The sequence below is a fragment of the Marimonas lutisalis genome (genome assembly GCF_005434965.1).
Classification (GTDB): Bacteria; Pseudomonadota; Alphaproteobacteria; order Rhodobacterales; family Rhodobacteraceae; genus Marimonas_A; species Marimonas_A lutisalis.
Map to the genome: position 1 here is coordinate 1,634,955 of NZ_SKCI01000001.1, position 57,671 is coordinate 1,692,625.

The following is a 57,671-nucleotide window of genomic DNA, read 5'->3' on the forward strand; positions in this document are numbered from 1 at the left end:
GTCGCCATTGACGTCGATGAAGATCGTCACCGGATCATAACTATCGTCCCAAACTTCGTCGTCGCCGCCGCCAAGACCATCACCATTCATATCCTCGTACTTGTAGCCCGAGATCTTGAAGTCCTTGAAGTTAAAGAAGTCCGTCGCTTCACTTCCCTCATCACCGTAGATCTCGCCACCAACAACCGTGACCGAATGCCAAGGTGTAGTAGTTGCCTCCCAAGTACCATCGGGACCATCAATGTCTTCCACGACGAAATAATCACCAACGTCGACCTGTTCGAACAGATAGGTGCCACCTTCGCCAGTCGTCGTCGTGTCAACCGGGGTAGCAGAGGCGAGCGCAGCGTCCAGTTCTGCTTCGCTCAAGCTGCCATCATCATTGGTATCGATCGAGGTATCAAAGAGGTAAACCGTCCAGCCAGAAATCCCAGTATTGGAACCGGCAGCACCATCGCCATCAAGGTCATTGTATTTCTCGCCCGTGATGGAACCGAAAGGCTCATAGTTCCCGAAATCGTACCCCGGCAAAGTCGAGTCGAGATCCTTGCTAGCAGGATCAAAAACGTACCCATTAGGCCCTAGTACTTCGTCTCCCGTATTCAAGCCTTCGCTCAAAATCGTGGTGCCAATTGGAGCCGACTGCTCCCAGCCATCTTGCATGACTTCGACGATAAGATACTGCGCATCTTCGATCAAGGTGATCGGGTTGCCGTCAGAATCCAGAATTGGAACGCCGTTTTCGTCCGTGAGCTCCCCATTATTGGGCAACACAGCGTCGAGGAAGAAATTGAGTTCGAACGCGCCATTCACATCCGTGGTCGTCATGGCGTATGCGCCATAATCGTACTCGTACTGGTCAAGCTGACCATCACGATCAATATCGATGTAGGCCCGGATTTCCCAACCTTCCATCGTCTCATCGCCAGTGTTTTGCGAACCGTCACCGCCATAATCGTTGAATTTCAGACCGGTGACTTCTGCGAATTCGCGCACCGACCATTCTTCAAAACCGCCGTTATTGCCCCAGTCTGCGACGAGCTCGCCCGTATCGGGATCAAAGTACAGACCTTCCTCACCAAACTGGCTGTAGAGCGTGATGTAATGGTCATCCGCAACATCATCAAAATACTCCAGAGGGACGTACATAATCATGTCGGAAACGCCGGAGCCTGACTCGAGCCCATAGTCGAGCGCAATCCAATAGTCTCCTCCGTCGCTATCTAATTCCCATACCTTTTCAGCCTGACCATCGAAGTCGATACCATCGTATCGCTCGCCCTCAATTTGACCCGGGGACACATAGATTTCGATCTCATCCAAAGAGAGGAAGGATGTAGCTCCGCTGTCCGGCTCATTAATATCGAGCTGGAATTCCAAGTACTGCGTCGCATTACCCTCTTCGTCATAGAGCGTGACAACAGGGATCTCACCGAAAAACAGATCGCGCGTGTACTGCGGGCTCGTGTTTTCGTCGTAGTCCACCGGGCGGTAGGAAGTATTGTAACCCTCCTCTACCAGATCATTCGTGTTAATCCGAACAAAGGAATTGATAACACCGGTGCCGGCTCCCTCCGCATCGGTGGAGAAGATCACGCCTCCCAATTCACCCGAATTACCGTCAATAGTAAGGTCTACATCCGCGCCAGCGTCCGTGCCAATGCTGTCCGTAAAGCTATGATACGCAGTCTCCGCCCCATCGTCCGCACTGAGAAGAAACGTCTCATCGAGGCTGTCGTCGGGGTTCACGTACCAGGACGTGACGATGGTGCCGTTCGCCTCGCCATCGAGGTCGCCCTCACCACCATCAACGACTATCCAGCTGTCGTGGCCTTCGCCACCGAGCTCTACGATCGTGTCATCTTCGGTTCCATAAAGACCATCTTCGCCGGCGTCCGCGACGTGGTCGATCTCCAGCGTTACGGATCCACCGACCGCCAGACCGGTAACGGTAATGATCGCCTCCTCTCCAGGAGCGTAATCCTGTTTGTCAGTCGTGACGTCCAGACCAAAAATTTGGTCATCGCTCAAGATTGTTTGATCGGTATCATCCAAAGACATCTTCATTCCCCCCGGCTAGAGCCGTTTCCCAGTTTCACCATCTGACAGCTGATGGTGAGTTTACTTCCACTCGAAGGCGGCCAGAATGCCACCCTATGAACACCTTGAGCCGACGATCTAAATTTCGCCGGCCACTTCCCCTCGATAAGCATTTTGCTTTCTTGTTTTTCCGGCTTGGCGCTGCCTCACGCCACATGGGTGCAACCCCAGTAATTCTCTCTTCACCAAAACACCTTAATCCTTATAACGAAGACAAAATTCCACCTTAATGATGCCACATTTATGACAGAATGCTACTTTCGGGGCTGGAAACAGTCAATTCACATTTCGGAAACAGTTGCCTGACCCAAGGTAAAGAGAACACGTCCCAAGGAACCTCGCCCACCCCCCCCTCAATTAACGCGCGAAATTTTCAACCAAATCTTATTTTAAGAAAACTCCTCAACTCGGGTAGCGCCGATCGTATCTACCCAGGAGAACTCGCCCCATTGCCCGAGGAATGCTTTTAACTAGAGCCTCCTCCCTACGGCTTACAAAACACCAAATTATTGGCGCCTCGCTATAAACAAGAGCCACCGTATCAGGCCGATCTCCTGAACCGTTCCTTAATCAATCCTCGTTGAAGCTTTCTGTCGTGCGCACATCTCTTCTCGAAGACTTGCTTACGCAAAGACACGCCGACACATCACGAAGTTTGAACAACGGACCGCAAGCCAGCACCGTTCCCGTCAAGTGAGCTCGCTGCAACCGGGCGAAGAGTGAGCATGCCCCTCTAAGAAACGGCGCAATTCTTAGTTCTCAGAATTCTGCCCTCAACCCACACGCCCAAGCGAAAACAAAGGATACGAATGCTATAAGGCCAAATGAACCGAAGCTGGCCCTCATTCCGCTCATCCACGAGAGCCCATCGGATGAATTTAAAATGCATTCATATACTTACGCAAATCTCTTCCAGCGAAAAACTCGCATAGGTTGAAATCTGGGTTCGTTTTGAAAACAGCCCCGACATGATCACTCCGCCCCACTCGTGCGTTCAGCCATCCAAGCATCGAAGGCTCGCCTCCTCCTGTTTCGGGCAATACCAACGTAGGCCCGCAACGACTTGTGCCGCTGACCGCCAATGGCCGTTTCCTCCAGGATTTCACGACGAATTCTATGCAAAAGCTTGAAGCCCTTACCCATCTCCACCTCAGACATCTCGAAAGCATCTAATGCTTCAAGAACATGATACTCGTCATTTTGAAATGCCTTCCCAATTTCACTCGGTTCAGCCTTCCCGGCCTCGAACTCAGCCAGGGCGTTTTCAGCCTGCCGCAAGCTGGCCTCTGCGTTGGCGAGTTCTACCGCCAGCCTCACCTCCCGATCCCCATCCAAGAGATCGGACGGCGCCACATCCGGATCATCTAGTATGACCCTCAACCACATCGCAACGCTTTCCGGGTCTGGCTTCGCCGTCGCTCCGTGTTTTCGAGCATTCTGCGATGAGCGTGCCTTTCCTAGCTTCGTCTTCGGCCCTGTGCTCTTCTTGGCATTGGCTCGGTTTCGGTTGATGATAGATCGCCTCTTCACCTTTCTACGACCTCACCTTCAAATGGCCGACACCGAACAAGGGCTTCGTACTCTCGCCTGATGGTATGGCGGAGTTTTTCGAGCTCACGCATCTTGTTTTCATGAAAAGAAATCGCGGGAGCACGTTCATGGTAGGCTTGTGCCATCAATTCAAGAGGATGCAGACCGAGCTCTTCGATTTCCTCACAAGCTTTTTCCCGCACGTGTTGGTCATGCGCCACTGCTCTTTTCGCGAGATCTGCCCCCTCCTTTTCGGCGGCATCGCGCTCGAATATGGAACCCTCCCAATCCGACCAACTTCCACCGGAAGCGTAATGTTCCCGCTTTGCCTCCGCTTCTTCCCTTTCATGTTCAGCCTTTCGTTTATTCGCGACGGCTTCGCAGATCTCTTCGCGGATGATCCTCCTTACGCCGGCGTCGCGCATGCGACGGTGCTGCAGGAGTTCCCACTCTATTGCGATCAGGTTTTCCGCGATCACGAATTCATAGGGCGTCGCCGGAGCAAGGGCAGAAATCATGGCATCGCGAAAGGCATCGAAGGCCCATAAATCTTCGCCAATGATCGGATCTCGCTTTGGCAGGATGTCTGAAAAGCTGGAGAGATTGAACCGCTCTGGGTCAGGCAGAGAGATGTTCTTCGACATGTGTCAACTCCTGAATGCCCCTGCCTCAAGGTGTTGATTTCGCCTGGCGTACTATACCAGTATCCCGCGCTTCGTGCGTTCTTGTTACGTTCTACTTTGCATCAATATTCGTATTCGATCAACACCTCGGCCCACAAAAGAACGAACCTCGGGTCCGCAGCGAATGGCACTCCGCCACGATTTCTAAGGTCGGGACGCAGTTGAAACATTCTGCCGGAGAATTCGTTCAACCTTCGCGCCCACAGTTCAGGTATCTGTAAAGGGGAAAAAGAGTGAAGAGCTCCCATGAACGCCCCCTCCTATTCGCCCTGGTCAGAAATGCCGGCATGTCACCTCATACTGTGCCAGCCGACTGAACGAAGTGAGCAAGATACACATACGTAGCGTTAACACGGCACGACGAAGAAGCGCCCTACCCTCCGGAATGCCTTCAAAAGCAAGACGCTTAGCAACATTTGAGGCGTACTCATTCTACGAGGAACGCCAGCCGAGTGCGCGACATTGCTCGGTTCGAGTTCACGTCAATGCCTTCGAAACAGTAAGTTTATAAGAAACGGTTAGGCTTCACCGACGTCGAAAGATATCTTACACCTTGTTCATGGAGATGAACTGGGAATGATTTTCTCGGCGGAAAGGACGCGGTGGGACAGTGAAACTTTTTGGCAAATCAAAGAAAGATGACAACCCGGTTACGAAGATCGAGGAGCAGCCCGCCAAGGTCAAGGCCCCCGAGATCGAGGCCGAAACAGTAGCCGCCACTGAAACAGTTGAGGCTGGTGAAGCTGTCGAAATCCCGTCTGAGAGGACTGCGAACGCACCGGAGGCAGACAGTCTTTCGGAAACTGATGCCACACCGTCAGAAACGGACCGTGTTGAACAGGCAACTGAGACTGGTGCAAACGCGCGTCAGCATGTGTTTTCTGCGGGAGTACCGCCAAAGACAATCGCTGAAACTGGTTTGACGGATAGTTTCCTGATCAATCTCGTCTGCAAGATCATGCATGCCGGCGGGACGATGACGCCCGCGGAAATCTCTGAGGTTATCAAGCTTCCAAAGATTGTTTGCCGACAACTCATCAAGCAGATGACGTCCCTGGCCCTGGTTGAATCACAAGGGTTGGAAAGCGAGAACATCAAGTCTGATATTCGCTACTCGCTTACGGATCTGGGCAAGAAATGGGCCCTCGACGCCATGATGGTCTCGCAATACGTCGGCCCGGCTCCCGTGACTTTGAAGTCCTTTGAGGAACAAATTCGCAAGCAGTCCATTAGCCACGAAGTGGTGCTTCGCGATGAACTTGATGAGGCATTCTCTCACCTTGTCATTCCCGATATTCTGAAAGCGCAACTGGGACCGGCCGTAAACTCGGGCCGCTCAATGCTGCTCTACGGTGAGCCAGGCAACGGAAAGACGTCATTGGCAGAAGCACTGGGCAAATCCTTTCTTGATCTGGTCAGCTTTCCTTATGCGATCCTCGTTGGGAACCAAATCATACGGTTCTATGACGAGACACTTCACGAGCTGGCCGATCCTCCACAAGACCAGAACTCCAGCGACCCGCGTTGGGTGCTCTGCCACCGCCCCGTTGTCATCGTTGGCGGGGAAATGTCACTGCCCATGCTTGACCTCCGCTTCGACGAGATCGCTAGGTTCTACGAGGCGCCGATGCATCTGAAGGCTCTAGGGGGAGTTTTCGTACTTGATGACTTTGGACGTCAGTTGGAACCGCCTCAGGCCTACCTTAACCGCTGGATCGTCCCCCTTGAGAAAGGCTTCGATATCCTGTCACTGCACACAGGCAAGAAATTTGCCGTCCCGTTCGATCAACTCGTGGTGTTCTCATCGAACCTCATGCCGGAAGAATTGGGCGACGACGCAGCTTTGCGGAGGATTTACTTTAAAATTCATGTCCCCAGCCCGACCAGAGAGGACTATTTTAAGATTTTTCACGACGTGTGTGACGACCTTCAGATCGATTGGGACCAGGACGTTATGAATGAGTTTTTTGACAGAAAATACGAGAAGGCTCGCTTCATCACTTCGGGCGCGCATCCACGGTTCCTGATGAGCCACATCCTCGCCGCTTGTCGTTACCTGGAGAGAACACCGTCACTGAACCTCGACCTGCTCGAACTGGCTTGGCGCAATGTTGCTGCAAGCCAACGCCGAACTGACACTTGAGGACATACGTTTTGCTAAACCGGCTTCAGAGGCATGGACGTTGAAGAACCGCCTCCAATTAATGGCTTGCGCCGATACGCCCTCGAGAACCGGTAAGATTATCTGCGAACGCTAACGGCTTGGTAGGTTGTTTTTTCAGAACACCCCGCCGTGTGTGTCAGGTATGTTCTGTGTGGGAATGCTGCAACTAACAAGGCATCGGGAAAACTTTCTGGCTAGCCCTCGATACCCCCTGCGGTGTACCTTCCACGAAATACTCCGAACGTAAGGCACCGGAAAGGTGCGAGCTAATGGGGCACAGTGCATGAAACATGGCGTTATTGCTTTCGCGATCGTCCTTGGCGTGGCAGGCTGCGAAAATGTAGATCTCGGTGAATTCGCTGGGTTCAGTGACCGTAAAGTGTCATTGCGGGACACGTCGAACCTTGCTTACTATCCGGATGACGAGATTTTGGTTGCGGCCAAGGCACAATTCAAAGCCGGCAACTACGGGAAGTCATTTCGCATGTTCAAGCGCGCCCTGGACGTGACGCCTGAAGACCCCGCTGCATGGTTGGGGTTCGCTGCAAGTGCCGACATGCTTCGGAAATTTGACCGCTCGGATTTCGCCTACAAGAAGCTCCAGCCGACGATCGGCAACAGGATCGAATACCTCAACAACTACGGTTATTCGATGCTTCTGCGCGGAGAACTGGTTCAAGCGCGCGCGTATTTCTTGAGGGCATACGAAATGGACCCGTCCAATCCAGTGACGGCGAACAATCTCGAGCTCTTGCGCAACTCGGTCGAATTCCCGAAACGCGGCCCTGGTCAACTCAAGGGGATTTGACGCCCTGACGAGTGAAACGCTTCACTTCCTCGCAAAATTATCTGCGTTTGCCAGTGCTTTTTTATTGGTTGCGATAGCTTGGTATGATGCGAAGCATCTGAAGGTGCGCAACAAGGCTGTTCTGGCCATGTTGCTTCTCTACCTCCCCTCTCAAGGCCTCATGGGCTTTCCGACGTGGCCTCACGACGTGTTCGCGGGAGTTCTTCTTTTCGGGCTCGGCTTCGCCATGTGGGGTCTTCGTATGATGGGCGCCGGGGATGCAAAACTTATGCTGCCGTTGGGAATGCACATAGGCTACGTTGGCCTTGCATCGTTCGCTGCGATTTTGACAGCCTTCTCCATCCTCTTTTTCGCGGCGATACAGATAGCTCCTCGTTTCAAGAGAGAAACGGGTCTGTTGGGCTGGCTCAGCAAGCTGAAGACCGAAGGTCGAGTGCCTTATGCAATACCGCTGTGCATAGCCTCGGTTCCCGCGATGTTGATGCGAGTGGCATAGTACCTGCTATGTTAATCTCAAGCTCGTTCACAAAAGTCCCGAAGCGCGGCCTGGCGCATGTGGCAGGCTCGACGCATACAGCAACCGTGTTCGCAAAACTGAGCAAGTTGCATGCACTCTCGTTGGACTAAGACTGGTACTTGAGTACTTCCAATTGTTATCATTATAAAAAGAGTATTAAAGGCGCCATCGAAACCAACGCAATCTACGGCGCATACCTCCTGGAGGGATCATGGCTTTCCTGCGTGACTTAGAGGACGGGTTTGTCCTTGTTATGTCCTTGCTCATTCTACCGGTGTTTCTCGCATTTGGCCTCATCTTGATTGACATAGGCCGAGGCAATAATGCGCAAAGCGACCTGCAAGCTGCGGCGGATGCTCTGGCTCTCGCTGGGGCTGCCGAACTCGACGGAGAACCTGGAGCCATTGCAGACGCTCACGCTGCGATGGAGCAAATTTCCAATAGCGTAAGTATGCTTTTGCGCGACGCTTCACAGTCGCCGATCACGCTGGACTATGATGAAAGTAGTAATACTGACGCTTTCTATGTTGCATTCCTGAGCGATATTCCCGCGGATGATACGACGCCCATCGATGCAGCTTGGAGAACAGCTTACAGCACAACTGAAGATGCAGAGGCTGCCTATGTGTATGTCGCAGCGCGATCAAGTGACCTTCAACCGGTCTTCCAACGCATCCTGAACTTAACAGGCGATATCCCTATCAGAGCCGTGGCCGTGGCGACATATTCCAGAGCAGCCTGCCAGGTTGTGCCAATCATGATTTGCAATCCTTTTGAGGAAGAGGGTACCGAATATGAGGTGCTTTTGGACGCTTTCAATGAGGGTCGCATGCATGGGCGTATGATCCGCCTCATCAAGCAAATGGGCGGCGGCGCAGCCGACCCCGTCGCGCCAGGAAATTGGGGCTACCTTGAAACCTTCGGGACCGGTGCAGATGTGCTCCGCGCTGCCTTGGCTGGCTACAACCCCCAGTGCTACTCAGGCAACACTGTGGATACAAAGCCAGGTGCGACCACAAGCGTTAGCCAAGGCTTTAATACTCGATATGATATCTATTCCGGCTCCTACAATAATACTGAGGATGAATTCCCGCCCGATGAAAACATTTCCAATTTTTCGAGCAATACGTCACTGGATGGTGCTTGGGAAAACGAAGTCATGGTAACACCTGTGGATGGTGTGGCGGGATCGTTTATTGGTGAGGACAGCAACTGGAACCTGCGCGGCGAGTGTCAGGATGTCGATGGTAACATCCTTTTTCGCGGCACTAATGGAAACCCAGACGAAAACATAACGGAAACCGTAACCGGGGGGACCTGTAGGGTTGATACGGATACCGGCACGGGAATTGAGACGGAAACGGGTACCTGGATGCCAGGGTATTGGGAAGTCAAACATGGAGATCCTTGGGATTCATACCTGGATACCAGCGGGCTCAGCAACGCGACTATACGGCGACAATATCCCGATGAACTTGGCGTACTGAACAGTAACACGCTCCCCTCTCGCTTCGATATCTATGAGCATGAAATAGATGAGGGCCTGGTCGTTGATACCCCGGAAAACGGGGTCGGGACGACTGGCCGCCGTGAACTGTTCACGGCCATTGTCAACTGCGCCGCAAATCCTTGGACAGGAGCTGGCGATGACATCCCTGTATTGACCTACGCCACGGTCTTTACGCTGTCACCGATGGAAGGCTCGCAAGACGCGCTTGACTTTGAACTCACCGACCTAGTTGGCTTCACAGGAAGCACAGCCCTGAACGAAAAATTCCGGGAGGACTCCTTTCTGGTGCGTTAAAGGCGAAGAGTTCCCCTAAGTTCCTGAGCTGGCTTGAAGGGTTTATTCATGCGCATCCTAAACTGAGAATACCAGAAACTAGAAAAAACTTTCAAACTGCACTCCAAGGGCAGTTCTCGAGGGCGGTAGAGAAAGTACTCCCACTTTAACTCGAAGTAATATCCTCGTGCGAATCAGGCGCGCTTGCCCCCGCCTGGAAAAACAACCCCAAAGAGATGCACGATGGGAAAATGCAACCCAAGCGATATTTCCTCTCTACACTCGCCTCTCCTTTTTCTCACTTTTGTTTCGCAAGGATCTCCAATAGCGTGTAAGAAGTGGCATTGAGTACTCAATAGAGGCAAATGTGTCGGAAAATGGACTAACCCGGTTTTTATCTAGCCCTTTTTGTGTCACGAATATGGCGTGTGGGCTGCTAATCGAAGACTTAGAAGCCATCTCGTATCTTGGAGCTTTCTAAGGTGAAAGAAGAGACGGTTTCGAACTTGTAGGAATGGAGAACGTAATGAAATTTGGCACTTTTCTGACTAACGTCGCGAAGCGCTTCCACAAAGAAGAGGAAGGCATCGCACTCAGCGAATACCTCGTTTTGCTCGGTCTTTTGATCGGCGGCGTGATCACAGCGGTTCTTCTTTTCGGAACTGAGCTGGGCGACGCGTGGGACGCTTGGGCAACCTGGGTTGGCTCGCTTGGCGACAATGCCCCGTCGTAAATTCAACGCTTGGCGAGACGCTGTCTAAAGCATTCGCTAACAGACGACAGAGTTAATCACCCCGGCTCTGCGCCGGGGTGACCCTTTTTTAGGGGGCGGAATTCTGAGCATGTTGAAATGATGTCTCAGTCTCAGACTTTGTCATTGTTTAGAGCGGCGTGTCGTGTCTAGCAGGTTGACCTTGCCTGACGGCCTTACCATGTTGTGTTTGGATAGCAGCGGTGTGTCGTTAAGGCACTGAGGCAAGCTGCAACTAAGCAACGAAATTGCCCCGATAGGTGGCCTACTGCATTTTGGAGCATGTGAATGCGGTTTTCTATGATCCTTAGTCTGGTGGTGGCAGTAATCCTTGCCGGTCTCGCTGTCTATGGGACGCAGGACTGGCTGGCAGAGCAACGCCAGGTGCTATCGACCCAAGTCTCCGAAACGACGACCTCGGACAAAGAAGTCGAAAAACCGACGTTGGTCGTCGCCGCCGAGGGGCTCACATTTGGCGAGCGCCTAACACCGGTGAAATTACGTGAAATCGAGTGGGCGGGCGCCATCAGACCTGAAGGATCATTTGAAAAGATCTCCGATCTTGTCGTCGACGACACTGAAGAGAACGCTCGTTTCGCATTGGCAAACATGGCAACCGGCGAGCCGATACTGGCGAGCCGAATTACTCTTCCAGGTGTGCGCGCCAAGCTGTCAACACAATTAACGCCCGGCATGAAAGCCATCTCGATTCGCGTAAACGACGTGCTCGGCGTGGCCGGATTTGTTTTGCCAGGGGACAGAGTTGACGTGCTCCTGACTCGCGGGGGACGCGAAAACTCGTATGTCGATGTGCTTCTCCAGGGCGTTAAAGTGCTGGCAATCGACCAAATCGCAGACGATCGCAAGGACAAGCCAAGCGTTGTACGAACCGTAACCTTCGAGGTGAATACGCAGGAAGCTCAAAAATTGGTGCTTGCAGCCAATGTCGGAACACTGTCGCTTGCTCTTCGCAATGTTGCCTCGACCGACGTGGATCCGATGGAGCGTGTAACTCTGAACGACCTCAGTGATCCGGATGTAGCGGACGATCTTACACCGAAGCTCGAAGAAGAGACCGAACTGCCCGCCGAAAACGCACGGCTTGACGAACTTGAAGCGCTACTAAAGGACATGTCGCAAGGCATAACGAGCCGGCTGAACAGTGTTGAGGAAAAAATCGAGACACCTGAACCGAAGGTGATAGAGAAGGTTGTCGAAATCGAGAAAGTTGTCAGTCCCCCACCGGCCCCAAGACCCGAGAAGTCGACTATCGGAGTGATCCGGAATGGAAAGCGCGCAGAATACAAAGTTGAGCACGGTGAGCCTCAAGGTGAACCAAATCGCGCACCCGAAACACCAGGGGTGAATGGCAATAACGCAACACCACAGCCGGCTGCTGATGCAACAGAATGAACAAAATGGCGCTCTTTGCCGGAAACTGTTACAAAGCCGTTGAGCAACAAAACAGGCAGGTTGAGATGATGAGCAGTGAAAACTCGACTGAAAAAGACAGGCAGTTCTTTCCTTTTCTTCAGCTAATGGCGTTGTCGGTAATTGCGGCTTTTTCGCTCGTTGCTGCTGGCAAAGCGTTGAGTCAGGTTCGTGACATTATCGTTGATGACGGCGTCGTTACAAAAGTAGAAATTGCTCCTGGTCATACGCTGACAATCTCGACAGATCAGCCCTTTGCGGACGTCCTGATCGGAAACACTGATGTGATCGACGTTTTTCCTCTGACGGACAACTCTCTCTACATCCAATCAAAATCCCTGGGCGTGACCAACGTAACGCTCTATTCTACGGACAAAAAACTGATTGAGGTCATCGATGTGCGCGTACGTATCGATTACACAGAGCTTGAGAGGGTGATTTCCCGCACCGTGCCTAGTGCCAATGTTGACGTTCTGAACGTCAACAATCGCATCCGGGTATCCGGTGTTGTGAAAGACAATGTCGACAAGCAACGCGTTCTCGAAATCGCGGGACAGTTTTCGTCGGAGCCAGTTATCGATGCTCTGCAGGTCAAAGCCGCTCAGCAAGTTGAGCTCGACGTTCGGATCCTGGAGGTTGAGCGGCAATCAAGCCGTGGCTTGGGGGTCGATTTGACTGGCACACGCGGTGATCGCACTGGCAACATGTTCAATACCGGCAATTCAGCCGCTGGCTTCCCGACGGCGGGGACCGGGCTTCCATTCGGTAACGCGGTGGGTCAGCTGCTTTCCATATCGGGCGTTCAGATCGACTACGTCATCAACGCGCTCGAGGCCAAAGGCTTGGCAAGGCGACTAGCCAACCCCAAGTTGGTCACCACAAGCGGAATTGAAGCCAATTTCGTCGTTGGCGGTGAGGTCGCTGTACCTGTGGCCGTGCAGGGAGAGAATGGAATTGTTCAGGATACGGAGTTCAAGGAATACGGTGTGCGCCTTAATTTCACGCCAGTGGTCTTGGACGACGAGCTGATCAGTCTGCGCATCATTCCAGAGGTCTCAGATGTCGATTTCCTGGACGACGTTCCAGCTTTCAACACGCGGCGTGCAGAAACCACTGTTTCGTTGCGCAACGGACAAAGTTTTGCAATCGCAGGACTATTGCAAGCCAGGAACGAACGGAACACCGATCAAGTTCCGTGGCTGGGTCAGGTTCCGATCCTCGGTACACTTTTCAGTTCTCGTTCGTTCCTGAAAAACGAAACGGATCTCGTCATCCTGGTTACTCCGCGTCTCGTAGCGCCAGTTGGGCCAGACCAGCCGTTAAAGACGCCCCTTGACACAACTCGCTCCTCAAACGACGTTGAGCTCTTTCTCTTGGGGATGACGGAGGTTGACCGCGACTTGCTTCGGCGGTTCAGAGAAGGCGCAGGGATTGTCGGGCCCTATGGTCACATGATAGATTTGGAGTTTGAAGATGGCGTTATCGAGAAAAAATAAACGTGCGCTAATCGTTGCAGGCATACTTACGCTATTGGCAAGTTGTGGTACGCCGGATTACCTAAATAACTGGGATACTTCATCAGCCCGTACGGGTGATGCGGGGGCGGCTAATACATCGATCCAAGAGATACAGACCTGGCCACCTTCGGCGTACAAAACGACTGTCGGTTCAGGGGGCTGATCGCCCTGTACGGGGTGCTTAGGGGAGGTTCGCTAAGGCTACCTTCCCTGCCCTATTTTCTGTTTTGGACCCGGTAAAACGCTCAGTGAGAGGCTGAAATGTCGAGGCAGAAAGACCCCGGATTTGCTGGTTGTGAGCGCGGGTCAGTTTTAATTGAAGCGCTAATAGCCTTTCCTATCCTGACGATTGTTTCTTTTGGCCTGCTCGAATTCGGTAACTTGATGTGGCAACGAGAACAGCTTCAAGCCGGTGTTCGTGACGCTGCCAGGTATTGGTCGCGCTGTAGACCCGCAACAGCAACCTATGCGTCGACTTGCGACGAACAAACGGCGCGAAATATAGCCTTTTATGGCCATCCTCTTGGCGCAGGCTACGGTCAACTTCGCGTTCCTGGATGGGACCAACCAGGCGAGATTGTATTTTCGCCAGACAAAAGTCTGCTGTCGAGTGTTCCAGACCCCGAAAACACTGTTGTTGTGACTGGAAGTGTCGTTTACCAAGGGTCTCCTGCTTTTGGCCTCATTCTCTCTGATGAAGTAACCATCAATTCCACGACCGAAATGAGGTCAATCGGATGGTGAAAGGAAAACCGAGAAAAAGCTCTTTTGCGCATGACATCTCAGGGCTGGCGATGACAGAGGCTCTTATCGTCGTTCCCGTGCTGATTTTGATCTTCGGTGCCATGGTCGAATTCAGCATTATGGTTTTCCAGTGGAGCCAAACAGTCAAAGCGCTGGAAGTAGGTGCTCGTCGAGTTGTCGTATCAACGCCTCTCACCGACATCACCCCATTGAGTGATTATGATACGATCCCGACTGGGGATCCCCTACCAATTAGCTCTTATACGTCAGTGAGTTGTGGTGCTGATGCTTCGGCTTGCGACACTACACAGTTCAATCGTCTTTATTATGGCGCGGATGGAACTTGCGGCGGTTTAGACACGAGTGGAGTGGTCGGAATATGCGACGTCGCACCTTTCATTCGCCAGTCCAATGTGCGAATTACATATCATCGGGCAAATCTGGGGTATGCTGGAAGGCCAAACGGTCCAGTTCTGACGGTCACTGTGGAAGTTCGGAATCTCTACTTTGACTTCTTTGTGCTTGATACCATATTCACGGCGTTCCAATCAGCCGGCCTACCTTCCAGTATTCAGATTCCGGCACACCCGGTCTCAATGACGAGCGAAGACTTATGTAATGGAAGATCGTGCTCTTGAACATGTACATGGACAACCAAACTGAAAGCCGCATGCCGAAAGTGTTAATACTTTCCGGCGACGGGGTCAGCGATTCCGAAATAGAGAACTTGCTCGGGACATCAAACAGGCTGATTCTGTCACAGCTCAATAAAAACAATCTGAAAGAGGTACTTACGCCTACATTTGGCGATATTCTTGTTATCAATGTTATGCATCTGTCGGAAAAGGAGATAGAGCTGTTGTCAGATGTCAGGGCGATGGTTCCTGACCTACCTCTTATTGTGGTTTCCCCGCAATTGAGCGCCGAAGAAACAAGACGCCTATTTAAATTCAACATTCATGATTGGATGCCGAAACCGGTTTCGAGTAAGGACTTGATCGAGAGCGTGTTCAAGGGTATCCGCACGCGGAAGGTCTACAACAACCGTGTGCACGCAATTGTATCAGCTGTTGGCGGCTCTGGAGCTACAACGCTCGCAGTTTCTATGACTGACCTAGCCGCAACGAAATTATTTCGAAAGCAATCCGTTGCTCTTTTCGATCTCGATTTTTCCCTCGGAAATTGCGGATACACGGTAAATCTGAAAAACAATTACAAATTGGCAAACGTTGCTTCTACGCCGCATCGTGTGGACGCTGAGTTTATTCGAGTGATCCAAAAAAGGCATGAACACCAGTTCTATCTTTATTCATTTAAAGAGCCTGAATTGAATACCGAAGTTAATGGCTATGAACTGGTGCTCAGGATGCTCGATGCTGTAAGCGTAGAACATGAGCATACATTCCTGGACATTCCTTACTACGAAACCGAATGGAAAGACGACGTTCTGTCAGCTGTCAATACTTGCACGCTGGTTTCCGAGTTGAACCTACCTGCAATCAAACACACTATTGACCTTATTGAACGCATTCAAGAATTGCGTGGCAAGGATTTTCCTCTGCACGTGGTCTTCAATAAATGGGAGCCCAGCCTTTTTGGGCAACGTATTGGACGAAAAAAAATTCGTGAACTATTCGGCGAAGTCCCCTTCTCTTACATTCCTCTAGCGAAAACCCAAATAGGTGAAGCCGTTGACCGCGGTGTTACCCCAAGTGACATTTCAAAGAGTTCTAAGTTTTTGCGGGCACTCCTCAAGTATATGAAAACCCTCGAACTTGTGGAGGCGAAGGTATGAGCCAAGAGCTCATGAGACGACAAGCCGTTTTGGGCGCGGCGGCGCTCATTGCCTTTCCGTCTATCTTGAACGCCAAATCTAAGCGAGTTCCTCGAAGCCACGGTGAGCGAACTATTGAAATCGTCGACTACCCCAGCAGCGAACCTCGCGGTACAATAATTATATCAAACAATGCCAGGACGCTTCATCGTATTCTCGGCGGTGGCAAAGCCGAGCGATACCGTATTTCAGTTGGTCGCGATGGTTTCACTTGGACGGGGACCACTTATGTTGGAAGTAAGAAACAATGGCCTGGCTGGCGACCACCACAAGACATGCGCCGTCGCGACCCCTCCTTGCCGGAATACGTCCCTCCAGGACCGTACAACCCGCTTGGAGCACGTGCGCTATATCTCTACAAGAATGGTCGGGATACGCTGTATCGAATTCATGGAACGAACAGCGCTGAAACCATAGGCGGCTACGAAACATCCGGATGCTTTCGATTGACGAATGCTGACATTCTCGACCTTTTCAACAAGGTAGCCCCCGGAACCAAAGTGATTGTTCGATGAACATCGAGAAAGGATAGCCAAATGGCCGGGCGATTTTTCAGGAAAGAAAAAGCGATACCCATCGAAAAAGAGCAGGACCACGAGCTTTTAACTCTTGATGGTAAGCTTGAAAAACCGCTGGACATTAACGAGGAGCGACGACCGCCGGAAAGCCATGATGCTCCTGATTTCGTCAATGAACGGGTCACGTTACACCGCTACCTGATCGATAAGATCAATCTGTCTATTTTGGATACCATGGAGGAGGACGAAATCCTCGATGAGTTGCGTCCACTCGTTCGAGCTTATTCAAAGGACCACAACTTCCCACTCAGTTCTAGTGAACTGGAGAGCTTGGTCAAAGACATTGGCGACGAGATGTTAGGGCTTGGCCCGATTGAGCCGCTACTGGATGACGATACGGTATCCGACATTCTGATCGTTGGACCGAGGACAGTTTACGTGGAGCGATTTGGTAAACTGGAAAACACGAAAGTCCGTTTCAAGGACGAAGACCACTTGATGCGGATCATCAACAAGATCGTTGCCTCAGTTGGACGGCGTGTCGACGAGAGTTCACCGCTAGTCGACGCGCGCCTTGCCGATGGGTCGCGCGTGAATGTTGCTATTCGGCCGGTAGCAGTGGATGGACCACAAGTATCGATCCGAAAATTCGCCAAACGCCCGTATTCACTGGATAAACTTGTCCAAAACAATACCTTGGCGCATGGTATGGCCCAACTTCTTTCAGCAGCGGTTGAGGGTAAGATTTCGATTGTTGTTTCAGGAGGCACAGGCTCAGGTAAAACAACGCTGCTAAACGCACTCTCGTCCTTTATTCCTCATGACGAACGCATGGTTACAATCGAAGACGCTGCTGAACTTCAGTTACAGCAGCCACACGTCGTGAGACTGGAAACCCGGCCTCCCACAGTTGATGGGCGAAACGAAATCATGCAGCGGGATCTCGTAAAAAATGCGCTCAGGATGCGTCCAGACCGTATTATCGTCGGCGAGGTCCGGGGAGGAGAGGCTTTCGACATGCTTCAAGCAATGAACACGGGCCACGAAGGTTCAATGTCGACAATCCACGCAAACAGCCCACGCGACGCCATCTCACGTATGGAACAGATGGTCGGTATGGCAGGTATGCCTATGAGCCAGACTGCGATCCGCTCGCAGATCACTTCCGCGATCGATCTCATCATACAGCTCGACCGCTTGCGCGATGGCACTCGAAAAATCACTTCGATCTCCGAGATCACAGGAATGGAAGGTGATGTTGTGCAACTTCAGGAAATCATGCGTTTCAAACGCACGGGGGTCGATGATACAGGCCGCGTTACGGGCGAATTCCGCGCAACCGGTATTAGGCCGACTTTCCTCGACGACCTCGCGACGATGGGTTTGCCCGTACCACTCGAGTATTTTGATCCCTCCAAGGAACTTTGAAGAATGTTCAGTTCGCCCATAATAATCTATGGCCTAGTATTTGCAGCAGTGCTGCTTCTCACTGACACGCTGCTAAGGCTCTTGTTTTCCTCAAGACGTAGTTCTGCAGAGGTTAAGAACCGGTTAGAGTCATTGAAAGTCGATAAGGGCGCCGACATCGCCTACACAGACTTACTATTGCGGAGAGGGATTTCTGGAGGAATCGGAGGTGAAAGCCTTGCACAAAGAATTCAGCGTTACTATGCGCAGACGGGACTCGAAATAAGCAAATCGCGGCGCGTTCTATACTTTCTTGCCCTTCTATTTCTTGGCTATGCCGTCGCTGAAATTGTTTTCAACTTAAACCTTATTTTTTCTACAATTTTTTCTATGATCTTCACTATCGTTGTATCTAGTTTGACCATATATATTCTTCGGTCGAAAAGAATAAAAAAATTCAATCAACAGCTGCCTCCTGGTATCGATATCATCGTACGCAGCCTAAATGCCGGACACCCTCTAAATGCAGCCATTGCACTCCTAGCGCGGGAAATGCCAGATCCGATCGGATCTGAGTTCGGCATCTTGAACGACCAAATGACTTTTGGATCGGATCTTGATCAAGCAATGCAAAATATGATTGAACGCGTCGGTGCGCCGGAGTTAAATCTTCTCGCTGTAACGGTTAGCGTGCAACGCAACACCGGAGGCAATTTGTCCGAAATCTTGGAAAACTTGGCACAGATGATGCGAGATCGGTTGATGATCAAAGCCAAGATCCGTGCCATATCCGCAGAAGGTCGCTTTACTTCCTGGCTAATGATGCTGTTCCCCTTCTTTCTTTTCGCGATGATCTACTCACTTGTACCGACCTATTTCGATGAGGTTTGGGAAAGCGGTTATGGCGAGGTGCTTGTAATCGGCTGTCTCGTTTTCATGGCCTTCGGCATGATTGTCATTCGGCGTTTGGTAAATTTCGACTTCTGACGGGTCCAAGAAAGGCTACAATACCTCATGAACGAACAGCTTATCCTGATAGCGGTTTTTGTGGCAGTTTTAATTTTTGTGTTCACGGTATTCTCGGCATTTCTCAGCCGCCGTGACGTGCAGCGTAATATCAGCGCAGCACGGGGAAGAAAAAAGAACGAAGACGAAATCGATAGTATTTTAGGCACTGGAAATGAACAGCTTCGTTACTACCTCGACGTAGTAAAAAATGAAAGCCCAGACAGTCTTCGCATGCGACTCGTTCAGGCAGGATTCTTTTCCAAATCCGCTATCCGGATATTCAACCTGATCCGATTGACAGCGGTAGCGGCTGTTTTCTTCCTCGTGCAACTAATCTTACCCAACTTGGCCAAGGACGCATCTACCACCGCTGTTTATGCTTTTGCGGGTATCGCTGGAGGCCTAACGTTTATTGTGTGCTCTATCGTCCTGGAGCGTATTGGCCTTAAGCGAATGCGCGAATACAAGAAACTTTTTCCAGACTTTATGGATCTACTTCTTGTGTGTACCGACGCGGGCCTTAGCATTAATGCCGCATTGGATAGAGTTACTCGGGAATTCTTACAAACAGTTCCAGATTTCGGAATTCAACTTTCCATTGTAAACTTAGAACTTCGGGCAGGACGCCCACTAGACGAAGCTCTCAGCAATTTTTCAGAGAGGGTCCGCGTGGAAGAAGCGAGGACACTAGCAGTATTGTTTCGCCAGTCTCAAGAACTTGGTTCCGATGTGAGCCGCACGCTACGAAGTTTTGCTCGTGAGATGCGACAAATGCGGATCATTCGTGCGGAAGAAAAAGCGAATGCCCTTCCAATCAAGATGCTTTTCCCAATGGCTTTTTTCATGTTCCCGGTCAGCCTGATTATCGTACTAGTACCGATCATGATGACGATCATCAAAATATTCTTGCAAATGTCGCCAGGATAGCGCGAAACCTATTCTTCAGAAAGAACGAACGAGCGTATTGTCTCAATCCAATTAGAAACACAACTTAATATTGTGGTTGCACTCCGAGTAGCGGCGTCGCCAATTAGCAGCCCAAGCGGGAACTAGGTGGGTAGAAACACACTTTTCCCCGAGTTTTTCTTAACCACCTTTCAACAAGAAAACATGTTCTTCGACACATCATGGACCAAACTCTTGTTTCACCAGGCGCGCCTGAAACATCGAATCGTTTACATAATCGACTGGTCGAAAATTTGTTAGCGTTTGCACTTGAACATAACAGTCTCCATGACAGTAAATTGGTACATTCCAAGAGAAAATATACACAAAAGTGATCCAACTCGGCACATTCAACATAACAACTTTTGTGACATACGACCGTGAAAGGACGTAAAGGTACAAAACAGAGGATGAAAGCACAACCCATCTCCCCCAATCAGTTGCAATGAAGTATATTGGAGTAAAAAAAACAAACAGAGCGACCCCAACGAGAAGAAATTCCCTTCTCCTATTGAAAAGTGCCACTGGAAACAATGCCAAAACAAAACACAAGAGATATGCAATTAAAAAGTTCTCTAAGTTATATGTGTATCTTTGCGTGTAGGCACTGGTTGGTTGCGCAATAGAAAGCACGGCTCCTTGGCAGTACTCACTGCTAAATCCCATTTCGATGATTCTACGGCAGATTTGGAACGTGTCTGAAAAGCTTGCCGAAAATCCTAAACCTAGAAAAATCCCTATGGCGGCAGAAATTGTCATCGGAATAGTATATATCAGTACTTCCGCAAATTTTAGTCGCCCAACCCACCAAAAGCTAGCAACTACGAACACCACTACTGGAAGAGAAAGTGCTACTATTTCATGAGATAAAGCTCCAACGGTGTATATGGTAGTAGCGATTATCCAACTCAGGATCATTGGAAGTTTGAGACTTCCCCTCGCGCAGATCAATGCTACAACGGCAATTACGGCTATTTCTTTTCGAAAATACCCGCCTTGGAAAACAGACCAAAAGGGAAAAGCGAGAAACGCTGGCGAGCAAAACAGCATCAGCCACGGCCACGAGCGTTCACGACACACAAACAAAAGAAAACAGCAAACAACGAGCAATAGATAAAGCGAAAATAGAAAAGAAGGAAAGATAAGCCTTGCACTAAACCCAAATCTATCGAGACTACTAAATAGTTCTCCTGCGAATCCTCGCCTAACAATACCCGCTTCATAATTAATTAGCCAGTCACCCAACGGCCAATGAATTGAAACCTCCGTGCCAAAAACAGCGACAAAAATCGAAACAACAAGCAAAACACAGCAGAAAACAAATGCAGTAATTGCAACGCCAAAGGACGCTCGAACTTCGAGGAGCTCAGGAGCCTTCTGCCCATCATCAAAATAGCGACCGAATTTCACTGTTTCATGTTTCATCAGTCTATCATACGTCCTTTAGTCTAGGCATTCCAACATTTGCACCTTGGCTCAAAGAAAACTGACCAGGGAGAAGAATACTCGCGAATCTGTTAAGAAAATATGCTATTACCACCCGCAAACATTTTCTTTCTCGACGTAAAGTTATCATGTCATGTTTAGGTCGGTTAGTTTTCTGCAGTCATATTCTGGTCAAACACTATGTAGTCACTCCACTTTCAAACACCTAGAAGCAGGAATACGGCAAACAAAGCTCCACAAAAATAACTGACGCGATCCCGAACAGCGAAGATTAACGGGTCCTCATGCATTTGCCCTCTTTGAGCTAGAAACACCAAACGACAAAGCCAGTACAAAAGAACTGCACAAAGGCCCCAGAATACCTCGGGATTTTTATACAAAACGAGGATTTCGGGAGAATTAATATAGAGCGCTAGAACTAGAACTGATATGAAACCAGAACTTAGTGCCATTTGTGCAACGAGCGCGAGATCTGGTGCAAAATAACCTCTACCGGCCACCTCATGTCTTCCGTGCTCTCCTACGCTTACCAATTCAGCTTGACGCTTGACAGAAGCAAGCGACAAGAAAAAGAACATTGAGAATGCCATCAACCAAACAGAAATTTCGATGCCCGTGGCGGCTGAGCCCGCAACAATTCTAAGGGAATACAGCACCGAAAGCGCACCAATATCAATTATAATGTAGCGCTTGAGAACGAGTGAATATGTACATGTCAAAACAAAATATGCTGTGGCTATAACTGCGAAATCCCTACCAAGAAAAAAGGAAAGAACTGCCCCTAGGAAAAGCAGCAGCATTGCCACGACACTTCCATGTAGCAAATTCGCATCTCCAGCAGCGAAAGGGCGTTGCATTTTCTTCGGATGCATACGATCGGATCGCAAGTCTAAAAGATCATTGATAAGGTAAACCGAAAATGCTATCAGACTAAATGCAAAAAAAGCAATTACCGCGCGCCCCATTGCAGGCGCCTGCCACATTTGCGAAGTCAGTAAAGGGACAAAAATTAGTATGTTCTTGAGAGCATGATGCGGCCGAACTGCGCGTATGATGTCCGCCACGCTTGCTCTTCGAGTTTTTAATAACCGAGTTGGTGTACCTGTCTTCTTAGCCCTTTCCTTCAAACGGGTATCAGCACCGACAACGAAAGCTTCTGCAGCCTCGTTCCAAACAGGGATATCGGCGTTGCTATCACCCACATAGATAAAGTTTTTTGCACCAAACCTTTCTACCAGGAATTCGGCCTTAATCCGGCCCTTTAAGTTTCGCTGTTCAGTACTTCCATGGACCTCATCAAAAAGGCCTGTTTCTTCGGAAATCCGTTTTGCTATCTGCTCATCTGCAGCAGTCACCAGAGCCGTTTTGCCCCCATTTTCACGATGCTTTCTTATTAAATCCAGAACTGCTTTTTCAAATGGAAGAGAGGCAAAGTCGATTTGGCTGTGCCTTGCCAAAATTGCTTTCGCTATTTGTTTTCCCCGGACCGCTGCAATCGCACCACAAATAGCTTTAAACGGGTGCGTGCTTAAACAAGACCAAAACGTTTCCACCAGCATGTCAGTACGAATAAGTGTTCCATCCAGGTCGACCACCAACACAGGCAGAACACCAGAACTCCTTGCTCGAAAAGATATCTGCGACACTTGAAAAATTCCCGTTAACGCTTTAGCGTGTTATCAGCATACAGATACAGCAATTTGGCATAATAATGGCCAAAGTTTTTTCTTTCTGGGCTCAAAATTGATACGGTGTCTTCTAGACGACACAGTTCTTAAGTCAACAGCCTGTAACGTATTGTTTTGGCGATTCATGCAAACGCTCCTCCCCGCTTTTAGGGTGATCTTCCGTCACCTTAGTTAAGTAAAAGGAGAGACGAAGTAGCGACGAAGCGTCTTGACCTAGAAGAAGTAAATACGGAGCTTTGGCCAATTGAAGTGCGTGTTGGACGTCCGGTATTGCACTGGCACGGAGTACGACGCGCCACTGTCAAACAATCGCTCAAGTCTGTCGGCGCAAGCACTGGGTCACACCGAACTCGGTTCAACGTGGGATGCAGAATCTCGAAAGCCTTAACGCCCGATTTCACTACGAGCGGTTAAAACCGGGCCCTCCGTGCGACTGTGCTTGATCCTAAAAATCTATTGCTTTCGGTGAAAAACTACAAAGCAATACGACCACATAGCGCTCCAGGACATCGCCGGCCTGCCCCAGATCCGTGCGATGCATCACGCAGTTTGGCTGATCACACAAACTCTTCATCTTTCCCCTTGCCTGATCTGCTTGCCTGGCAAGATGCCTTAACGTAGCCGATGCAAAATCCGGGTCGTTTCGTTAATCAAGTCAGAGAGTCCTTGCTTGTATTGCGAGCAGATAAGGCTTTAGACTATAGGCTAGAGTGGATGAGAGTCGGCTCTTCAAGTGCCAAAGCACTTTATTACACTCCCACTTCATATCACAATAAACTGCGGCTTGGAAGATACGTAAATTGCACATCGACACTAAATTATTGAAGAACGCGTCTGTGAGAACCCTTCCTATTCTTTTTGCAGCTGCATTTTTTTATTTTGCCTCTCCGGCATTAATGCTTCCATCAACTTCGCGTGCGGCTCTAGTTGCTCTAATTTTCATTCATTGTTTGATAATGTTTTTGACGTCACTGAAAGGGCTAACTGAGAATAACGTTAAGCCATTTGGGCCAGTCGCATTACTGGGTCTCGGTCTTCTCCTGACACTTCCATTCGGATTTATGCAAACATCTTTCGGAACGAAGGACTTTGGGTCTCTTTTGCTCACACTAAAGGAAAACCAAGTAGAGCGTCTTGTAGCTGTTGGTATAGAAGGCTTTTTGCCGCAATTAGTTTCTTATGTTCTTGCTTGTGCCTTTCTTTTGGTTTGCGCTTGGATGCTGTCTCGATATTTCTTGCTTGGGAGGAGCACGGTTTACGCGTTCTCAACATTTTTGCTATTTTTTAATCCCGTGACCCATCACATATTTCGCGTTATTTATCCAAACCCGGCGCATGAAAAAATTGATGTGAATAATGTCGTGAGAAATTTTGAAATTATTAACTACCCAAAACGCAAAAGAAACCTAGTAGTTTTGTATTTGGAGAGTCTTGAACGCACCTATCGATATTTACCTGAAACCAAAAGCGAATTCGTGCCCTTTTCTTCCCTTGAAGATCGGGGCCTCTCCTTTCGAAACATACTACAGGCAAAGAGTGCTTTCTCGACTATTGGGGGTTTGGTTGCCTCGCAATGCGGTGTACCCCTTCTTCCGAGAGGCGCTTTCAATCCTCAAAAAAGGCAAATAAGTGCGAGTGACCAACACAATAAAACTGTCTTTATGCAAGGTGTGGATTGCCTAGGCGACATTCTAGCTGAAGATGGCTATACTCTCAGTTACATAAACGGCTCAGATTTATCAGTTTTTTCCAAGGGCGATTTTTTTCGTAGTCACGGTTATCAGCGTGTCAAAGGACTAAAGTCCTGGCCTGATTGGGAAAACGAGCCCCGCCTAAATGTGTGGGGAATGGACGACGATCTTTTGTTTGAACGGGTCACAAGCGAACTACGCGACCTTGCGTCAGAAAATTCTCCTTTTGTACTTTCTGCGCTGACTATCGCAACACATGGCCCAGACGCTTATCCTGACAAGTCTTGTCCAGTGGTCGGGACATCCTCAAGCCAATTACCTAGGGCAATTTCCTGTACAGCGCATCATGTCGAAAGCCTTATCAATGAGGTTGTTCGCCTAGGTATTGCAGAAGATACATTGATTGTTTTGCTGTCTGACCATTTGGCTTTTCGCAATACGCTTGAGAATTCTTTGCAAGACAGGCGAGATAGGCGAAGAAATTTCGCTGTCGTATTGGGCTTATCGAATGAGACCAATTCACGGCCTGGTACAATGTTTGATGTATTTCCGACACTTCTCGAGCTTCTTGGCTATCAGCTGAAGGACGGACGGGCAGGGCTTGGACAATCACTCGTAAATGAAAATCCAACCTTCGTCGAACGTGAGAGCCTAGACACTCTCAATGCGGCAATAAAGTACAATTCGGAACTACAAAAGGCGCTTTGGGAAATCGGAACAACCAGCGACTAATATCCCACTTCTCGTTGTGTGCTTAGTTCATGAGTAAGTGCTACCAGAGTGTGTGTTTCGAAAGTGAACGCTATTTGGCCGGGACAGTGGCGCTGTCCCTTAAGCCTTGCGGAAACCACGCCACTTGGTCAGCACTGCGTCATTCGCGACCGTTCAAAAGAAGCTGCTAACTTGTAGTTGGTTTTCTAATGAACTTCCGCGTAGGAAAAGGGCGCTGTTGCCGCTGTATTTGGGCTACGTGACTACAAGCTCAGCACACGCAGATCAAATGGGGCTAGGTGTTGATACGAACGATTGTCACATTATTTCTTGTCGTTGCAGTCGTGCTTAGGACCTACAGGGTTTGGAGCATTTATACGGGAAAAAAATGGCAGTTGCCCGAGATCATGGGCATGGGTGTTGGTTCGATACTAGGAGGCTTCGGGAGGGTACTTTGCAGAGCCTGGGGGGTGCTGACGGGTTGTCAGTTACCGTCGTGCTCACATTGTTTGCGCCAGCAAACTTAGGTCTGTTTCCGAATGCGAATCTCGCGGATCGGCTCAACCCGCGACATTGCCCGCCAGACACGTATCTCAACCTACTGGAGATTCGTGAAAGTTTCTTTGGGCTTGCATCGTTTCGTAGCCAATCTGAATTTGCGTGTTTCTTATTCGACGACAGGGGCCATGCATTCCCGGATCAGTCCGTCGGTTAAGCAGAGAAGGCGGAACCAGCGGCTATCTGACAGTGCCTCCGACACGCAATTCAGACTCCATCTCTGTTTCGGCCCTTGCGAGATCGCGATGGGTAGTCTGGAGCCGATCGCGTGCTTGCCACCGCTTCGTTTGCGACCCGGTAGAGCTTCTTCTGGTTCACGACCCAGCCTTCCCGCTTGAGCAGGATGCGCAGGCGGCGATATCGGAACCGGCGCCGGGCAGCCGACATTTCGAGCAGCCGTCCGGCGCAGTTCCTTGTCCTCTGGCCGGGTCGACTTGCGCCGGTAACCTCAAAGTGCGGACACTTCATGCAGCCGTTCGCCAGGCGGATAATGTCGTGACTGATCTTGAAGTGTTTCGAAGTCGAGCGGTTGGTGATCTGGAAGACCTAGGAAAGCCCACTGGCTAACTTCAGCCATATTAATCTCACAAGACCTCCGTCAGTTTCACTGGAGCCGAGAGACGCTACTTTTCACGGTGCGCATGTTTTGCTTTTCTAAGAAGCTTCTTATGCCATGCGTCGTTCGCGCCCAAGCCGCCTTCCATCTCTTTCCTCAGCAGCCTGTCATATGTTCTCTGCTCTATCCGTCTCTGGTCATTGGAAAGAAGGCGTGTCGTGATCAGGCGCTTTGAAACAGCAACAACGTCTTTCTTGGACGCGTATCTTTGCTCGACGTTTTCCACGGCATACGAAAGGCTCGAGAGGGCTTCCTCTTCTGAAGATAGCGTTTGGGATATTTGTTCTCCAACAAATAGCTTTAGCGTCTGCAATTCCTCAGGCGTGTGAGCGCTATGGAGTTGTTCTCGAAGCAGGTCTTCGAGTTTGTGTTGTGATGCCGCGAGCCGTTTCTCGTTTATGCACAAGAACGTTCCATCCCCACGATAACAAAGCAAGCCTTCAGGTCCTAGTAGAGCCTGCTTCACAACCGTGGCTACGCCCCTAAGAAGGTCAACAAACTCTTCCGACGTGCAACCAGCATAGACGCGATCAATTGATCCTATTTTGACAGCGAATACAGTAACTCTCTTGGCTGAGCAGCGTGACAACTGGAGGACGTAATTCTCGAGTTCTCGATAGTCGATCGCCGACTCAACACCCTCGAGTCTAACAGGATCGGACAGCCTGATAGCCTTTGCCTCCCCTGCAGTATCTTTCAACTCTCCCTCGACAAAAGGTCGGTCTCGCATCGCGGCCTTTTCGCGAGCGATCTTGCGGGCTTCATGAATGCGAGTGCGAAGGTCCAGTATGTCGAAAGGCTTGGAAATGTAATCGGTCGCGCCGGCGTTGAATGCCTTGTCCAGATATTTCTTCTCATGCATCGCGGTCAGCATGACAACCGGTTGGTAGAGGTATCCGGGCGTTTGCCTGATCATGCTCACCAAGCTTACACCATCCAATTCTGGCATCTGTATATCAACGAGGAAACAGTCGAAGGGGAGATTGGTCGCCGCGATGAACTCGAGCGCTTCCTTGCCAGAACGAGCTGTGGTCACGTCATGATATCCGGTATTCGTCAAAGCCTCATAGAGGAGGCACAGAATACTTTCGTCATCATCTACAACTAGTATTTTCATACGTACCCCCGAAGTCACGAACGAACAGAAATGTTGAACAAAGATCTCAAACAAACACATCGAATCCGCGGCCAAAATTGGGAAAAATCATGACATTCAGTTACAATTAAAAGAAGGCTGGATCCGCAGGTGGCAGCCGACAGCCGACCGCACCCAGTGGCGTCAGACCAATTCGAACTCGTCTCTGTTGGGGCAGTGAGGCTGTCCCTTTATACCGCGCAGAGATCGCGCCACTCTGCCAGAACAGCGGTCCGGTTCTGCTTGAAGTGATCTCGTTTGGAGAGGCTGCGATCCTGGTTGAAGTGATTGAAAATGGAGGAGTGCACGGCCACGAATTTCTGCAAACTTCGCATCCGCCGAAAGCGCTGCATCCCCCTTTCTCGTCTTCGGAATGGCAGATGCGAGTTCTCGACGCTGTTGTTAAGCCAACGGCCACAGAGTTGGAAATGATCGCAAACCAGATCGCGAAGCGCGGCTTTGTAGGAGGCGAAGCGGTCGGTAACCAGCGCCTCCGGCTGACCGTCGCGACGCATCAATTTCCTAAACATTTTCAATGCAGCGCGCTTTTTGCGCCGCTTCGTGACGACGCTTTCCAGCACCTCGTCCTCGTGATCGACGGCCCGCCAGAGATAGTGGCGCTCGCCGTTGATCTTCACAAAGACCTCGTCCACATGCCACTGCCATCGCGAATAGGCACGAAGCTGTTGAACACGCCGGCGGCGGATCTCGGAGGCAAACAACGATCCGATACTATTCCACTAGAACCGGATGGTTTCATGGCTTACGTCGATGCCTCGTTCGTGCGGCAGGTTCTCGACGTTGCGGAGTGATCGCGGCAACCGGACATAGAGCATCACCGCCAGGCGGATGACCTCGGGGCTGGTTTTGAAATACTTGAACGGAGAGCGTTTGGTCGTCTTAAGAGGCTGCGAAAGCCCCCTGCCCGCCTCGATCCAGGTTATCCTGACAAGACCGTCAGTAATCTACAGCCTCGTTACGATTCATACATATCTATTGGATGCACAAGATAGGGCAGATTCCTTTAGCTTGGAGGACTTGAACGACTGTGATCTTCAGTCAGTACTGAAGGGGTATTTATAGCACCAAGCGCTTGAGACATGGCAATCACACGGGCCATCAAATGGGAACGCATAGCATCCCGCGCAGCGTCGGCATCGCCTGCCTCGATGGCTGAAACGATTGAGATATGCTGTGCGTGTGTCTCCTGCAAAGACCGGTCGGAGCGGGCTCTTGCGCGCAAGCCCTGCCAGTCTTGCGTGGCACGGGTATCGTCAAGAAGTGCGAAGGCCGTTTGCAGGGGGCGATTGCGGGAACACTGCGCAATCAACCTGTGCAGTGCACTGTCCCATAGCTCGATCATTTCGTCGTCCTCAGCCTGGTGGAGATGTCGCGCCAGTGTCCACATGCGTGTGACTTCATCAGGGGTTGCGCGGGTGGCGCACAAGCCGGCGATCTCTGGTTCCAGGCACAGACGCGCTTCCATCACCTCAATGGGTTCGGCGGCGCGGGTGATCTCGGCGGCCAGCGTGCTCACAGGTTCGGCGGGTTGTCCGGCGAAAGTGCCCTTGCCCTGCCTCCGCCAGATAATCCCCTCGGCTTCAAGCGAGGCAAGCGCCCTGCGCACTAGCCTACGCGAGGCGCTGGTAGTTTCACTCAATTCCCGCTCGGTCGGCAAACGCCCCCCCGGCCCAAGGCTGCCATAGTTGATCAGCCTGAGCAGGTGACTGCGGACGTCGAATACCGTTGGCTGCATTACTATTTGCGCCTCCTGCTCTCAGATATCGGTTTCGCGCACGTCGAGCGCGTCCCTCAGAGCATCGCCGATGAAGTTGATCGACAGCACAACCAGCATGATTGCAAGGCCAGGGAACACTCCCAGCCACCACGCCCGGCTGATGAAGCTACGCCCGTCGGACAGGATCAGACCCCATGTAGGTGTATCCACACTGACGCCGAGACCGAGGAAGGAAAGCGAAGCCTCTCCTAGGATCGCGTAGGAGACCGACACGGTTGCCTGAACGATAATCGGCGCCATCGCGTTGGGTAGTATGTGCCGAAGCATGATGCGCATGTCCGAAAAACCCTGCACGCGGGCAGCATCGACGAACTGCTCTTCCTTGAGGGTGAGAACCATCGACCGTGCAATGCGCGCGAAATCATCGAGGAACGCAAGCGCTATTGCCACGATCACGTTCAGAAGGCCGGTGCCGAACACCGCAACGAGGTAAACTGCGATGATGAAATTCGGGAATGCCCATTGCAGGTCGATATAGCGCATGATGATCATGTCGATCCATCCGCCATAATAACCCGCCAGCACGCCGAGCAGCACGCCGAACACCAGCGCGAGCCCCACGGTGGCGACCCCGACGAAAAGCGATATCTGAGTCCCCCAAAGGATTCGCGAAAACAGGTCGCGGCCCAGGTCGTCGGTGCCGAGCAGGTTTTCGCCCGACGGCCCGCTCATCATGTTGAGGGTCATTTCGTTGGGATCGTAGGGCGAAAGAAACGGAGCGAGGATCGCGCCAAGAATGAACAGGCCCAGCACCGCGAGGCCGAATTGCGCCTTGCGGTCCCGCGCGAAGACCGTTCGGAAGCGGCTCTTGCGCTTTGGGGCGACGGTCTCTGCCGTCGGGGGCGGATCGAGGGTCACGTCGCTCATCAGGAATACCGGATGCGGGGGTCGATCACCGCGTAGAGCAGGTCGACGATGAGATTGGAGAGAACGAAGAAGGCCGAGACCAGCAGCACCGCCCCCTGCACCACCGGGTAGTCACGGTTCTGGATGCCCTGGATCAGGACTCGGCCCAGCCCCTTGATCGAGAACACGTTCTCGACCACCACGGCGCCGGATATGAGCAGCGCAAAGGCGATCCCGATCACAGTGATCACCGGGATCAGCGCATTCGGCAGCGCATGGCGCAGCAGCATCACGTTCTGTGTCAGGCCTTTCGAGGCCGCCGTGCGCATGTAGTCGGCCTGCAAGACCTCGAGCATGGACGAACGGATCATCCGGGCAATGATCGCGGAAAAGCCCGTGCCGATGGCGATGGCGGGCATGATCAGGTGGCTGAACCATTCCCAGACCCCGTCGGAGAGCGGCGCATAGCCGATGGCAGGCAGCCATTGAAGATTGGCGGCGAAGATGATGATCAGGATGATCGCCAACCAGAAATCCGGCATCGACAGACCGAGGAAGGCGAAAAACGACACGCCGACATCCGCGGCAGAATTCTTGCGTGTGGCCGAGATGATCCCGGCGGGTACCGCGATCACGATGGCGATGATGAACGACAACAGCGCAAGCGACAGCGTCTTCGGAATCGCGTTCATCAGGATATCAGCGACCGGCTGGTTCGACCCGTAGATCGAAGCGCCAAAATCGCCCTGCAACACGCCGGTGAACCATTTCCAGAACTGCACGATCAGCGGTTGATCCAGCCCCAACCGGCGGATCAATGCCTCGCGTGCTTCGGGGCTTCCGCTGTCGGCGAGCATCGCACCGATGGGATCACCGGGCACAAGCCGGATCATGAAAAACACCAGTGTCGCAACCGCCAGCATCACCAGTGCCGCTCCAACAAGCCGTCGTGTCACATATGCAAGCATGGGCAATGGGCGGGCCTTGCGAGGCCCGCCCCCTCTCTTGGGTTTACGAGGACAGAGTCATACGGTCGAAATCGTGCAGGCCCGGGATACGGCTCTCGGGGGGCACGTTGACCTTCTTGGAATGCACGAGGATATCCACCGGGTGATAGAGGAACCCGCAGGCCACCTTGTCCGAGGTGATCTTGTTGGCCTTCTGCACCAGCGCCTTGCGGTCTGCCGGATTCGCGGTCACCGCCTGCTGATCGGTCAGGGCATCAGCCTCGGATTCTGAGAAGAAGCCGAAGGGCATCTCGTCCTTGTTGCGTGTCGGGCCGTTGAACTTCGACGCCGTCTGCATCCAGTCCACCAGTCCGTCATCCGGGTCATAGTCGCCCCCCGAGCCGCCAAGACGCAGGTCGAAATCCATCTTTTGGAATTCCTCGATCCCAACGGAAAATTCCTTCGGATCGACTTCGACATTGATGCCAAGCACCTGCTTATAGATGTTGGCCACGACCAGGCCGGCGCGCCGCGTGTTGGGCGTGGTCTGCAGTTTGAGCGTCGGAAAGCCTTCTCCGCCCGGATAGCCTGCTTCGGCCAGAAGCTGCGCGGCGCCTTCCGGGTCATAGGCCTGCTCGGACGTCTCCGCGAGAGACTCGTCGAAATAGTAGCCCATGGCGGCATTTATCGAGCCATAGGCCGGCACGCCGTTGCCGAACAGGGCTTGCTGGATAAACAGATCTCGGTTCAACGCTTTGGCCAGTGCCAGGCGCACCTTGAAGCCGTTCTCGGCCTTCAACTCGTCGAGCGGCTTGTTGAAATCGGTGACCTTCATCGCCTCGCGCCACGGGTTCATCCAGATCGACTGGAAGCCGGGCCCAGGCTTGATGTCGACGACCAGATCCCCGTTCGACTTGAACCGGTCGACCAGTTCACCCGGCAACGGGTTGCCACCAATGTAATCCACGTCGCCCGCCTCGATGGCCGCGGCCAGCGGTTCGGTCCCGTCGACCGGCGTGATGATCACGCGATCGAGAGCGGGACGCTCGGGATCCCAGTAATTTTCGTTCTTCTCCAGAACGACGCGGCCGCCGAGCTCGTGCTCGGTGATCTTGAAGGGACCGGTGCCGACCGGTTTGAGGCCGTATTGCGCAAGCCCCATCTGCTCAAGCGCACCACGCGACACGATGGTCATGGCCCGGCCAGATGCGCGCTCGAGCGCCTTGGTCAGGAACGACGCCTGAGGTTGCTTGAGGGTGAACTTCACCTCGTAATCGTTCAGTTTTTCCAAGCTGGCAACGTTGCCGATCACGCGGCTGTGGCGCGATTGCTCGGGGTCAGAAGAACGATTGAAGGTGAAGATAACGTCTTCCGCGTCGAATTTGTCACCATTGTGGAAGGTCACGCCCTCGCGCAGCTTGATCGTGTAGACCAGCCCGTCCTCGGACACGTCCCAGGTCTCGGCCAGGTCACCCTCAGCCACCAGTTCGTTGTTGATGTGCATCAGGCCGGACAGCACGTTCGACGTGATCTGGAATTGCAGCACCTGCCCGATCTGGGCAGGGTCGAGCGTGGTGATCTCGGCAACGCCGGCCCAGGCGCAGCGCAGCTCGCCACCGCCGCTATGACTGGCGGCGAGTGCCGAAGTTGCACGCAAACCGGGCAGGACTTGCGCCATGCTTAGCGCACCGCCCGCGGCGAGCAGCCGCAGCGTGGCGCGCCGCGACAGTTTCGGGCCGCTCATCTCGGCCCGGCTGAGGCCGAACATCGGATCATGCGGATCGTAGTCATACGCTTCCTTCAATTCCGCCTGCGCCTTCTTGATCAGGTCATCATCGTTCATTGGAGGTCTCCCTTGCTGGTTTTAGTTGGATTGGGTGCTCTGACGTTTTCGAGCGCGAAACAGGCCGCGGCATGGTGTCCACCCAGCTGTGTGAGCGGCGGCACGTTGGTGCGACACTGGTCCATGGCAATCGGGCAGCGGGTGTGGAACACGCAACCACTGGGCGGGTTGAGCGGGCTTGGAATTTCGCCGGCAAGCGCCACGTGCTCGCGCATCCCCTCGCCGTCCGGGTCGGGCGCGGGCACCGCGTCGATCAGCGCCTTTGTGTAGGGGTGGCGCGGCGAACCGAACAGTTCTTCCGATGTGCCGGTTTCCATGATCCGGCCCAGGTACATCACGGCCAGCCGATCGCACAGGTGCCGCACGACAGACAGGTCATGCCCGATGAAGAGGTAAGTCAGTCCGAACTTTACGCGCAGTTCTTCCAGAAGGTTGATGATCTGCGCCTGGATCGACACGTCGAGGGCACTGACCGCTTCATCGCAAACAATCAGCTCGGGATCGAGCGCCAGCGCCCGGGCGATTCCGACGCGCTGCCGCTGCCCGCCCGACATCTCGTGCGGATAGAGATCGGCAAAGCGCGGCGCGAGGCCACAGATCGACAAGAGCTCGGCCACGCGGTCGCGGATATTCCCTTCGTAGCGGTGCACATGCAGCACCTCCGACAGGATTTGCCCGGCGGTCATGCGCGGGTTGAGCGACGAGAACGGGTCCTGGAAGATCGCAGCCACCTGCTTGCGATAGGGCGCCAGCGCCTTGCCCTTAAGCGCGCTGACGTTCTTGCCGTCGAACCAGATCGCACCCGAGGTCGGATCAACCAGCCGCAGCACCGTGCGCGCCAGCGTGGTCTTGCCGCAGCCGCTCTCCCCCACAAGCCCGAAGGCCTCGCCACGGTTCAGTGACAGCGTAACGCTCTCGACCGCTCTCACTTCGGCGACTTGCCGTTGAAGCAGTCCCTTGCGCACCGGAAAATGAACTGACAGATCTTCGATGCGTAGCAGGGCTCCCATCACACGGCCTCCCGGGTGTTGGCTGAAAGGGGGAAGTGACACGCCAGACCGTCCTTAAAGAGCGGCACCTCGGTGCGGCAGACCTGCGCGGCATAAGGGCAGCGCGGGTGGAACCGGCAACCTGAAATCGACGCAAAGGGATCCGCCGGGCTGCCCTGGATGGGCTTGAGTGGTATGCTGCGATCTTGGTCGAGGCGCGGCACGGATCGCAGTAAACCTTCAGTATAGGGGTGGCGGGGTGCGTTGTAGATCGCCCGTGCGGCGCCCGATTCGACGATTCGCCCGCCGTACATCACGTTCACCCGCTGCGCATAGCGCGCGACGATACCAAGGTTGTGGGTGATGAGGATCAGTGCGGTGCCGTGGTCGCGGCAGATGCGCGCCATCAGATCGAGAATCTGCGCCTGAATGGTCACATCGAGCGCAGTAGTCGGTTCATCGGCGATAATGAGCTTGGGATCAGCGGCAAGCGCGATGGCGATCATCACGCGCTGCCGCATCCCGCCCGAGAAATGATGCGGATACTGCTTGATCCGCTGCTCGGCATCGGCCACGCCCACCTCTTTCAACAGGTCGATCGCGCGCGCCCTCGCCTGCGCGCGGGTCAGACCAAGGTTTTCCTCGATGCTTTCCATGATCTGTGCACCGATGCTGCGCACCGGGTTGAGAGAGGTCATGGGCTCCTGAAAGACCATCGATATGTCGCGCCCGCGCAGCTTTCGCATTTCTTCCGCGCTGAGCGACAGCAAATCGCGCCCATCGAATTTGATCGTGCCGGAGGTGACGCGCAGTGCCTTGGACAGCAATCCCATCACGGCCAGGGAAGACACCGACTTGCCCGACCCGCTTTCGCCGACCAGCGCCAGCGTCTCCCCGGGCTCGATGCTGTAGGACACATCGCGCACGAGCGGCGTTTCAGTTCCATCCTGAAACAGTGAGACGGTCAGATTGTCGATCTCGAGCAGCGGCACTTGGAAACAGGCCTTCCGTTTGTTGCGTCCTTGGCAGGTCGGTCTATCCGAACGGGCCACCAAGGGGAGGGAAATCCCAGATTATTCGTCGCGTCTCCTTCGATTTGCGCACCAATTAGACTTTGGTTCGCTCCACCCTAGCCTTTTGCGCAAAATTTGTGCAAGTATTGTCTGAAGGTCGAGGCGTATGAATGTCGCCTATTGCGTCCGGCCCGCAGACCCGGCACGGCCCAATGAGACATTTGGAGGAAAGCACCATGACTTTTTCAATCGTTGCACGCGATCCGGACTCAGGGGCGATCGGAATTGCCGTCGCCAGCCGTTTTTTTGCCGTGGGTGCGATGGTTCCGAATGTGTCTGCGCACGCCGCCGTCGCCAGCCAGGCGTTCGTCAACCCGCTCTGGGGGCTCGAGGGCTTGCGCCGGCTTGATGGCGGGGAAGCCCCGGCCGACATACTGGCCGATCTCGTGGCGCGCGATAAGGGGCAGGCCAACCGGCAGGCGCACATGATTGCCCCGGACGGGCAGATCGCACAGCATACGGGCGCCGATTGCGTGGACTGGGCCGGGCATTGCATGGCCGAGAACGTATCGATCGCAGGCAACATGCTCGCCGGTCCGCAGGTGATCGAGGCGATGATGGACGCCTGGCAGGCGGCCGGGAACCTCAACATGGTGGAACGACTGTTGGCCGCAATGGACGCCGGAGAGGCTGCAGGCGGCGACAAACGCGGCCGCCAGTCCGCCGCGCTTGTCCTTCACGAGGGCCAACCCTACCCGGCGCTTGATATACGCGCCGATGATCACGCGGAACCGCTGACCGAATTGCGGCGGCTGCTGGCGGTTTCGCAAGAACGTTTCGCGTTGTTCAGCAAGGCCATGCCGACCGTCGAGAACTTCTCGGGCATGCTGGATCGCACGCCGCTCGACGAAGCGATTGCCGAAAAGGAACGCCAGATGGCGCAGAACGGCATCGCTTCAAGCTCTTACGCCACATCGATTGTCTGACCGAAAGGAAGGTTCATGCAGTTGCGTCCGCATCATGCTTATCCGTCGCGCCGTTCTCCGGTCGTTGCCCGCAACATGGTTAGCACCTCTCAACCTCTGGCCGCACAGGCCGGGCTATCCATGCTCGCGCGGGGCGGTAACGCCGCCGATGCGGCGCTGGCCGCGGCGATCACGCTCACGGTGGTCGAGCCCACAGGCAACGGGCTGGGTTCGGATGCGTTCTGCATCCTGTGGGACGGCACCGAATTGCATGGGCTGAACGCCTCGGGGCGCGCGCCCGCGGCCTGGAGCACCGAGTACTTCAAGGGCCACGACGCAGTGCCCTTCCGCGGCTGGGACAGCGTGACCGTGCCCGGTGCGGTCTCCGGCTGGGTCGCCGTGTCCGAGAGGTTCGGCACACTGCCTTTCGAGACCCTGTTCGAGCCGGCAATCGGCTATGCCGAAAGCGGCTTCCCGGTGTCCCCCATAATCGCGACGCTCTGGGCGCGCGGCGGTGCGCAGCTGGCCGATCAGCCCGGGTTCGCCGAGAATTTCCTGCCGCATCGGCGCGCCCCGGCAGCGGGCGAAATCTATGCGAATAAGAACCTGGCACGCAGCCTGCGCTTGATCGCCGAAACCAGGGGCCGCGCCTTCTACGAGGGCGAATTGGCGGAACAGATCGAAGCCTTTGCCAAGGCCCATGGCGCGGCGATGCGGGTCTCGGACCTGGCCGCGCACCGGGCCGACTGGTGCGGCACGATCCAACAGGGTTTCGACGATGTTGCCCTGCACGAGATTCCGCCTAACGGACAAGGGATCGCTGGGCTGATGGCGCTCGGCATGCTCGACCATACGCCGATCCGCGATCTCGATGCCGATGATCCCCGCGCGCTGCATCTGCAGATCGAGGCCATGAAACTCGCTCTGAAAGATACCGAAGCCTACGTGGGCGATCTCGACCACATGACCCGCGTAACCCCGCAGGGCATGCTCGACCCCGGTTATCTGGCCGAACGCGCCAAGCTGATCGATCCCGACCGCGCCACCGATTTCCAGACCGGTACACCGCCTGAGCGCGGCACCGTGTATCTCTCGGCGGCGGATGCCTCAGGCATGATGGTGTCCTTCATCCAGTCGAACTATGCCGGTTTCGGCTCTGGCGTGACCGTACCTGGCACGGGCATCCACCTGCAGAACCGCGGCGCGGGGTTCTCGCTCGACCCCGGCAGCCAGAACGTCGTCGCGCCCGGCAAACGCCCGTTCCACACGATCATCCCGGCCTTCCTGATGAAGGGCGGCGCACCGCTGATGAGCTTTGGCGTGATGGGCGGCCCTATGCAGGCGCAAGGCCATCTGCAGATGACGCTGCGCACGCAGCTGTGGGGACAGGACGTGCAAATGGCGGTAGACGCGCCGCGCTGGCGCTGCACCGGCAGCCTCGGGCTCGCCTGCGAGACGGCCTTCCCTGAGACCACGCTGCAAAGCCTTGCTGACATGGGCCACATGGTGGAGCGCGAAGCCCCCGACAATGCGTTCGGGTTCGGCGGCGCGCAACTAATTGCCCAGCTGGATAATGGCGCGTATGCAGCCGGATCGGACCCCCGCAAGGACGGTCAGGCAGTTGGTTTCTGAACTCTGCCGGCGGCATCAGGACGGCGCTTATGGATATTGACAAGCCATTTTCATATAAACCGTGTCTGGCCACCACTGACAGACCTCTTTCTTTTGAAGAGGATACGAAAATTGTTCCGCAAGGAAATAGACCTTTCACAGCATCGCGGAGCGGGGAAAAAAAGCTTGGACAACCCATATGATCAGTTCAATCTGACAAAAACCCTCCGCTTTCTCTTAGCCCTAGCGCCAAGAAAACACCGGCTCATAGCCAAGAACGTCGCGGGCTTTCTCAATCGATAGCAGCGTCTCGTGTTGTTCAATTTCGGAGCGGATCTCGGTGCCCGGAAAAACCTCAGCCATCAGTTCGGCGCTTCGCTTGGTCATGACGGTGTCGGCATTGGCAATAATGAAATGATCTGCGCCGACGAAATCCGCATGTAGCGACTTGCGCACGGCTTGAGCGCAGTCGCGCGCGTCAATATAACCCCAAAGGTTCCATTGGCGCAGGTTCGGGTTGTCTTGCCAGCCAGAAAAGCGCTCATAGTCCACTTCTTCCATCACGTTGGACAGCCGCAGACCGATAAAGGTGGAGTCGGGATTCCAGCGTTGCATTTGTCGCGCAATCTCCTCGCCGAGATCCTTGGACAGAGAGTACGCGCTTTCGGGCCGCATCGGATGATTTTCATCTACCGGTACATATGCCGGCGGATTGTCCGGGCCGAACGGCAAACCAAGTGTAGTCTCGCTCGAGGCCCAGACGATGCGCTTGACCCCAACGCGAAGGGCTGCGTCGAAAACATTATATGTCGACATGATGTTGTTTCGGAAGGTCACATCCTCCGGTTCCAGGTCGGGCGCTCGGATCGCAGCAAGGTGCACCACGCCATCAGGCGTACCGAACCTGCGGAACGGGTGGTCCCTGCCGCCTGTCCATTGCATGGCATCCATAACCTGCCCGCGATCATTCAAGTCGACCTTATAGAAAGGGCACACCGGATCGGACGACGGCATCATATCTACGTTTAAAACCTCATAGCCTTGTTCTACGAGGTGCCTGCAAACGGCGCGCCCCGCTTTGCCACTTCCGCCCGTTACAACAATATTCTTCACTGCTGTTTTTCCTTTTCAAAATTTGCAGGCCGCGCCTATGAGCCTATCCCATATGTCTATAGCAACGTTCCTCTAACGAAACCATCGGGGCCCGGCGAAGGCGAAGTCAGTGATACTGCCGCGGACGGCAATTCTGAGCCCAAAATGGTGCTGTCAGACTAATTCGAACTCGTCTCTACCAAGACAGTAACGCTGTCCCTTATGCCGCGCAGAGACCGCGCCACTCGGCCAGAGCAGCAGTTCTGTTCTGCTTGAAATGGTCCCGTTTGGAGAGGCTGCGATCATGGTTGAAGTGATTGAAAATGGAGGAATGGACGGCGACGAATTTCTGCAGACTTCGCATCCGCCGGAAGCGCTGCATCGCCCTTTCTCGTCGTCGGAATGGCAGATGCGAGTTCTCAACGCGGTTGTTGAGCCAACGGCCACATGATTGGAGATGATCGCAACCCAGATCGCGAAGCGCGGCTTTGTAAGATGGAAACCGATCGGTGACCAAGACTTCCGGTGGACCATAGCGCCGCATCAATTTCCGGAGCATTTTCAATGCAGCGCGTTTGTTTCTTCGCTTTGTGACGACGCTCTCAAGCACCTCGCCTTCGTGATCGACAGCTCGCCAAAGGTAGTGCCGCTCACCATTGATCTTCACGAAGACCTCGTCGACATGCCATTGCCATCGCGAGAAGGCACGCAGCTGCTGCACACGCCGCCCACGGATCTCAGATGCAAACATCGGGCCAAACCGGTTCCACCAGAACCGGATGGTCTCGTGGCTGACGTCGATGCCTCGCTCGTGCAACAGGTCCTCGACATTCCTGAGTGACAACGGGAAACGCACATAGAGCATCACTGCCAGGCGGATGATCTCGGGGCTGGTTTTGAAGTACTTGAATGGAGAGCGTTTGGTCATGGCCAGAGGCTATGCAAGCCCCCTGCCCGGCTCAAGCCAAGTTCCTCTGACAAGACCCTGACAAGACCATCACGCCGGTTTAATCTGACAAAACCACCAAGACAACTGCTTCGAACTGTGTGCTTTTTCATTCCATGAAATCAACTCAATCTGCAAAGCTGCTGCGCCAAACCAAGAAAACGAAGCGGCGAGAAGAAACTAGAGAAAAGTTACTCACCGCTGCTAACCAGCTTTTTTCGCAGTACGGCTACAAGGAAGTCTCTGTCACGGAAATCAGTCAGGCTGTTGGCGTTACCCACAGTATGATCAACGTCCATTTCGGAGGAAAACCAGGGCTTCTTTGCGAAATAGTCAAAAAGAAAAATGAGTCCAAATACAAGCGAAGCTTGGAAATTTATAAGTCAAATTTTTCCGCACTCGAGCGTCTTTACTCTATGCTTTTTTATTGGCTTCAAGCGGACACAGAGAATCCAGAATTTCTTTCAATTATTCAGTCTTACTCTTGGGTTTGGCCCGAAAAAATGGAGAAAGAGGACACGGCGAATCGAGATCGTTTCAAAGCACTTCTCACTGAAATTATTCGGGAAGGCCAAACTTTGGATAACATACCTAAAAGCATCGTTCCCGAAATCGGAGCGGATGCGATCTTTGCTATCTACACTTTGGGCCTTCGGTGCCCCGTATTCGAAGGACTCAATACGATTGAGTCCCATGAACGTACGATGCGAGAAGCTTTCATGGTGCTCGGAATTTCAGCACCTCAGTAGGAAAAATTACCTCCGTATACCGTCAGAAATGGCCTTGCTGCCAAGCTGACACAAAACTGGGTCATCTCCCCGGACAGATGACTTTAGGATTATCTCATCGAAATTGAATAGTTGTCTTTTTCTCAAGAGAAAAACGAAAAGAACCCATTCCTTTCAGTCGATTTCTTTAGATATGTGGTTTAACACTTGAAACTTCACTTATGTTTCAAAGTTTAGGCAATTTTTCAAAACTAAATGGCCTTGCGAAACCACTTCATACTCAGAGGGGTTTGGCTGGTACCCGAGCGGAAATACCGGTGAAGGAATAGGCTGAAAATTCAAATCTTCGCTTATCGTGCGTGCAGATGGATCTGCGATAGGAACGGCGCGAAGAAGCGCACGTGTATACTCATGCTGTGGATTTTCAAAAACCTGGGCACGGTCACCGATTTCAACAAGTCGGCCCAAGTACATGACACCCACGCGATGTGATACCCGCTCGACCACCGCCATATCGTGGCTAATGAACAGGAACGACAACCCCAGATCGGCTTGAAGTTCCATCATCAGGTTCAGAACCTGCGCCTGCACGCTCACATCCAGCGCGCTCACCGCTTCGTCGGCAATGATAAGCTTTGGGTTCACTGCGAGCGCGCGGGCGATCGCGATCCTTTGACGCTGCCCGCCCGACAATTCATGCGGGAACCGGGTCATGAAGCTGCGCGGTAGCTCGACCCGGTCAAACAACTGCGCTACCCGTTCGCGAACCTCTGCCCCAGTACCGAGACCGTAATTAGTGATCGGCTCGGCCACCTGCTCGCCCAGCCGCATATAGGGATTGAGCGAGGCAAAGGGATCTTGAAACGGTGCTGTCAGACGAATTCGAACTCGTCTCTGCAAAGACAGTAGCGCTGTCCCTTATGCCGCGCAGAGACCGCGCCACTCAGCCAGAGCAGCGGTTCGGTTGCGTTTGAAATGATCTCGTTTGGAGAGGCTGCGATTCTGGTTGAAGTGGTTGAAGACGGAGGAATGGACGGCGACGAATTTCTGTAAACTTCGCATTCTTCGAAAGCGCTGCATTGCCCTTTCTCGTCGTCGGAATGGCAGATGCGAGTTCTCAACGCGGTTGTTGAGCCAGCGCCCACACGATTGCAGATTGCCGCATCCCAGATCGCGAAGTGCAGCCTTGTATGAAGCGAACCGATCGGTGACCAAGACGTCCGGTGGACCATACCGCCGCATCAATTTCCTGAGCATTTTCAATGCAGCATGCGTGTTGCGCCGCTTGGTGACAACGCTTTCCAGCACCTCACCTTCGTGGTCAACGGCTCGCCAGAGGTAGTGCCGCTCGCCGTTGATCTTCACGCAGACCTCGTCGACATGCCATTGCCATCGCGAAAAAGCGCGCAACTGCTGAACACGCCGCCTGCGGATCTCAGATGCAAACATCGGGCCAAACCGGTTCCACCAGAACCGGATGGTCTCGTGGCTGACGTCGATGCCTCGCTCGTGCAGCAGGTCCTCGACATTTCTGAGCGACAACGGGAACCGCACATAAAGCATCACTGCCAGGCGGATGATCTCGGGGCTGGTCTTGAAGTACTTGAAGGGGGAGAGCTTAGTCATCTTGAAAGGCTACGAGAGCCCCCTGCCCTCCTCAAGCCAAGTTAATCTGACAAAGCCCTCGGGGCTGATTTTGAAGTACTTGAAGGGAGAACGCTTGGTCATCTGGAAACGCTACGAAAGCCCCCGGCCCGGCTCAACCCCAGTTCCTCTGACATGACCAGCTCAACATTTCACGCGCTGCATATCAGGGTCGAACAACGGCTTGAGTGATGCCTTCGCTTTGATGCGTTTCCCGGCGACGTCGATCTCCCACTCCCCTTCCGACACGATGGCCGCTGTCAACGGCGCACCTATATCCGCAAAACCAATTCCCACCGCGCCACCAAGAGTATGGCCATAGGCGCCGACTTGAATATAGCCGACAGGCTCTCCGTTCAGATAAATGATCTCGTTTGCCCAGAGAAGGGGCTCGGGGTCCTCCAACAGAAAGTGCAGCATGCGATTGCTCGGCACGCCTGCCGCCTTGATCTCGGCCAGCGCGTCAAGGCCGATAAACCCGCCCGGCTTATCGAGTTTCACCGCGAAACCAAGTCCTGCTTCGATCGGATTATCTGTGTTGTCAACGTCGACGCCGAAATCGCGATAGGCCTTTTCCAGCCGCAAGGAGGACAGCGTTTGCATCCCGGCGTTTCGCAACCCGAAATCGGCCCCCACGTCCACCAAGAGGTCATAGACCTGAACGGCATGCAGTGAAGGGACGTGAAGCTCCCAGCCCAGTTCACCGACATAGGTCACACGCAGCGCCAGAACATCGAAATAGCCGACATCGATCTGCCGGGCCGTCATGAACGGGAACCCTACGTTCGATAGATCCGCTTCGCTCACTTTCTGCATCAGCTCGCGCGCTTTTGGACCATGCACGTTGATCTGGGTGATCCCGGGCGTCACGTCGGTGATCGTCACACTCTCATCTTGCGCAATGTGGCGGCGCATCCAGGTTTCCGTGTGGCCGTGCGAATTCTCACCCACCACGACAAGGAACTTCTCGGCTTCAAGCCGGGTCACGGTCAGGTCCGCCTCGAACCCGCCGACAGCATTCGTCCAAGCCGTGTAAACCACGCGACCCAGCGCGACATCGACGTCATTGCAGCTGATGCGGCTCAGCAGCTTGCAGGCGTCGCGCCCCTGGACCAGGAACTTGGTCATCGAGGACATGTCCATGATGATCGCGTCCTCACGCGCGGCGCGATGTTCTTCGGCGTGCCAGTCCCACCAGTTCTGGCGCCCCCAGCTATATTCCTCGATTTTCGCTTGTTCCGGTCCGGGCGCGAAACAATCCGGCAACTCCCATCCGTGACTTTCCGTAAAATAGGCGCCGGCCGCCTTGAGACGATCATAAAGCACGGATTGCTTCAGCCCGCGCGCCGATTTGAAACAGTCGTTCGGGAAATGCGACGAAAAACTCTTGGCCAAAAGCTCGGGCGTCCGCGCGCGGCGAAAGGCGGGGGTATTGTGGCTGCCATCGGCGAAACGATCGACATTGAAACCGGTGTGATCGACCGGGCAATGCCCGTTGACGATCCAATGGGCCAGCGCCATGCCTATACCCGGCCCATTGAGAATGCCCAACGAATTCAGACCCGCGGCCACCCAGCAATTGCGCAAACTCGGTGCCTCCCCCACGAGCGGCGCAAGATCGGGAGTAAAGCTTTCCGGACCACAAAAAAGCTTACGAATTCCCGCACCTGCGGCGGCCGGCACCCGCTGGAACGCCGTCTCAAGATGTGGGGCCACACGATCCCAATCCGGCTCGATCTCGCCGAATGAAAAGTTTTCGGGAATCGCATCAATATGCCAGGGCGCGGCATCCGGCTCGAACAGACCAACCAGCAGACCGCCGGTTTCCTCGCGGAAATATGCCCAGCTATGTGCATCTTCCAAAAGCGGTAGGTCTCGCCCCACCCCCTCCATCTTTTCGGTGATCAGGTAATAGTGTTCGGCGGCTTGCAGCGGCAGGTTGATACCTGCACGCGCGCCAATCTGACGCGACCACATCCCGGCCGCGATGACCACATGCTCGGCTGCGATCTCCCCTTTGTCGGTGCGCACACCGATCACCTTTCGATCCCGCGTCAGAATTTCCTCAACACTGGTTTCCTCGATAATCGTCGCACCGCGGTTACGGGCGCCTCGCGCCAACGCCATCGTGGTGTCGACCGGGTTGGTCCGCCCCTCGTTCGGGTACCAAAATGCCGCGATCGTCTTGGAGAAATCGCCAATGGGAAAACGTTCGGCCGCCTCGGCCGGCGTGATCTCGTGCACCTCGATGCCGAACCGGTTCATGAACGCAGCCCCGCGCCGCATCTCTTCCAGCCGCTCGGGCGAGTCGGCGGGCTGGATGTACCCCACCTGCCGCCAGCCTGTGGCCTGCCCTGTTTCTGCTTCCAGCCTGGCAATCAGGTTGCGACCATAGGTGTAGAGTTCGCATTCCCATTCGCTGCCCAGCACCGCCGGCACAATTTCGCCTGCCGCATGCCAGGTGGTGCCCGAAGTAAGCTTGTCGCGTTCCAGAACCACAACATCGGTCATGCCCAGTTGAGTCAGTTGATAGGCTAGGTTGCACCCGATTGATCCGCCCCCGACGATTACACATTGGGCTTGGCTGGGAAGAGATTGGCTCATGCTTCACTCCGCGTTTTGTGATGCTCGCTCGTCAATGCCGTTGCAAGACGTGAAAATCAATTCATTAATTGAATGAGTATTCAATCAGGTTTTCTTCCGCATTTAGACAGCCGCGCTTTGATTGCGGACAGCTCATTCCTCCATCTCTGGCAAAGGCGTTAGTGACGCGCCCTTGCTGCTTGTTTTCTCCGCCTCAGCGGGTTTCGGCGGCAGGTCTTGTTTTTGGATCGCCTGTAGTCTCTGCATCGCCTGGTGACGCGCAGTGCAACTGGTGCATTCCATGGGCTCCGGCGGATCCGATGTGTCGGCTGCGACAGCACCGGCACCCAGCAGAAAAACCAACATGACTCGCACCATAGCTCTACCCCGCGCCACTGCCACCGCGCCCGACCGGTCCATCCAACCCGACATCGACCCGGTCAAAAACGAGCGGCTGATCTTTATCCACCTCTTCTTCCAATTCCTGCGCATAGCGGTGTCCGGCCAACACAGCCGCTGCGATGATTGCGGGGGCCTCGCAATCGCCGATCCGGCTCAAGGTGAACGGCAAAGCCTCCTCCCCTGCACGTTCGCGAAGCTCTTGATAGAGCCCGTCATTGGGCTTGCGCGCGGTTACCATCACCACGTTTTGCGCCGCGATGCTGCGTTCTTCCCCACTGTAGACACATTCAAGTGTTGCCTGCTCCCCGTAAAACCGGGTCAGGGTCTGACTGGTTTCGATCCCGATCCCCAATCCCATCATATGCGTCCTGATCCGCCAACGCTCGGAGGTATGACCCGCCCAATGCGAGACGCTATCCGAATTGGTAACGTAGATCACCTCGGCTCCCGCGGCCCGCACACGTTCGGCAATCACCCCGCCCAGATAGTAACCGTCGCTATCGAACACCACAGTCGGGCCATCGGGTACACGACCATCCATGATGTCATCCGGCGTAAAGACCCGCCGCAATGCCTCGCCGTCGGCCACAGGCAGGAACAGTTCGTCGTCGAACCTCTCGCGGCGCCAGTGCGACCCGGTCGCGATGACGACGTTATCGGCACCGACATCGAACACGTCATCCGCAGTTAAACAGCTTTCCCGGAAAATCTCGACATTCGCCATCTCGGCAAGCTGCTGTTCGCGGTGGTCGCGCACCCTGGCGTATTCGCTCATCCCCGGCAGCGATGCCTCGCGCGTCACCCGCCCGCCAAGCTCGCGCCGCGCCTCGGCCAGCATCACGTCGTAACCGCGCGCACCCAATGCCCGGGCTGCCTCGAGGCCGGCCGGACCCGCCCCAACCACCAGAACCCGTGCATCAGAAGCTTTCCCTTTGATCTTCTCCGGGTGCCATCCACGCCGCCATTCTTCGCCCATAGTCGGGTTCTGCGTGCAGCGGATCGGCACCCCCAGCGTGTCGCCCGCGTAGCAAATGTTGCAGCCGATACATTCCCGGATCGCATTCAGCCGCCCCTCCTTGATCTTGTTTGGCAGAAATGGATCCGCAATCGACGGGCGCGCCGCACCGATGAAATCGACGATCCCGCGCCGGACCTGGCTTGCCATTGTATCGGGTGATGTGAAACGCCCGACTGTCACCACCGGCTTTTCAGTGACCGTTTTCACCCACGACATATAGGGCTCTAGTGGCGCTTCCTTCACGAAGCGCGACACGCCCATTTCCAGCGAGTAGTCCGCGATATTGATGTCCCACAAATCCGGTAGATCGGCGAGCATCTCAAACATGTCCCGCCGCTCTCCAAAGATAGGCGCGCCATCTTCGCCGATCTTTTCATCCGCCGAGAACCGCACCGCCACCGCGCAACGATCGCCTACCGCATCTTTCGTCTCTTCGATCAATTCGCGCACAAGACGCACGCGGTTTTCAAGCCGCCCGCCATATTCGTCACCGCGCGTGTTGATTCGCGGATTCAGAAAGTTTGACAGCAGGTAGGTATGGGTCGCGTAGACATAAACGATATCGAAGCCCGCATCCCGGGCACGCAGCGCGGCGTTTCGATGCCATTGACGCAAGGTTCGGATATCCTGTCGGTCCATCATTTTTGTCTGGAACGGATGTCCGGCCAGGTTGGGATAACTGTCCAGGTCCATAGAGGGCAGGCGCGTCATCAGGTTGGTCGACCGCGCGCCGCCATACCACAACTCCGCCCCGGCCAGGCTACCATGCTCATGCACCGCATCGGTCATCAGCCGATGCGCCCTCACATCACTGTCATCCCAGAGCGACGCGTAGGGATGCGGCATGTCATCCGAACTTGGATGGATCGAGTTGTACTCGGTGCAAACCACGCCCCAACCGCCCTGTGCCTTGACCCCGCGCATCGCGGCCAGCGTGCGCGGGAACTGCCAGCCCATGCCAGTGCAATGCGGCACCTGGTAAAACCGGTTGGGCGCAGTGACCGGCCCGATTTTCACCGGTTCGAACAGGATGTCATAGCGTGGATCACAGCTCATATTGGCCTCTCGTGGCGTTTCGCGTCAGAACGCGGGTTGCGTGAAATGCCTCGGAAAGACCGAGGCCAGATAGGCATGCACCTGCGCCTTCGACCCTTGGCGATCAAACTCGTTCGGATACATCAGGATATTAAGCCAAAGACCGTCATAGAGGCCCTGAAGCGCGCAAGAGATATGATGCGGCGGCGGGCCAGTATATTGCCCTTTTTCCGCGATCTCGGACAAAAGCTCGGTCGAAAGCTTGAAACGCTGTTCGTCAATCCCATCGATCAAAGACCGATAAATCGCACGCCGCTTGCCCTCACCAAAGAAGGCAAACCAGACGGCCAATTTCTTGCGCGTGCAGATCTTCGGGTGGAAATGCGAATCCACAATGGCCAGCAGTTTGTCCTGCGGCGAAAGCCCTGCATCTTCATACGCCTTCAGCCAATGCGCGTGGTGTTCGCGCGCGAGGAAGACAAGCGTTTCCTCAAGCAGATTCTGCTTGCTCTTGAAGTGAAAATTCACGATGCCGATCGATAGCCCCGCATCCGCGGTGACGGTTGACATGGTGGTTCCAGCAATGCCGTGTTCGGCAATCGAATTGATCGTGGACTCGATCAGTTGCTGCCGGCGCACCTGTTTGGGTTCTGTCCGCCGTCCTGTTTTCTTTGAGGGTTTTGCCTGTTTCACTTGGCTGGCCGTTTTACTCATGGTTCAATCTCTTTTCCCGGCCCCTCGACCGAGTTCTCCTCACTCTGGATCAAGCACGACAATCGCATCTGAGGACCACGACAGCCAAACTTCGGTACCGGAGGGGGCCTGATTAGCGGCATTGAACCGGCTTGTATTCGGTTGCGACACGGCAACGGGCTCGTCCCTGCCCTCGAGGTTCACATAGAAATGACTGCGTTCCCCCAGATAAGCCGAGGTATCAAGCCGGGCCGAAACGGCATGCTCAGCCGCGTCAGGCCGGGTCGCGGAAAGCGCGATCTTCTCGGGCCGCAGCGCGACCTGAACCGCCGCACCATCGGGCTTGTCCAGATCGGCTACTGGCACCTGAATGGTGCCAAGCCCTTCGGTTTCGATGGCCGCCGCGGCAGCACCGTTGCGACGCACGGTTCCGTCAAAGAAGTTCATGTTGCCGATGAACCGGGCGACCACACTGGTTTTCGGCGTCTCGTAAAGCCCGGTGGGCGTATCCACTTGCAACACCTTGCCACCCGACATCACTGCGATCCGGTCGGACAGGGTCAGCGCCTCTTCCTGGTCGTGGGTTACGAAAACGAAGGTAATCCCGATCTGACGCTGCAGCGCCCGCAATTCGAGCTGCATCTGCTCGCGCAGTTGCTTATCAAGAGCGCCAAGCGGTTCGTCCAGCAGAAGCACCTTGGGTCGCAGGATCAGCGCCCGCGCCAGCGCGATCCGCTGCCTCTGCCCGCCCGAAAGCTCTGTCGCCTTGCGTGTGCCATAATCCGGTAACTTGATCATCTCGAGCATTTCTTCCGCCATCTCGTAGCGCTTCGAACGTGAAAGCTTCTGTTTGCGCAAGCCGTAGGTAATGTTGTCGCGCACGTTCAGATGCGGAAAGATCGCGTAGTTTTGAAACACCATGTTGACGGGCCGGTGATGCGGCGGCACGTCCGACGTCGGTTGATTGTCGATGAAAATCTCGCCCGCCGTGGTGCTTTCAAAACCCGCCAGCATGCGCAGAAGCGTGGTCTTGCCACAGCCGGACGGGCCAAGCAGCGAAAAGAACTCACCCCGCCCGATATCCATCGAGATATCGTCGATGGCCCGGAATGTTCCGAAGAATTTGCTGACGTTCTGGATCGAGATGAACGCATCGGTCTTGGTCATATCAGGGACGTCCTTCAATTTTCATTCTCCAGACCCTTTCGGCCCACCCATTGCGCAATGAAGACAAGCACGAAAGACACGAGGAGGATCAGCGCCGACAGCGCCAGAACCGAGGGGAATTCTTTCGGAAACCGCAGTTGACCCCAGATGTACATGGGCAGTGTGGGGTCAGTGCCCGTCAGGAAAAATGCCATGATGAATTCATCGAACGAGATGGTAAAAGAAAGCAGCAGGCTGGCCACCACGCCGGGAAAGACCATCGGGAAAGTCACCCGCCAGAACGTCCACCACCCGTTCTCGCCCAAATCGGCGGAAGCTTCCTCCATCGACGGATCGAAGCCTTCGAAACGCGGCAAAAGCGTGGCCACCGCGAAAGGCATGCAGACGATCAGATGGCCAAGCCCGACTGTATAGAGCGACAGCGGCACGCCCATCCGGCTCATCAGAACCAACAGCGCGACGCCGAAAATGATACCGGGAATAACCAGTGGCATCATGATGAAGGTCACCAATGCGCTCCTGCCCGGCATCCGGTAGCGCGTTATTGCCCGTGCCGCCACCATGCCAAGGATCGTCGAGATCACCGATACTGCTGCCCCGACGCGCACACTGTTCCACATCGCATTCCACAGAGGCTCCCGCAACCATAGCTCGTGATACCATTTCAGCGTCATTCCCTGCATCGGGAACCGGACGTAGAGCGAGTCATTAAAGCTGAACAGCGGAATAAACAGGACCGGCACGTATAGTACTATCAGGAAAAGCACCGCATAGACCTGCAAAGGTCGGTTACGGCGCTTGATATAGGTGCCTTCCATAGGCTTTCCCTGCCCCCTCACGCGATTTTCTCCTGCGCCTTGCGGGTGACAAAAAGAAACACCGCCGCGATCGCCGCGATCCAGAGCATCAGCACGATCGCCAAGGTCGCCCCCATCGGCCAGTTATTGACCGCACCGAATTGCAACTGGATGAAGTTTCCGATCATCGCCCCATCCGGCCCACCCAGCAGCGCCGGGGTGATGTAGTCGCCTGTGGTCGGAATGAAAATCAGAAAGGTCGCCGCGATTATCCCCGGCATCGACAGGGGCAAGGTAATCCTCAGGAACCGTGCCACCGGCCCATCGCCCAAATCCGTTGCTGCCTCGATCAGTGACTTGTCGATTTTCTCAAGCGAGACGTAAAGCGGCAGGATTGCAAAAGCCGCCCAGGCATGTGCGAGCGTGATGATAACTGCTGTCTTGGAATAGAGAAGGAATTCCAATGGCTTGTCGATCCAACCTAAAGTCATCAATCCAGAATTGATAACCCCCTCGTACCCGAGGATAACCTTCCAGGCGAAAACCCGAAGCAGGTAGCTCGTCCAGAATGGCAAGGTCATCAGGATCAGCCACATCATCTTTCTATGATGCACGTGGAAAGCCACGTAATAGGCCATCGGATAACACAGCAGAACGGTCGCCACCGTGGCCACGCCGGACACCCAGAACGACCGGCTCAAAAGTGCTCCGAATATCGGCTCATTCCATGTGCGCTCGTAGTTGGCCAGCGTGAAGGTCGTATCGAAATCGAACCCCTGCCGTGTCCATGTGCTCATCGCCAACAGGATGACGAACGGCGCCACGATCCCCAGGATCATGATCAATAATGTCGGCGACATCAGAAGGTAGCCGCGCAAGGCCTCGCTTCGATGTAAGAGCGCGGAAACGCGCGACGGCCGGCGCAGAGGCGCCGCCGCCTCGCCGTCTCGGTGCTGCAAAGACGTATCAGCCATATGGGAACGGTATCCTGGGGCAAGGGCTCCGGGACTACCGGTCATCCCGGTAGACCCGGCTGCTTAAGATCAGAAACCTGCTTTGATCTGTTCGAACAGTTCGTTCATCCGGGTTTCCCATTCCTGCGACTGCGGACGTTGGAAATGCCCGGCCTGCAGGATTTCGATCGGGTTCTTCGACAGCCCCAGCCCGACCAGCGTTTCCTCGTCGAACGCATCGAACGCCTTCCTGTTCGAGTGGCCATAGCCGTAATCGTTGATCATGAACTTGCCCGACTCGACACTCAGCAGCGAGTCGATCACGTCATAGGCCCTGTCGAGATGCGGTGCATCCTTGTGGATCATGAGGCCACAGACCCAGGTCAGGGCCCCCTCTTTCGGCTTAGCGAACTTCACCGGCACACCTTCGGCCTTGAGCGTCACCGCCGAGCTATTCCAAGTCATTGCCGCAACCATCTCGCCCGCCGCCAGCGCCTGCTCAAGCGTTGTAGTGTCGTCGGTATAAACCCGGATCAGCGGCCGCTGTTCACGCATTACCGCGGCGATCTTCTCGAAGGCGTCGTCGCTGTCTAGCGTGTCGAAATCGACCCCCGCCTTGATCGCGCCGCACCACCAAGCATCGCCGCCCGAGGCGAGCGAACCAAGCCGCCCGGCATACCGCTGGTCCCACAGCATGTCCCAGCTTTCTTCGCCTTCCAGCTCGAACAGGTCGGTACGATAGGTAACCGAGGTCTGCCCCCAATCGAACGGCGCCATCCAGACGTTTCCACCCTCGGCCGTGTTCCCCGGCAGGTCAACCAGTTCCGGCATGACGTCGGACCAGTTCGACAACCGTGTCACGTCGACCGGCTGGAACAACCCGGTGTTCACCCAGCGCGGCATCCCCGAGTTACACGGATGCGATACATCGACCACATAACCGCCGCGCATCTTGGTCAGCGCCTCTTCCGAACCACCAAAGACCGCGAAGTTCGGCAATTCGCCATTCTTTTCCTGGTAGGCCCCGAACAGTTCGGGAATGTCATAACCGCCCCAGGTGAAAAATGTCGCCTGGTCTTCGGCCGCCGCCATCGCCTTGCGGCTGGCCATTGGCGTCACTGCGATCGCTACACCTGCGGAAAGTAGATTCTTCGTAAATTTCCTGCGGCTGAGCTTACCTTCTTGCAGTTCGCCGAGTTGATCGAGAACGTCCATGAGTGTTGTGTCTCCCGTGTTGAACGTGGTTCGCGCCACCTAGGCGCGACCTCCGTAGGTTGATCATTCTCCGGTTCCCCGGCGCTGGGACCAGGTCATTTTTAATGACTTCGTATTGCGGCCCAGCTTTCTCTGAATGACCATTCAATCATTCAAACTGACACGAATCGAGTCAACCCTTTTGCCTCTGAAAGCGCAAAGAACCCGGGAAACGCCCAATAATCGATCAATCCCCGCCGGCCATCACCCGGACCGTCCGAAAAACGCACTCACCCCGATGAAACCCGTGCAATGCACTGAAGTTCATTGCAAATCATCCGACACAACGCTCCAGAAATCGACGGGTCCGGACAAACGAAGACCAAATTTTCGATTTCAAACGTCATCCCACAACATAAAGATGCGGTCATGTACCAACACCAATACGGCGCGATGCGGCTCGGCAAAAGTCTGCGTTTACGCCTAGATCTCCGCCCACGCGACATCGGCTTGCCACTGGTCGCGGAATACATCGAGGGCCAAAACTGCCTGTTGCCGGGCCGCATTGACATCTTCTCGGGCGACACCGGTTTTCAGATCGAAATTGCTCCGAAGCTGCCTCATCGCACGGTCTGGCTGATGCATCTGCCGCAACGCGACTTCTCCCATTTCAAAACCAAAGCCTAAGCAGCCGCCATGATTCAGAATGAACGCCCCGCCTTGTCGAACAGCCTCTGGACAGCGACAGCCAACCAACTTGCGGACTATGCCCCGCTCGATGGTGATACCCAGACAGATGTGGCCATCATCGGTGGCGGCTACACAGGGCTTTCCGCCGCATTGCATCTAGCCGAGACCGGCGCGAATGTTGTCCTCCTCGAAACCCGGCAGCCCGGTTGGGGCGCATCAGGACGCAATGGCGGGCAGATCAATCCCGGTCTCAAGGACGGCCCCGCGCAGATCCTCGCCAGGTTCGGCACCGCGATGGGGGAGCGCATGATCGCACTGTCCGGAGGGGCGGCTGATCTGGTGTTCGATCTCATCGACCGCCACAGCATCGACTGCGCCGCCAGCCGACAGGGCTGGCTGCGCGCCGCGCATAATGACAGCACCCTTGGAGACCTGCATGATTTGGCCCGGTCCTGGCAAAGCCACGGTGGAGGTATGGACCCGCTCGACCGCGATGGAATGGCACGCATGACCGGCACGGACGCCTACTATGGCGGCGCGATCGACCGACGCGGCGGCACCCTTCATCCGCTGAACTACGCGCTCGGCCTGGCACGGAGCGCGGCTGGTGCCGGTGCGCAGATTCATGGAGAAACGCCCGTCACAGAAGCTAATAAACAGGGCGCGGCATGGCGCCTTCGAACACCGCGCGGCACGCTTTCTGCGGAACGAGTTCTGATCTGCACCAACGCCTATACAGACGCACCACATCGGGATCTGGCCCGTTCCTTCATTCCCGTCTGCTCGGTTCAGGTCGCGACCGAGCGATTGCCCGACGACATCGCTGCAACCGTGCTGCCCGGCGGACAGCATGTGTCGGACAGCCGCCGGTTACTGCTCTATTACCGAAAGGACGCCGAGGGACGGTTCCTGATGGGCGGACGCGGCACCTTGCGCGACAGCTCGACCCAAGGGCAGATGACGCGACTGCGGCAGGTGACGATCGAGCTTTATCCGCACCTATCTGGCTTGCGTTGGGAGTATGCCTGGGGCGGATATGTCGCCGTGACCCGCGACCACACCCCGCATCTCCACGAACTTGCCCCGGGCCTCTTGGCCGGGCTCGGTTACAACGGGCGCGGGGTCGCGATGGCAACCGCCATGGGGCGCGAAATGGCCCTGTGGGCGGCCGGCGCGGACATCGCTTCCCTGTCCTTTCCCGTCACGGCCCTTACCCCTCTGCCATTTGCGTTCGCGCGCAATATCGCGTTGGAGATGGAAGTCCTGCGCCTTCGCCTGCTCGACCGACTGGGAATTTGACTTTCGTTCTGACTGGCACCCTGTGACGGCTCACGCGTTTCGGCCCTTCACTTCGGACTGCATCAGCGCCAAGATCATCTTCGTGGCTTCGCGTGCCTTCTCGCGGTCGAACCCCCCGGGGGACAGATGCAGCCGCTGCCAGTATCCGTCGGTTAGCGTGTCCATCCATTCGGCCATTTGCCACGCCTCGCCATCGTCATCGCCACCAAGAAGTTGATTCCATAATGCAACCATCATTGTTTGACGCCGGGCATCGAAATCCTCCGCAACCTCGTCATATTGCGACTGAAAATGCAGCTCACCCCAGAACGCGAACCACAGCGGCAAAACCTCGGGCCCACAGGCGCGGGCGTCGAAATCGGCCTCGATGATAGCTTCCAGCCGCCTCCGCGGATCGTCACCCGCCTTTTTAAGCGCCTGCATCCAAAGCGTCTCGTAACTTTGATAAAGATCGCGCAGCGTCTCGGTTAGCAGGCCCCCTTTGGATTTGAAATAGAAGACCGCAACCCCCTGACTCAACCCGGCCTCGTCGGCCACCGTCGCCAGTGTTGTCTTCGCCAACCCATGCCGCAGAATCGACCGCCGTGCCGCATCCAGCAACTGCCGTCGTCTGCGATCGGCGTTTTCCTTGCGCTCCTTACGCGGCTTTTGGGTTGTTGTCCGGCTCACACGTTCCTCCAAAGTGCCTTCAATACAAGCATTGCCACAGGAATATACCGGTGCAACAGCAAAACATTTGTTTGAGCGCTCAAAAAAACTTTACGCCCTTCACTTCGCGCCCTACCCTTTTCGCATGACGCTGAAACCCGACTATGACGTGATCGTCGCCGGCGCCGGCCACAACGGCCTGACCACTGCCGCCTACCTGGCCCGCGCCGGGCTTCAGGTGCTTGTCGTCGAAAAAAACGACTGGATCGGCGGCGCCGCGGTCAGCCGCGAATTGCACCCGGGATGGACCTATTCGAACTGCTCCTATGTGTGCTCGCTGCTCCGGCGCGAGATCGTGCGCGATCTCGACCTGCCGAAATACGGGCTTCAGGTCATTCCCTATGAAGGTGGCGCCAGCTTCACGCGTGACGGCAACTATTTCGCCTACTATTCCGATCATGACGCGCTGCGACGCGAGATGGCACGCTATTCCCCACGCGATGCCGATGCTTATCAACGATATTCACAGGCAATCATGCGGCAATGCCGGTTCATTCGGCCGTTTCTCTTGCGCGACGCGCCCGACCCGGCCTCTTTGCGCCCGCGCGATCTGGGCGAAATGGCATACTTGGTGAAAAAGGCCCACGGACTCGGGGCGCGCGAACTCGGCGAAACTCTCCGCTTCTGGACCATGTCGATCGGAGATTTTCTCAACGAGCATTTCGAGAACGACCTGATCAAGGCGCATCTTGCGGGTTCCGGCATCATCGGCACCGGGCTTGGCGTCTATTCCCCCGGCACGGCTTACGTCCTTCTGCATCACTACATGGGCGATATAGACGGCGGCATTGGCGCCTGGGGCTTTGCGCGCGGCGGTATGGGGGCGATCTCGGCCGCGCTCGCCGCATCGTTTGAAACGCATGGCGGCACCATCCACACAGGCGCCGGCGTCGCGGAAATCCTGACGCAAAATGGTCGTGTCACTGGCGTCGCGCTGGAAGACGGTAAAGTCTTCAACGCGCCTGTTGTGGCCTCGAACATGGACATCAAGCGCACCATCCTTCGCCATGTCGACCGCGACGTGCTGCCAGAGGATTATGTCCGCGCGGTCGATCGGTTCAAGATTCGCGGTTCTTCGGCCAAGCTCAACATTGCCCTCGACAGCTTGCCGCAATTTCCCGCCGCTCCTGACCATGCAAGCTTCCTGCGCGGCGACATGCACACCTCGGAAAGCCTGCCCGAACTGGAACGCGCCTATGATGACTGGAAGATCGGTCGATGGTCGGAAAAACCCTATATCGACATGCTGATCCCCAGCCAGATCGACCCGACAATGGCACCGCCCGGCAGCCACATGATGACGGTCTTCGTGCAATATGCCCCCTATGACCTTGCGGTGGGTGGCACCCGCTCGGGTGAAAACTGGGACGAAGCGCAACGCAAGGCAATGGCCGAAACGGTGGTCAACCAGATCGAGATCGCCTGCCCGGACATCCGCAACCACATCCTTCACATGGAGGTGCGCTCGCCGGCCGAGCTTGAGCGCGAGGTCGGTCTGACCGAAGGCAATATCTTCCAGGGTGAACTGACCTTCGACCAGCTCTTTTTCAACCGCCCGATCCCCGGCTATTCCGATTACAGCACGCCGCTAAAGGGGCTTTATATCTGCGGATCCTCTGCGCATCCCGGCGGCGGCGTCATGGGCGCGCCGGGGGCCAATGCCGCGCGCAACATCCTGCGCCGCGAAACCCGGGCAGGACGGATGAAGGGATACGCGGCATGAGCCAGTTCGACACCATAGTGATCGGTGCGGGCGTGAACGGCCTCGTGGCGGGCGCGGTTCTGGCCCGGCGCGGAAAATCCGTTTGCATCCTTGAACAGGGCGATACCGTCGGCGGCATGGCCGGCCTGACTTCCAGCGACGGCCCCGCTCTGGCGCATCTCATCTACAACCTCAACTCACGCGTTCGCCGCGACATTGGCTTGGGGGGAAAAGACTGGCCTTTCAAAAGCAAAGCGCTCCCCACAGTATCCCTGTCCGAGGATGGCAAACACGTTGTTGTCGATGGCGCCGCGGTCCGCTTTGCCGATGGCTCGGACCACCCCCAGGCCACAGCCTGTAGCGATCTCATTCGGCGCCTCACGCGCTATGGCGACCTACTTCGGCAATTGGCCGAAGCGCCGCCCCCAGGTGGCGACAGCCCAGTGTCGCGCGCGGGCCTCAAACAACTCTGGTGGCTTGGCCGGTTCGGGCTCGGCGTGAAGCGGCTGGGAAAATCCGAGATGCGCGCCTTCCTGCAGGTGCTCTTGTCAAATGCCTATGACTTCATCCTCGATGAACTTCCAGACGGGCGCCTCTCCGGCATCCTCGCAGCCGATGCAGTGCGCGGCGCGGCGACGGGTCCGCGCTCACCTGGCACGGTGTTCAGCCTTATCTACCGCATGGGCCATGGCGGCGACGTCACCCTGCCACAGGGTGGAACCGCCGCCGTCATGGAAACACTCTCGAACGCTGCGAAACAGGCCGGATGCACATTGAAAACCGGCGCCCCGGTGGTCCGTATCCTGACCGACAACGACCATGTCACCGGCATCGAAACCGCATCCGGTGATCGTGTCTACGCCAAGCAAGTGCTCAGCTCGGTCGCTCCATTGCCGACCGCGCGCCTGGCCGGGCTTCATCACTTCGACATTGAAGCCACCCGTCGCATCCGCAATATCCGCGCCCGCGGCACGACCGCCAAGGTCAATCTGCGGCTTTCGCGGGCACCAGTCATTCCCGGCCTGCCGGGAAACCTGCTAGGCGCCCGGCTTCTCTTCGCCCCTTCCGCCGATTACGTGGAACAGGCTTTCAATCCCGCGAAATACGGTGACATGTCCAGCGCCCCGGTTATCGAGGCGGTACTCCCCGCGCCACAGATGGACCGCCCGTGGCTCTCGACGATCGTGCAATACGCACCTTCCGACCTGTCAGGCGGCTGGACAGACGCCGCCCGAGAGGAACTTCTTCAAACCACGCTCGCCACACTGGCGCGCATATCCCCGACACTACCTGAACTCGTGGAAGAAGCGCAGGTCATAACTCCCGACCTCATCGAACAGGCCACCGGCGCACCAGGCGGCCATTGGCACCATGCCGAAATGAGCCTCGATCAGCTTCTGACGATCCGCCCCGCCAACCTTCT

General features: G+C 54.9%; 46 protein-coding genes and 3 pseudogenes (1 of these 49 only partly in view). 22 read left to right on the forward strand and 27 right to left on the reverse strand.

What is annotated here, in order from left to right; all coding sequences use genetic code 11:
- From E0501_RS07820 to E0501_RS07830, 3 genes are all read right to left on the reverse strand, one after another.
- On the reverse strand, positions 1-2,061 hold a 2,061-nt coding region (locus E0501_RS07820; RefSeq protein ID WP_205123459.1), incomplete at its 3' end, for a hypothetical protein.
- Positions 2,062-3,072: 1,011 nt separating this feature from the next.
- Positions 3,073-3,417, reverse strand: a complete 345-nt coding sequence (locus E0501_RS07825) for a hypothetical protein (RefSeq protein WP_205123460.1) — start codon at positions 3,415-3,417, stop codon at positions 3,073-3,075.
- A gap of 209 nt (positions 3,418-3,626) precedes the next feature.
- Positions 3,627-4,274, reverse strand: coding sequence for a hypothetical protein (locus tag E0501_RS07830; RefSeq protein ID WP_137700738.1), 648 nt, complete (start codon positions 4,272-4,274; stop codon positions 3,627-3,629).
- Between the two features lie 649 nt (positions 4,275-4,923).
- Here E0501_RS07830 and E0501_RS07835 point away from each other — a divergent pair.
- From E0501_RS07835 to E0501_RS07900, 14 genes are all read left to right on the forward strand, one after another.
- Positions 4,924-6,456, forward strand: coding sequence for an AAA family ATPase (locus tag E0501_RS07835; protein ID WP_137700739.1), 1,533 nt, complete (start codon positions 4,924-4,926; stop codon positions 6,454-6,456).
- Positions 6,457-6,760: 304 nt separating this feature from the next.
- On the forward strand, positions 6,761-7,285 hold the full coding sequence (locus tag E0501_RS07840) for a tetratricopeptide repeat protein (RefSeq protein ID WP_137700740.1): 525 nt from the start codon (positions 6,761-6,763) through the stop codon (positions 7,283-7,285).
- 64 nt (positions 7,286-7,349) lie between these two features.
- On the forward strand, positions 7,350-7,781 hold the full coding sequence (locus E0501_RS07845) for a prepilin peptidase (RefSeq protein ID WP_161594580.1): 432 nt from the start codon (positions 7,350-7,352) through the stop codon (positions 7,779-7,781).
- Positions 7,782-8,013: 232 nt separating this feature from the next.
- Positions 8,014-9,606 (forward strand): pilus assembly protein TadG-related protein, encoded by a 1,593-nt coding sequence (locus E0501_RS07850; RefSeq protein WP_137700742.1) that lies wholly within the window; start codon positions 8,014-8,016, stop codon positions 9,604-9,606.
- A gap of 505 nt (positions 9,607-10,111) precedes the next feature.
- Positions 10,112-10,318 carry a hypothetical protein gene (locus tag E0501_RS07855; protein ID WP_137700743.1) on the forward strand — a complete coding sequence of 69 codons (207 nt, stop codon included), beginning with the start codon at positions 10,112-10,114 and terminating at the stop codon, positions 10,316-10,318.
- 306 nt (positions 10,319-10,624) lie between these two features.
- Positions 10,625-11,749, forward strand: coding sequence for a Flp pilus assembly protein CpaB (gene cpaB, locus E0501_RS07860; protein WP_137700744.1), 1,125 nt, complete (start codon positions 10,625-10,627; stop codon positions 11,747-11,749).
- Between the two features lie 5 nt (positions 11,750-11,754).
- The gene (locus E0501_RS07865) at positions 11,755-13,263 is read left to right on the forward strand and encodes a type II and III secretion system protein family protein (RefSeq protein ID WP_193555882.1); all 1,509 of its coding nucleotides are present in this window, start codon (positions 11,755-11,757) and stop codon (positions 13,261-13,263) included.
- A gap of 282 nt (positions 13,264-13,545) precedes the next feature.
- Entirely contained in the window at positions 13,546-14,028 is a 483-nt protein-coding gene (locus tag E0501_RS07870) for a TadE/TadG family type IV pilus assembly protein (protein WP_137700745.1), read from the forward strand.
- Positions 14,022-14,666: a TadE/TadG family type IV pilus assembly protein gene (locus E0501_RS07875; RefSeq protein ID WP_137700746.1), complete on the forward strand. Its 645-nt coding sequence runs from the start codon at positions 14,022-14,024 to the stop codon at positions 14,664-14,666. The genes E0501_RS07870 and E0501_RS07875 overlap by 7 nt, the downstream gene beginning before the upstream one ends.
- An 8-nt stretch (positions 14,667-14,674) precedes the next feature.
- Positions 14,675-15,823 (forward strand): P-loop NTPase family protein, encoded by a 1,149-nt coding sequence (locus E0501_RS07880; RefSeq protein ID WP_137700747.1) that lies wholly within the window; start codon positions 14,675-14,677, stop codon positions 15,821-15,823.
- Complete coding sequence (locus tag E0501_RS07885) at positions 15,820-16,377, forward strand: L,D-transpeptidase (protein ID WP_137700748.1); 558 nt, start codon at positions 15,820-15,822, stop codon at positions 16,375-16,377. Before E0501_RS07880 ends, E0501_RS07885 begins: the two co-directional genes overlap by 4 nt.
- A 21-nt stretch (positions 16,378-16,398) precedes the next feature.
- A complete protein-coding gene (locus E0501_RS07890) occupies positions 16,399-17,808 on the forward strand; it encodes a CpaF family protein (RefSeq protein WP_137700749.1) in 1,410 nt (469 codons plus the stop codon).
- 3 nt (positions 17,809-17,811) lie between these two features.
- Entirely contained in the window at positions 17,812-18,774 is a 963-nt protein-coding gene (locus E0501_RS07895; protein WP_137700750.1) for a type II secretion system F family protein, read from the forward strand.
- Between the two features lie 27 nt (positions 18,775-18,801).
- Positions 18,802-19,722: a type II secretion system F family protein gene (locus tag E0501_RS07900; protein ID WP_137700751.1), complete on the forward strand. Its 921-nt coding sequence runs from the start codon at positions 18,802-18,804 to the stop codon at positions 19,720-19,722.
- Positions 19,723-19,920: 198 nt separating this feature from the next.
- Here the strand turns inward: E0501_RS07900 and E0501_RS07905 are convergent, their stop codons facing one another.
- Positions 19,921-21,165 (reverse strand): hypothetical protein, encoded by a 1,245-nt coding sequence (locus E0501_RS07905; protein WP_137700752.1) that lies wholly within the window; start codon positions 21,163-21,165, stop codon positions 19,921-19,923.
- A 218-nt stretch (positions 21,166-21,383) separates the two neighbouring features.
- A complete protein-coding gene (locus tag E0501_RS07910) occupies positions 21,384-22,781 on the reverse strand; it encodes a UbiA family prenyltransferase (protein WP_137700753.1) in 1,398 nt (465 codons plus the stop codon).
- Between the two features lie 929 nt (positions 22,782-23,710).
- Between E0501_RS07910 and E0501_RS07915 the strand changes: the two genes are divergently transcribed.
- Positions 23,711-25,297 (forward strand): sulfatase-like hydrolase/transferase, encoded by a 1,587-nt coding sequence (locus E0501_RS07915; protein ID WP_137700754.1) that lies wholly within the window; start codon positions 23,711-23,713, stop codon positions 25,295-25,297.
- 649 nt (positions 25,298-25,946) lie between these two features.
- Here E0501_RS07915 and E0501_RS21505 read toward each other — a convergent pair.
- The 9 genes and pseudogenes from E0501_RS21505 to E0501_RS07955 all read right to left on the reverse strand — a co-directional run.
- Positions 25,947-26,279 (reverse strand): annotated as a pseudogene (locus E0501_RS21505) (IS3 family transposase); the annotation flags it as partial.
- A gap of 178 nt (positions 26,280-26,457) precedes the next feature.
- Positions 26,458-27,567, reverse strand: a complete 1,110-nt coding sequence (locus tag E0501_RS07920) for a response regulator (RefSeq protein WP_161594581.1) — start codon at positions 27,565-27,567, stop codon at positions 26,458-26,460.
- A 209-nt stretch (positions 27,568-27,776) separates the two neighbouring features.
- Positions 27,777-28,520, reverse strand: a pseudogene (locus E0501_RS07925) (IS6 family transposase).
- An 89-nt stretch (positions 28,521-28,609) separates the two neighbouring features.
- A complete protein-coding gene (locus E0501_RS07930) occupies positions 28,610-29,341 on the reverse strand; it encodes a FadR/GntR family transcriptional regulator (RefSeq protein WP_137700756.1) in 732 nt (243 codons plus the stop codon).
- 21 nt (positions 29,342-29,362) lie between these two features.
- A complete protein-coding gene (locus E0501_RS07935; protein ID WP_137700757.1) occupies positions 29,363-30,250 on the reverse strand; it encodes an ABC transporter permease in 888 nt (295 codons plus the stop codon).
- Positions 30,250-31,185, reverse strand: a complete 936-nt coding sequence (locus E0501_RS07940) for an ABC transporter permease (RefSeq protein WP_235857774.1) — start codon at positions 31,183-31,185, stop codon at positions 30,250-30,252. Before E0501_RS07940 ends, E0501_RS07935 begins: the two co-directional genes overlap by 1 nt.
- 55 nt (positions 31,186-31,240) lie before the next feature.
- Complete coding sequence (locus E0501_RS07945; RefSeq protein WP_137700759.1) at positions 31,241-33,019, reverse strand: ABC transporter substrate-binding protein; 1,779 nt, start codon at positions 33,017-33,019, stop codon at positions 31,241-31,243.
- Entirely contained in the window at positions 33,016-34,029 is a 1,014-nt protein-coding gene (locus tag E0501_RS07950) for an ABC transporter ATP-binding protein (RefSeq protein ID WP_137700760.1), read from the reverse strand. Before E0501_RS07950 ends, E0501_RS07945 begins: the two co-directional genes overlap by 4 nt.
- Positions 34,029-35,000 (reverse strand): ABC transporter ATP-binding protein, encoded by a 972-nt coding sequence (locus tag E0501_RS07955; protein ID WP_137700761.1) that lies wholly within the window; start codon positions 34,998-35,000, stop codon positions 34,029-34,031. Before E0501_RS07955 ends, E0501_RS07950 begins: the two co-directional genes overlap by 1 nt.
- Positions 35,001-35,257: 257 nt before the next feature.
- Between E0501_RS07955 and E0501_RS07960 the strand changes: the two genes are divergently transcribed.
- Both E0501_RS07960 and E0501_RS07965 read left to right on the forward strand, forming a co-directional pair.
- Positions 35,258-36,007, forward strand: a complete 750-nt coding sequence (locus tag E0501_RS07960) for a DUF1028 domain-containing protein (RefSeq protein WP_137700762.1) — start codon at positions 35,258-35,260, stop codon at positions 36,005-36,007.
- Between the two features lie 15 nt (positions 36,008-36,022).
- Positions 36,023-37,618, forward strand: coding sequence for a gamma-glutamyltransferase family protein (locus E0501_RS07965; RefSeq protein WP_137700763.1), 1,596 nt, complete (start codon positions 36,023-36,025; stop codon positions 37,616-37,618).
- 222 nt (positions 37,619-37,840) lie between these two features.
- On the opposite strand, the gene E0501_RS07970 is transcribed toward E0501_RS07965, so the two are convergent.
- A complete protein-coding gene (locus E0501_RS07970) occupies positions 37,841-38,710 on the reverse strand; it encodes an NAD-dependent epimerase/dehydratase family protein (RefSeq protein WP_137700764.1) in 870 nt (289 codons plus the stop codon).
- Positions 38,711-38,909: 199 nt separating this feature from the next.
- Entirely contained in the window at positions 38,910-39,617 is a 708-nt protein-coding gene (locus tag E0501_RS07975; RefSeq protein ID WP_137700765.1) for an IS6 family transposase, read from the reverse strand.
- Between the two features lie 134 nt (positions 39,618-39,751).
- Here E0501_RS07975 and E0501_RS07980 point away from each other — a divergent pair, with 134 nt between their 5' ends.
- On the forward strand, positions 39,752-40,384 hold the full coding sequence (locus E0501_RS07980; protein ID WP_137700766.1) for a TetR/AcrR family transcriptional regulator: 633 nt from the start codon (positions 39,752-39,754) through the stop codon (positions 40,382-40,384).
- Positions 40,385-40,582: 198 nt separating this feature from the next.
- On the opposite strand, the pseudogene E0501_RS07985 reads toward E0501_RS07980, so the two are convergent.
- The 10 genes and pseudogenes from E0501_RS07985 to E0501_RS08025 form a co-directional block, all read right to left on the reverse strand.
- Positions 40,583-41,266: pseudogene (locus tag E0501_RS07985) on the reverse strand (ATP-binding cassette domain-containing protein); the annotation flags it as partial.
- Positions 41,267-41,281: 15 nt separating this feature from the next.
- Positions 41,282-41,989, reverse strand: coding sequence for an IS6 family transposase (locus E0501_RS07990; protein ID WP_137700767.1), 708 nt, complete (start codon positions 41,987-41,989; stop codon positions 41,282-41,284).
- A gap of 162 nt (positions 41,990-42,151) precedes the next feature.
- Positions 42,152-44,611, reverse strand: coding sequence for a GcvT family protein (locus E0501_RS07995; RefSeq protein ID WP_137700768.1), 2,460 nt, complete (start codon positions 44,609-44,611; stop codon positions 42,152-42,154).
- A 132-nt stretch (positions 44,612-44,743) separates the two neighbouring features.
- On the reverse strand, positions 44,744-44,956 hold the full coding sequence (locus tag E0501_RS21335) for a hypothetical protein (protein ID WP_205123461.1): 213 nt from the start codon (positions 44,954-44,956) through the stop codon (positions 44,744-44,746).
- Positions 44,957-44,972: 16 nt separating this feature from the next.
- Positions 44,973-47,066 (reverse strand): oxidoreductase, encoded by a 2,094-nt coding sequence (locus tag E0501_RS08000; protein ID WP_137700769.1) that lies wholly within the window; start codon positions 47,064-47,066, stop codon positions 44,973-44,975.
- Positions 47,067-47,090: 24 nt separating this feature from the next.
- Positions 47,091-47,759 (reverse strand): TetR family transcriptional regulator C-terminal domain-containing protein, encoded by a 669-nt coding sequence (locus E0501_RS08005; protein ID WP_137700770.1) that lies wholly within the window; start codon positions 47,757-47,759, stop codon positions 47,091-47,093.
- Positions 47,760-47,798: 39 nt separating this feature from the next.
- Complete coding sequence (locus E0501_RS08010; protein WP_137700771.1) at positions 47,799-48,905, reverse strand: ABC transporter ATP-binding protein; 1,107 nt, start codon at positions 48,903-48,905, stop codon at positions 47,799-47,801.
- A 14-nt stretch (positions 48,906-48,919) separates the two neighbouring features.
- Positions 48,920-49,723, reverse strand: coding sequence for an ABC transporter permease (locus E0501_RS08015; protein WP_137700772.1), 804 nt, complete (start codon positions 49,721-49,723; stop codon positions 48,920-48,922).
- Positions 49,724-49,740: 17 nt separating this feature from the next.
- On the reverse strand, positions 49,741-50,676 hold the full coding sequence (locus tag E0501_RS08020) for an ABC transporter permease (RefSeq protein ID WP_137700773.1): 936 nt from the start codon (positions 50,674-50,676) through the stop codon (positions 49,741-49,743).
- Between the two features lie 69 nt (positions 50,677-50,745).
- Positions 50,746-51,765 (reverse strand): ABC transporter substrate-binding protein, encoded by a 1,020-nt coding sequence (locus tag E0501_RS08025; protein ID WP_235857775.1) that lies wholly within the window; start codon positions 51,763-51,765, stop codon positions 50,746-50,748.
- 513 nt (positions 51,766-52,278) lie between these two features.
- Between E0501_RS08025 and E0501_RS08030 the strand changes: the two genes are divergently transcribed.
- Both E0501_RS08030 and E0501_RS08035 read left to right on the forward strand, forming a co-directional pair.
- Positions 52,279-52,536 carry a hypothetical protein gene (locus tag E0501_RS08030; RefSeq protein ID WP_137700775.1) on the forward strand — a complete coding sequence of 86 codons (258 nt, stop codon included), beginning with the start codon at positions 52,279-52,281 and terminating at the stop codon, positions 52,534-52,536.
- Between the two features lie 9 nt (positions 52,537-52,545).
- Entirely contained in the window at positions 52,546-53,838 is a 1,293-nt protein-coding gene (locus E0501_RS08035; protein WP_137700776.1) for an NAD(P)/FAD-dependent oxidoreductase, read from the forward strand.
- A 30-nt stretch (positions 53,839-53,868) separates the two neighbouring features.
- Here E0501_RS08035 and E0501_RS08040 read toward each other — a convergent pair whose 3' ends face one another.
- On the reverse strand, positions 53,869-54,507 hold the full coding sequence (locus E0501_RS08040; RefSeq protein WP_137700777.1) for a TetR family transcriptional regulator C-terminal domain-containing protein: 639 nt from the start codon (positions 54,505-54,507) through the stop codon (positions 53,869-53,871).
- A 124-nt stretch (positions 54,508-54,631) separates the two neighbouring features.
- Between E0501_RS08040 and E0501_RS08045 the strand changes: the two genes are divergently transcribed.
- Positions 54,632-56,269, forward strand: a complete 1,638-nt coding sequence (locus E0501_RS08045) for a phytoene desaturase family protein (RefSeq protein WP_137700778.1) — start codon at positions 54,632-54,634, stop codon at positions 56,267-56,269.
- Positions 56,266-57,671: the 5' portion of a phytoene desaturase family protein gene (locus tag E0501_RS08050; RefSeq protein WP_137700779.1), read on the forward strand. Its footprint extends 124 nt past the window's final position; only the first 1,406 of its 1,530 coding nucleotides appear in the window; the start codon lies at positions 56,266-56,268; its stop codon lies off the right edge, out of view. Before E0501_RS08045 ends, E0501_RS08050 begins: the two co-directional genes overlap by 4 nt.

Coding starts and splice junctions, on each gene's coding strand:
- E0501_RS07840 (WP_137700740.1), top strand. CDS start 6,761: ATGAAACATGGCGTTATTGCTTTCGCGATCGTCCTTGGCGTGGCAGGC.
- E0501_RS08010 (WP_137700771.1), bottom strand. CDS start 48,905: ATGACCAAGACCGATGCGTTCATCTCGATCCAGAACGTCAGCAAATTC.
- E0501_RS08025 (WP_235857775.1), bottom strand. CDS start 51,765: ATGGCCAGCCGCAAGGCGATGGCGGCGGCCGAAGACCAGGCGACATTT.
- E0501_RS08000 (WP_137700769.1), bottom strand. CDS start 47,066: ATGAGCTGTGATCCACGCTATGACATCCTGTTCGAACCGGTGAAAATC.
- cpaB (WP_137700744.1), top strand. CDS start 10,625: ATGCGGTTTTCTATGATCCTTAGTCTGGTGGTGGCAGTAATCCTTGCC.
- E0501_RS07920 (WP_161594581.1), bottom strand. CDS start 27,567: ATGAAAATACTAGTTGTAGATGATGACGAAAGTATTCTGTGCCTCCTC.
- E0501_RS07950 (WP_137700760.1), bottom strand. CDS start 34,029: ATGGGAGCCCTGCTACGCATCGAAGATCTGTCAGTTCATTTTCCGGTG.
- E0501_RS07960 (WP_137700762.1), top strand. CDS start 35,258: ATGACTTTTTCAATCGTTGCACGCGATCCGGACTCAGGGGCGATCGGA.
- E0501_RS07880 (WP_137700747.1), top strand. CDS start 14,675: ATGGACAACCAAACTGAAAGCCGCATGCCGAAAGTGTTAATACTTTCC.
- E0501_RS08020 (WP_137700773.1), bottom strand. CDS start 50,676: ATGGCTGATACGTCTTTGCAGCACCGAGACGGCGAGGCGGCGGCGCCT.
- E0501_RS07905 (WP_137700752.1), bottom strand. CDS start 21,165: ATGAAACATGAAACAGTGAAATTCGGTCGCTATTTTGATGATGGGCAG.
- E0501_RS07945 (WP_137700759.1), bottom strand. CDS start 33,019: ATGAACGATGATGACCTGATCAAGAAGGCGCAGGCGGAATTGAAGGAA.
- E0501_RS07865 (WP_193555882.1), top strand. CDS start 11,755: ATGGCGCTCTTTGCCGGAAACTGTTACAAAGCCGTTGAGCAACAAAAC.
- E0501_RS07855 (WP_137700743.1), top strand. CDS start 10,112: ATGAAATTTGGCACTTTTCTGACTAACGTCGCGAAGCGCTTCCACAAA.
- E0501_RS07830 (WP_137700738.1), bottom strand. CDS start 4,274: ATGTCGAAGAACATCTCTCTGCCTGACCCAGAGCGGTTCAATCTCTCC.
- E0501_RS07930 (WP_137700756.1), bottom strand. CDS start 29,341: ATGCAGCCAACGGTATTCGACGTCCGCAGTCACCTGCTCAGGCTGATC.
- E0501_RS07975 (WP_137700765.1), bottom strand. CDS start 39,617: ATGACCAAACGCTCTCCATTCAAGTACTTCAAAACCAGCCCCGAGATC.
- E0501_RS08015 (WP_137700772.1), bottom strand. CDS start 49,723: ATGGAAGGCACCTATATCAAGCGCCGTAACCGACCTTTGCAGGTCTAT.
- E0501_RS07900 (WP_137700751.1), top strand. CDS start 18,802: ATGAACGAACAGCTTATCCTGATAGCGGTTTTTGTGGCAGTTTTAATT.
- E0501_RS07895 (WP_137700750.1), top strand. CDS start 17,812: ATGTTCAGTTCGCCCATAATAATCTATGGCCTAGTATTTGCAGCAGTG.
- E0501_RS07870 (WP_137700745.1), top strand. CDS start 13,546: ATGTCGAGGCAGAAAGACCCCGGATTTGCTGGTTGTGAGCGCGGGTCA.
- E0501_RS07990 (WP_137700767.1), bottom strand. CDS start 41,989: ATGACTAAGCTCTCCCCCTTCAAGTACTTCAAGACCAGCCCCGAGATC.
- E0501_RS07995 (WP_137700768.1), bottom strand. CDS start 44,611: ATGAGCCAATCTCTTCCCAGCCAAGCCCAATGTGTAATCGTCGGGGGC.
- E0501_RS07850 (WP_137700742.1), top strand. CDS start 8,014: ATGGCTTTCCTGCGTGACTTAGAGGACGGGTTTGTCCTTGTTATGTCC.
- E0501_RS07885 (WP_137700748.1), top strand. CDS start 15,820: ATGAGCCAAGAGCTCATGAGACGACAAGCCGTTTTGGGCGCGGCGGCG.
- E0501_RS07935 (WP_137700757.1), bottom strand. CDS start 30,250: ATGAGCGACGTGACCCTCGATCCGCCCCCGACGGCAGAGACCGTCGCC.
- E0501_RS08035 (WP_137700776.1), top strand. CDS start 52,546: ATGATTCAGAATGAACGCCCCGCCTTGTCGAACAGCCTCTGGACAGCG.
- E0501_RS07980 (WP_137700766.1), top strand. CDS start 39,752: ATGAAATCAACTCAATCTGCAAAGCTGCTGCGCCAAACCAAGAAAACG.
- E0501_RS07875 (WP_137700746.1), top strand. CDS start 14,022: ATGGTGAAAGGAAAACCGAGAAAAAGCTCTTTTGCGCATGACATCTCA.
- E0501_RS07890 (WP_137700749.1), top strand. CDS start 16,399: ATGGCCGGGCGATTTTTCAGGAAAGAAAAAGCGATACCCATCGAAAAA.
- E0501_RS07965 (WP_137700763.1), top strand. CDS start 36,023: ATGCAGTTGCGTCCGCATCATGCTTATCCGTCGCGCCGTTCTCCGGTC.
- E0501_RS08045 (WP_137700778.1), top strand. CDS start 54,632: ATGACGCTGAAACCCGACTATGACGTGATCGTCGCCGGCGCCGGCCAC.
- E0501_RS08005 (WP_137700770.1), bottom strand. CDS start 47,759: ATGAGTAAAACGGCCAGCCAAGTGAAACAGGCAAAACCCTCAAAGAAA.
- E0501_RS21335 (WP_205123461.1), bottom strand. CDS start 44,956: ATGTTGGTTTTTCTGCTGGGTGCCGGTGCTGTCGCAGCCGACACATCG.
- E0501_RS08030 (WP_137700775.1), top strand. CDS start 52,279: ATGTACCAACACCAATACGGCGCGATGCGGCTCGGCAAAAGTCTGCGT.